Origin of the sequence: Pseudomonas sp. BIOMIG1BAC, from assembly GCF_001705995.2 — a bacterium.
GTDB lineage: Bacteria > Pseudomonadota > Gammaproteobacteria > Pseudomonadales > Pseudomonadaceae > Aquipseudomonas > Aquipseudomonas sessilinigenes.
On sequence record NZ_CP049045.1, the window covers coordinates 920,426 to 974,846 of the forward strand.

Here is a 54,421-nt window from a genome sequence, read left to right on the forward strand (position 1 = left end):
AGGCCCCGCAGATGGTCAGCCTCAAGCGGGTTGAACTGCGAATCTCGCCCCTGGCACTGCTGGTGCAGCAGGTGAGCATCCCGCGTATCGATCTCACCGAGCCGGAAGTCGCCCTGCAGCGGCTGGCGGATGGACGCGCCAACTGGACCTTCAAGTTCGATCCGCAGGAGCCCGATGCCGAGCCCTCCAAGTGGAGCGTGGATATCGGCGCCATTGGTTTCGACAAGGGCCATGTGACCCTGGATGACCAGAACCTCAAGACCCGCCTGGACCTGCAAGTGGAGCTGCTCGGCCAGCCCATTGCGTTCAGCGATATCGTCGGCGAGAGCGAAGCCAAGCGAGTGGCCGAGCAAGGAGGGGAACCCCAGGCCTATGCCTTTGCCCTCAAGGTCAAGGGCCAGTACCACGGGCAGAAGCTCGCTGGCAGCGGCAAGATCGGTGGCCTGCTGGCGCTCAAGGATGCCAGCAAGCCCTTCCCGCTCCAGGCCCAGGCGCAGATCGGTGATTCACGCATCGAGCTGCGCGGCAGCCTGACCGATCCCTTGAATCTCGGCGCCCTGGACCTGCGCCTGAAGTTGGTAGGCTCCAGCCTGGGCAACCTTTATCCGTTGACTGGGGTGACCTTGCCCGATTCGCCGCCGTACTCCACCGATGGGCGCCTGACCGCCAAACTGCACGACCCGGCAGGTGCGGCCTTCAGCTACAAGGATTTCAACGGCAAGATCGGTGAGAGCGACATCCACGGCAGCCTGGCCTACGTGGCCAGCCAGCCGCGGCCCAAGCTCAGTGGTGCACTGGTTTCCAATCAACTGTTGTTCAGTGACCTGGCTCCGCTGATCGGTGCCGACTCCAATGCCAAGCAGAAGGCCCGGGGAGGCGAAAGCAAGCAGCCGACGGACAGGGTGTTGCCGGTCGAGGAGTTCCGTACCGAGCGCTGGCGCGATATGGACGCCGATGTGGAATTCACCGGCAAGCGTATCGTCCACAGCGCCGAACTGCCCTTCACCGACCTCTACACGCACCTGGTGCTCAATGACGGCCAGCTCAGCCTCGAACCCCTGCGCTTCGGTGTCGCCGGTGGCAAGCTCGATGCCCAGATACGACTCAACGGCCATGCCACCCCGCTGGAGGGGCGGGCTCGGTTGACGGCTCGCAACTTCAAGCTCAAGCAGTTGTTCCCCACCTTCGAACCCATGAAGACCAGCTTCGGCGAACTCAACGGCGACGCCGATATCGCCGGGCGCGGCAACTCGGTGGCGGCCCTGCTGGGCAGTGCCAATGGCGACCTGAAGATGCTGATCAACGATGGCGCCATCAGCCGCAGCCTGATGGAGATCGCCGGGCTCAACGTCGGCAACTATGTGGTTGGCAAGCTGTTTGGCGACAAGGAAGTGAAGATCAATTGTGCCGCTGCCGACTTTGGCATCAAGACCGGCCTGGCCACCTCGCGGCTGTTCGTCTTCGATACCGAGAACGCCATCATCTACATCGATGGCACCGCCAACATGGCCACCGAGCAACTGGACCTGACCATTACCCCCGAATCCAAGGGGCTGCGCCTGTTCTCCCTGCGTTCGCCGCTCTATGTCCAGGGCAAGTTCATCAAGCCCAGCGCCGGGGTCAAGGCCGTGCCATTGGTATTGCGTGGTGCGGGGATGGTGGCGCTGGGGGTGATCGCGGGCCCGGCGGCGGGGCTGCTGGCCCTGGTGGCGCCAAGCAACGACGAGCCCAACCAGTGCGCGCCGCTGTTGCAACAAATGCGTTCGGGCAAGGCCCCGGCCACGGTCAAACCGAGCAAGTAGGCCGAGGATGAGGCTCCCGCCCCTGCTGCTGGCGCTGGCAGGGACGGAGAGGGCCTACAGGTCCTGGAGGATATCCGCCATGTCGTCGGCGTGCTCTTCTTCCTGGGCCAGGATCTCCTCGAACAAGCGGCGGGTGGTGGGGTCCTTGTCCCCGATGTACTGGATGATCTCGCGGTAGCTGTCGATGGCGATCCGCTCGGCCACCAGGTCCTCGTAGACCATTTCCTTGAGGGTGTTGCCCGCCACGTACTGGGCGTGGGAGTGGCGGGACAGCAGGTCGGGGTCGAACTCCGGCGCGCCACCGAGCTGGACGATGCGCTCGGCCAGCTTGTCGGCGTGCTCGGCTTCCTGGGTCGCATGTTCGAGGAATTCACTGGCCGCCACGCTGGCCTTGAGGCCGTTGGCCATGAAGTGATGGCGCTTGTAGCGCAAGACGCAGACCAGCTCGGTGGCCAGCGACTCATTGAGCAGGCGCAGTATCTCTTCGCGATCGGCGTTGTAGCCCTCGGTCACGGCGCCGTTTTCCACATGGCTGCGCGCCCGTTTGCGCAAGGTATTCACATCGGACAAATGCATCTCGCTCATCTCGATCTCCTGGGGGCTGATCCGTTTTGCGCCAGGCTCTGGTGGCCTGGTCGCTACCTAGGGTGTGAGTGGCGGGCGCGGTAAAAAGTTTTATCGGATCTGCCGGCGGGCAAGGGGATGGGCTCAACTGCGTGCCAGCGGCGGGTGTCCGGCATGCAGCGCTTGGTGCTGCAACCAGTGAAGGAACGCTCGTACCGGCGGGTGGCGTTCGCGTCCGGGGACGCACAGAGCGCTGTAGCCGGCGCCACCGACCTGGATTTCTGGCCGGTAGGCCTGCAACAGGCCACTGGCGACGCTTTGCGATACCAGGATGTTGCTCGCCAGTACCAGGCCCTGGCCAGCGATGGCGGCCTGCAGGGCGTACTGCTCCTCGTCATAGGAGCGCACCAGCGACTGTTCGTCGAACCAGTTTTCCCCGGCCTGGGCACACCAGGCCTGCCAGCCATCGGCATACAGCGTGGAGTTGCGCCAGTGCACGCTGATCAGGGTCGGCCGCTCGTGCCGGGCCAGGGCGACCTGTTGTGGCGCGCCATAGACCGCGAAGCGTTCGTCGAACAGGCACAGGCCATGAAGGTTCAGGTAGCCGTCCAGGCTGTAGCGGATCGCCACGTCGATGCTGGCGTCCTGCTGCAGGTCCACCACTTCGCACTGGGTATCCAGGCGCAGGTTGATACCGGGGTGCTGGGCGTAGAAATGCCCCAGGCGCGGGACCAGCCACAGGGCGGCAAACGCCGCGGTGGTGGATACCGTCAACTGTGCGTTGTCGGGCTTGGGGCGCAGCGTGTCGACACTTTGCGCCACGTCCAGCAGGGCGCTGTGCAGGCTATGGAACAGGCGCTCGCCGGCCGCCGTCAGGCGTACCTGGCGTGGCAGGCGCTCGAACAGCGGTACGCCCAGCCAGTGTTCCAGGCTGCGGATCTGATGGGACACCGCCGTGGGCGTCACCGACAGGTCATCGGCGGCCTCCTTGAAGCTCGACAAGCGCGCGGCGGACTCGAAGGTACGCAGCGAGGTCAGGGGCAGATGGGCAAACATGGGACGCTCCATGGATGATATGAATTCATCTGTATCAACTTAAATTCGTTTGTTGAGACTGTGTGCTGGCCCTAGCTTTAGCGCGAAACAGAGGCGGTATCAAGGCCGCCTAGGTTATTCGCCAGGAGAGAGGTCAGATGAGTAAAGTTCTTGCAATTCATGGCAGTCCGCGGGGGGAGCGTTCCCATAGCCGGCGCTTGGCCGACACCTTCCTGGAGGCCTGGCAGCGCGCCAACCCCCAAGGCCAATTGACCCGTCGCGAAGTCGGGCGCGGGTCGTTGCCCCATGTCAGCGAGGCATTCATTGCGGCGGCGTTTTATCCACAGCCCGAGGCCCGCCCGCTGTCGATGCAGGCCGACCTGGCCTTGAGCGACGAACTGGTGGACGAGTTGCTCGGCCACCAGCGGCTGGTGATCTCGGCTCCGATGCATAACTTCAGCGTTCCCAGCGGCATCAAGGCCTGGGTCGACCACATCGTGCGCCTGGGGCTGACCTTCAACACCCAGCTGGACAACGGCGTGGCCCATTATCAGCCGCTGGTACACGGCAAGAAGGTGCTGGTCATCACCAGCCGTGGCGGTGGTGGCTTTGGGCCGGGAGGCGAGCACGAAGCGATGAACCACGCCGACCGCTGGCTGCGCACGGCCCTGGGCTTCATTGGCATCGAGGATGTCACGGTGATCGCCGCCGAAGGCGAGGAGTCGCTGCCCGAGCGTTTCCAGCAATCCTGCGCCGAGGCCCAGCAGCAGTTGCTGGCCCTGGCCCGGCACTTCTGAGGAGAGACCATGGCCTGGGTATTCCTGTTATTGGCCGCGGCCTTCGAAGTCACCTTCGCCATGGGCATGAAGTACGCCGAGGGTTTTACCCGGCCCTGGCCTTCGGTGGTGACGGTGGTGGCGGCCATCGCCGGCATCTACTTCCTGACCCTGGCCATGCGCGAGCTGCCGGTCAGCGTGGCTTACCCGATCTGGACCGCCATCGGCTCCCTGGGCACGGTGCTGTTGGGGTGCTTGCTGCTGGGAGAGAGCCTGTCGGCGGTCAAGCTGGTGTCGGTGGCTTTGATTGTGGCCGGGGTGATCGGGCTCAAGTAGGCCAGTCCTTGTCATATCGCCGTCGCCGGACTGTCACAAGGACTGACGGCGGCCTTGGTTATGGTCTAGTTTTCAGCCTGGCCCATCGCCCTGCACAAGGATGTTCCGCATGTCCCAAGAGCTTGCCACGCGTTATCCCCTGGTCCTGGTGCCCGGCATGCTCGGATTTGTCCGCTTGCTGCTGTACCCCTACTGGTACGGGATCATTCCGGCGTTGCGCGGTGGTGGCGCCCAGGTCTTTGCGGTGCAGGTTTCGCCGCTCAATTCCAGTGAAGTGCGCGGCGAACAATTGTTGTTGCAGATCCAGCAAATCATGGCGCGGACCGGTGCTTCACGGGTCAACCTGATCGGCCATAGCCAGGGGGCGCTCACCGCTCGCTACGCAGCGGCCAGGCAGCCGCAGTGGGTGGCCTCGGTGACTTCGGTGGCCGGCCCCAATCATGGCTCCGAACTGGCGGATTACCTGCAGCGGCACTCGCCTGCCCATAGCCTGCGCGGGCGCATGCTGAGCAGGTTGTTGCGAGGGCTATCGGCGCTGATGACGCTGCTTGAGACCGGCTACCGCGGACCGAAGCTGCCCGCAGACATCCATGCCTCGCACCAGTCGCTGACAAGCGAGGGCGTGGCGCTGTTCAACCGCCAGTATCCCCAGGGCCTGCCGCCGGCCTGGGGCGGCCAGGGGGCCGCGGAAGTGGATGGTGTGCGCTACTACTCCTGGTCCGGCACCCTGCAACCGGGGAGGACCAATCGCGGTTGGAACCTGCTCGACGGCTCCAGCCGCAGTTGTCGCCTGTTCGCTCGGACCTTCGTACGTGAGGCCGGGCAGTGCGATGGCATGGTCGGGCGCTACAGCTCGCACCTGGGCCTGGTGATCGGCGACGACTACCCGTTGGATCACTTCGACATCGTCAACCAATCCCTGGGGCTGGTGGGCAAAGGTGCCGAACCGATCCGCCTGTTCGTCGAGCACGCCCGGCGCCTCAAGGCTGCCGGGCTCTGAGTGGTCGCGCAGGTGCTTCAGGCCTCGCACGCTCGCCGCCCCAGTACCTGGGTCCAGCGCTCCGACAGCAGCACCCCGCCCAGGGTCAGGACCCCTCCCACCAGGTGGAACCAGGCCAACTGCTCGTGCAGTACCACGGCGGCGATCAATGCGGTGATCAAGGGCAGCAGGTTGAAGAACAACGTGGTCCGGCTCGGTCCCAGGCGCACCACCGCCTGCATCCAGGCCAGTGGCGCGAGCACCGAGGCCAGCAGGCAGGCATAGAGCACCAGCGGAATGTTCTGCGCAGTCAGGCCTGCCTTCGGCGATGCCAGGAACAGCGGCAGCAGTACCAGCACGGCCACCAGTACCTGCAGGTACAACAGCAGCAGGGGCGGCAGGCGCAACTGCCATTTCTTCAGCAGGGTGCTGTAGACCGCATAGGCCAGGGTAGCGACCAGCATCATCGCGTCCCCCAGGTTGAGCCCGTGTTGCAACAGCGTGGCCAGGCTGCCGGACGACACCACCACCAGCACGCCGGCGAAGGACAGTACCGCTCCCACCAGGGCTCCGGCAGTCAGGCGCTGGCCCAGGGCAGCAATGGCCATGGCCAGGGACATCAGCGGCATCAGCGAAAGGATGATGCCCATGTTGGTGGCCGAGGTCAGCGCTGCGGCGAAGTAGGCCAGGCTCTGGTACACCGCCATGCCCAGCACCCCGAGAACGAAGATTCGTCCCAGATTGGGACGGATCACCGACCAGTGGCGGCGCAGCGGCCCGAGCATGAAGGGGGTGAACAGCAGGCCCGCCAGCAGCCAGCGGTAGAAACCGATCTCCGCTGGAAAGATCGCGCCTACGGCGAGTTTGTTGATGACGGTATTGCCGGCCCAGATGAAGACGGCCAGTAATGGATAAGCGTATTGCATGGGAACAGCCAGGAAGTTGGTGAGGGCTGATTATCCTCTTGTCCGGATCAAGGCCTATACTGCGAACCGGACAACCCGCCCCTGCATCCGGACAGCATGAGTAAAAAACACATCGACCTGCTGGATTTCCACGGCCTGCCCGCGCCGGTGTATTTCCGCTATGCCGACTTCGCCGCCCACAGCCACGCCCTGGAGCACCGTCATCCCTGGGGTTGCCTGGAATACTCGGCCCACGGTGTGATGCACATGGAGATCGCCGGCCGGCGCTTCATGTCGCCGCCGCAGTACGCCGTCTGGGTGCCGCCGCACACCGCCCACAGTTTCTACACCAGCCAGCCGATCAACTACCGGGCGGTACTGCTGGCGCCGGAGCTGTGCCGCGATCTGCCACAACAGGGCTGTACCCTGAGCATCAGCGAGATTCTCAAGGCGATCCTCAAGGACTTCGCCGCGCGGGATGTACAGATCCCCGAGGGCGAAGCCGACCAGCGCCTGGCCCAGGTGCTGCTGGACCAGTTGCGCCAGGCCCCGGTGCATACCTGCTACCTGCCCTACGCCAGCAGCCCCGACCTGCTGCGGGTGCTCCAGGCGCTGCAGGCCGAGCCCGGCAACGACCAACCTCTGGCCCACTGGGCGCAACAAGCCCATGTCAGCGAGCGAACCCTGGCCCGGCAGTTCGTCCGCGAGTTGGGCATGAGTTTTGGGCAATGGCGCCAGCGCCAGCGCTTCCTCGCCTCGATCCAGGCCCTGGAGAGTACGCGCAGCGTCCAGGAGATTGCCTTCGACATGGGCTACAGCACGGCCTCGGCGTTCATCGCCATGTTCCAGCGCCAGGCCGGTTGCACTCCCGAGCAGTACCGTCGGGCCGGCCTGCAGAACAGGTGAAGGTGTAACAGGCTTTGTCTACACTGCGCTGGAGGCCGTGCCCTTCGGTGCGGTGACAAGGAGAAAACTCCATGAAGATGCTGCGTATTCCTTTGCTGATGGTCGGCCTGCTGCTCTGCTCCCAGGGTTTTGCCGCCACCGCCCAGCAGAACAAGATGACCACCTGCAATGCCGAGGCCACGACCAAGAGCCTCAAGGGCGACGAGCGCAAGGCCTTCATGAGCACCTGCCTCAAGGCTGCCCCGGCCGCTGCCGCGACGCCTTCCACGCCTCAGGAAAGAATGAAGACCTGCAACGCCGACGCCACGGCCAAGACGCTCAAGGGTGATGCACGCAAGGCGTTCATGAGCGATTGCCTGAAGAAAAAGTAAGCACGGATCGATAGGGGCAGGGTGCCGAGCAATGGCTTCGCCCCTGGCCCCTGTTCGACAGGGCGGTCGTCCGTTGCCTGTCGTTCACGGGCATGAACGCATGCCGACCTGGACAGGCCCGCATGCGCGCTGCGCGGCTCTCCCGTGAAGGCTGGCAGGACCCTCGTCCATGGCGCTGCCCAGGTACCCACCGCCCCTGGCCAAGCCGACTGAACCTTCGCCTACCACACCACTCTAGTACCCATGCAAGCCCTTGCCCCTGGGGTGCTTGCCACTATTCCTGAGGGGGGAAGGCTGGCAGACTGCCGATCTTTTCCCGCTGTTTGTCTTGAGGCTATATGCCAGCGTTTTCACAGCGTCACCTGTTGTTCATCAGTTGGATCATTATCTTTGGCGGCCTGTTGCTGGCCCTGCCGTTGCGGCTGTTGCCCAGCCTGCTGGCGGGCCTGCTGGTGTTCGAACTGGTGAACATGCTGACCCCGCAACTGCAGCGGCTGATCGAGGGCCGGCGCGCGCGTTGGCTGGCGGTGGCCCTGCTCGGCACCCTGGTGGTCAGCCTGCTGACCCTGCTGTTCGCCGGAGCCATCAGTTTCCTGTTGCATGAGGCGGAGAATCCCGGTGCTTCGCTGGGCAAGTTCATGCTGGTGGTGGACAAGGCCCGGGGCCAACTGCCGCCATTCCTCGACTCCTACCTGCCGGCTAGCGCTGCCGAGTTCCAGGCGGCCATCGGCGCCTGGGCCAGCAAGCACCTGAGCGAGTTGCAACTGGTGGGCAAGGACGCCGCGCACATGTTCGTGACGCTGCTGATCGGCATGGTGCTGGGGGCGATCATCGCCTTGCAGCGCATCCCCGACCTGACCAAGCGCAAGCCCCTGGCGGCGGCCCTGTTCGACCGCCTGCACCTGTTGGTCCAGGCGTTTCGCAACATCGTCTTCGCGCAGATCAAGATTTCCCTGCTCAACACCTTCTTCACCGGGATCTTCCTGGCCCTGGTGCTGCCGATGTTCGGGGTCAAGCTGCCGCTGACCAAGACCCTGATCGTGCTGACCTTCCTGCTGGGGCTGCTGCCGGTGATCGGCAACCTGATCTCCAACACCCTGATCACCATCGTCGGGCTGTCGCTGTCGATCTGGGTGGCGGTGGCGGCCCTGGGCTACCTGATCGTGATCCACAAGTTGGAATACTTCCTCAACGCACGGATCGTCGGTGGGCAGATCAGCGCCAAGTCCTGGGAGCTGCTGCTGGCGATGCTGGTGTTCGAAGCGGCGTTCGGCCTGCCGGGGGTGGTGGCAGGGCCGATCTACTACGCCTACCTGAAAAGCGAATTGAAGCAGGTGGGCCTGGTTTAGGACGGCAGCCACAAGCCGCAAGCTTCAAGTCGCAAGCTAAAGCCGATCCGCTCCTGCTTCTACTTGTGGCTTGCGGCTTGAAGCTTGCCGCTGCCTTTACCCGTAGCGCTTCTTGGCCTCGATCGCCAGGCCGCTGCCGATGCTGCCGAAGATGTTGCCTTCCACATGCCGGGCATTGGGTAGCATGGCCGCCACGCTCTGGCGCAGGGCTGGAATACCGCTGGAACCACCGGTGAAGAACACCGTGTCGACCTGGCCCACGCTGACATTGGCATCGCCGAGCAGCTGGGTGACGCTGGTGCGGATGCGCTCCAGCAGGTTGTCGATGGACGATTCGAACAGGGCCCGGGTCAGGTCGACGCTCAGGTCGCGCTCGATGCGGTCCAGGGGCACCAGGCGGTTGTCGGCGTGGGTCAGCTGGATCTTGGTTTCTTCCACTTCCATGGCCAGCCAGTGGCCGGCGCGCTGCTCGATCAGCTTGAACAGCCGGTCGATGCCGCCAGTGTCCTCGATGTCATAGCGCATGCTGCCCAAGGCCAGCTGCGACTTTTGCGAATACACCGAGTTGATGGTGTGCCAGGTCGCCAGGTTCATGTGGTGGCTGGTGGGCATGTAGGCGCCGCTTTTCATGCGGCTGCCATAACCGAACAACGGCATCACCCCGGCCAGGGACAGTTGCTTGTCGAAGTCGGTACCGCCCACATGCACGCCGCCGGTGGCGAGGATGTCGTCGTGGCGGTTGTCGACGCCACGGCGCTCGGGGGACAGGCGCACCAGGGAGAAGTCCGAGGTACCACCGCCGATGTCGACGATCAGCACCAGCTCCTCGCGCTCGATGCTGGACTCGTAGTCGAAGGCCGCGGCGATGGGTTCGTACTGGAAGGACACGTCCTTGAAGCCGATCTTGCGCGCCACTTCCACCAGGGTGTCTTCGGCTTCCTGGTCGGCGGCGGCATCGTCATCGACGAAGAACACCGGGCGGCCCAGCACCACTTCGGTGAATTCCCGACCGGCGGTGGCTTCGGCGCGGCTCTTGAGCTGGCCGATGAACAGTCCCAGGAGATCCTTGAACGGCATGGCCGTGCCCAGCACGCTGGTGTCGTGCTTGATCAGCTTGGAGCCCAGCAGGCTTTTCAGCGAGCGCATCAGGCGGCCTTCGTAGCCTTCCAGGTACTCGTGCAGCGCCAGGCGGCCATAGACCGGACGACGTTCCTCGATGTTGAAGAACACCACCGACGGCAGGGTGATCTTGTCGTCCTCCAGGGCGATCAGCGTCTCCTGCCCGGGGCGCAGCCAGCCGACGGTGGAGTTGGAGGTGCCGAAGTCGATGCCGCAGCCGCGGGCCGGGGAGGCGTTGTTCATGTCTTTCCAGTTCCGGTCAAAAAAACGGCCGCGCAGCGTACGCCAGTCGCCCGCCGTTGCAAAGGCCGGATATCTGCTAATTCGCCCCCGGGGCTGCCTTGAAAGACTATCCTTGACCCCCAAACTTGCTGGCATGAGCCTGGTAGCCACAAGGAGTCGCAAGATCCGCCGGCGGCTGCCGATAAACTTCTGATGCGCCGTTCAGTCAGAGAATCGAGACGGGTCGATTCTCATGCTGCCAGACCGGGCCAGCTGTGCTGCACGCCGCGCGACTTCGATAACGGATGGTGATTCCCTCGATGGACTTCAAAGACTATTACAAGATTCTCGGCGTGGAGCCGACAGCGGACGACAAGGCGATCAAGGCCGCCTATCGCAAGCTGGCGCGCAAATACCACCCCGACGTCAGTAAGGAAAAGGATGCCGAGGCCAAGTTCAAGGACGCCTCGGAAGCCTACGAAGCGCTCAAGAGCGCCGACAAGCGCGCCGAGTACGACGACCTGCGCAAGTATGGCCAGCATGGCCAGCCGTTCCAGGGACCGCCGGGCTGGCAGAGCCGTGGTGGTTTCGGCGGCGGTGGCGGTGGGGATTTCTCGGACTTCTTCAGTTCGATCTTTGGTAACCGGGGGCCAGGATTCGGCGGCCCGGAACAGCGTCGCAGCAGCGGCCGTCGCGGACAGGATGTGGAAATGGAACTGCCGATCTTTCTCGAAGAAACCCTCTCGACCGAGTCCAAGAAGATCAGTTTCCAGGTGCCACAGTACAACGCGTCCGGCCAGCATGTGAGCAATACCAGCAAGAGCCTGAACGTGAAGATTCCGGCCGGGGTCACCGATGGCGAGCGTATCCGCCTCAAGGGCCAGGGGGCTCCAGGGGTTGGTGGCGGTGCCAATGGCGACTTGTACCTGACCATTCGTTTCGCGCCCCATCCGAAATTCGATGTCGAGGGCGAGAACCTGATCATTACCCTGCCGCTGGCACCCTGGGAGCTGGCGCTGGGCACTGAGGTCGCGGTGCCGACCCTGACCGGCAAGATCAATCTCAAGGTGCCTGCCGGCAGCCAGAACGGCCAGCGCATGCGCGCCAAGGGCCATGGCCTGCTGAACAAGGCCGGCCAGCGCGGCTACCTGTTCGTGCAGCTCAAGGCGGTGATGCCCAAGCACACCAGCGACGAGGCCAAGGCCTTGTGGCAGGAGTTGGCGAAGAAGGCGGCGTTCGACCCACGGGAACATTTCTGATTCGACACTAGGAGGCGCTGACCATGAGCACCCTGATCGTTCAGCTGGACATGGAAGAATTCTGTGAAGTGGCCGACCTGTCGGCGGCCTACGTGATCGAAATCGTCGAACACGGCATCCTCGAACCTCAGGGGCGGGCGCCCAGGGAGTGGCGATTCAACGATCAGGAATTGTCATTGGCCAAGCGCGCGGCGAAGTTGCACCGCGAGCTGGACCTGGAGTGGGAAGGCGTGGCCCTGGCGCTGGACCTGCTCGACGAAGTGCAGCAACTGCGCTCCGAAAACCAGATGCTCAGGCAACGCCTGGGCCGCCTGCTGGTGGATTGACCGGCCCCGGCCGTATCTGCCGAATGTTGTCGCCGCTGCTGAGCGCCAGCGAAGCGGCGACCCAGGACGCAGTCCTCGTCGATTCGGCGCAAGTGCGGGCGCTGCGTACAGTTCCGATCCTCGTAAATCCTCCTTATGCGGGCGCTGCGCCCGACAGCGGCTAGAACAGGAAGTAGCGCTGGGCCATGGGCAGTACATCCGCCGGTTCGCACCACAGCAGCACGCCATCGGCCTTGACCTGGTAGGTCTGTGGATCGACCTCGATGTTCGGCAGGTAGTCGTTGTGGATCAGGTCGCCCTTGCGCACGCTGCGACAGCCCTTGGCCACCGCGATGCGCTTCTTCAACCCCAACTGCTCCGGCACCCCGGCGTCCAGCGCCGCCTGGCTGATGAAGGTCAGGCTGGTGGCATGGCGGCTGCCGGCGAAGCTGGCGAACATCGGCCGGTAGTGCACCGGCTGGGGAGTCGGGATCGAAGCGTTGGCATCGCCCATCAGGCTGGCGGCGATGGCTCCGCCCTTGAGGATCAGGCTCGGCTTGACCCCGAAGAACGCCGGGCGCCAGAGCACCAGGTCGGCCCACTTGCCCACTTCGATGGAACCCACCTCATGGCTGATGCCGTGGGTGATGGCCGGGTTGATGGTGTACTTGGCGATGTAGCGCTTGACCCGGAAGTTGCTGTTGCCCGGTCCGTCCCCCGGCAATGGCCCGCGTTGGCGCAGCATCTTGTCGGCGGTCTGCCAGGTGCGGGTCAGCACTTCGCCGACCCGGCCCATGGCCTGGCTGTCGGAGCTGATCATCGAGAACGCCCCCAGGTCGTGGAGGATGTCTTCGGCGGCGATGGTCTCTCGGCGGATACGGCTTTCGGCAAAGGCCACGTCCTCGGCGATGCTCGGGTCCAGGTGATGGCAGACCATGAGCATGTCCAGGTGTTCGTCGATGGTGTTGCGAGTGAAGGGCCGGGTCGGGTTGGTGGAGCTGGGCAGCACGTTGGAAAAACCGCAGGCCTTGATGATGTCCGGCGCATGGCCGCCACCGGCACCTTCGGTGTGGTAGGTATGGATGGTGCGACCCTTGAACGCACCGAGGGTGGTCTCGACGAAGCCCGACTCGTTCAGGGTGTCGGTGTGGATCGCCACTTGCACATCGTATTCGTCGGCCACGCTCAGGCAGTTGTCGATGCTGGCCGGGGTGCTGCCCCAGTCTTCGTGCAGCTTGAGGCCGATGGCCCCGGCTCGTACCTGTTCCACCAGCGGTCCCGGCAGGCTGGCGTTGCCCTTGCCGGTGAAGCCGATGTTCATGGGGAAGGCGTCGGCAGCCTGGAGCATGCGCGCCATGTGCCAGGGGCCTGGGGTGCAGGTGGTGGCGTTGGTCCCGGTGGCGGGCCCGGTGCCGCCGCCGATCATGGTGGTGACGCCGCTCATCAGCGCTTCTTCGATCTGTTGCGGGCAGATGAAGTGGATATGGGTATCGATGCCGCCAGCGGTGAGCAGCATGCCTTCGCCGGCGATCACCTCGGTGCTGGCGCCAATGGCGATGGTCACGTCGGGCTGGATATCCGGGTTGCCGGCCTTGCCGATGGCCGCGATACGCCCATCCTTCAAGCCGACGTCGGCCTTGACGATGCCCCAGTGGTCGATGATCAGGGCGTTGGTGATCAGGGTGTCCACCACCTCGGCCGCCAGCAACTGGCCCTGGCCCATGCCGTCGCGGATCACCTTGCCGCCGCCGAACTTCACTTCTTCACCGTAGGTGGTGAAGTCCTTCTCTACCTCGATCCACAGCTCGGTATCGGCCAGTCGGACCTTGTCGCCCACCGTGGGGCCGAACATGTCGGCATAAGCCTCGCGGGAAATGCGCATTCCTCGTTCCTCGGAACAGAGCTGCAAGCCATAAGCTGCAAGCTACAAGTAAAAGAAAGCCGCCCAGAGCCACCGCACTGCTCTTTCTTGCAGCTTGTGGCTCGCAGCTTGAGGCTGATCTTTAAAGATCGCCCATGATTCGTCCCGCGAACCCGTAAATTCGCCGCAACCCAGCCAGATCGACAAGCTCGACTTCCCGGGTCTGCCCCGGTTCGAAGCGCACCGCGGTGCCGGCCGCGATGTTCAGGCGCATGCCGCGGCTGGCGGCACGGTCGAAGACCAGGGCGTCGTTGGTTTCGAAAAAGTGATAGTGGGAACCGACCTGGATCGGCCGGTCTCCGCTGTTGGCCACGCTCAGGGTCAGGGTACGGCGTCCGGCATTGAGTTCGATGTCGCCGGGCTGGATCTGGTACTGGCCGGGGATCATTGGGGTTGCTCCAGGGTCTTGAAGTAGATGGCGGTGGGGCTGTAGCGGCCATCCGGGCCCTGGCAGTAGTTGGGCAATTCACCGACCCGGGTGTAGCCCAGGGCCCGGTAGAACTCTTCGGCGGGCGAGCCCGCCTCGGTATCCAGGTACAGCAGGCCACGCTTGAGATGGTGCGCGGCCTGCTCCAGGACGTTCATCAATTGCTGGCCCAGGCCCCGGCGCCGGGCACTGTGCAGCACCTGGAGCTTTTGCACCTCGGCGCGGTTACGCCCGTTGGCCTTCATGCACAGCGCCAGTTGCACGCTGGCCAGGACCTTTTCCTCATCGACCACCACCCACAGCAACAGGCTGCCGTCCTCGACGCCGGCCTGCACGCTGGCGATATAGGCCTGGGCCTGGCTGTCGTCCAGGTCGGCCATGAAGCCAATGGAGGCGCCGTGGTGCACCGAATCGAACAATAGGTCGATCAAGCCCTGGCGGTAGTGGGCAAAGCTCTCTACATGGACCCGTCGCAGTTGGGCGGCGTTCATCGAAGTGTCACTCCTTGTGCGGAGCCGGTGGTTGCGCCCCGGGGTTGAGCATCAGTTGCATGAAGGTCAAGTCCAGCCAGCGCCCGAACTTGGTGCCCACCTGGGGCATCTGCCCGGTGGTGACGAATCCCAGGCGTTGATGCAGGCGGATCGAGGCGCCGTTGCCGCTTTCGATGGCGGCCACCATCACGTGTTTGTGGCAGGCGCGGGCTCGTTCGAGCAGCACTTCCATCAATTGTGGACCCAGGCCATTGCCGCGCTGGTCGCTGCGTACATAGACCGAGTGTTCGACGGTGCGGGCAAAGCCATCGAAGGGGCGCCAGTCGCCAAAGGAAGCGTAGCCGAGCACTTGCCCCTCGGGGTCGACGACCACCAGGATCGGATAGCCCTGGGCCTGGCGGGCGCTGAACCAGGCCTGGCGGTTGCCCAGGTCCACCGGGTTGTCGTTCCAGATCGCCGTGGTATTGAGCACGGCGTCGTTGTAGATGTCGCGGATCGCCGGCAGGTCGGCGTGTACTGCGTCGCGGATCTGATAAGTCATGCGCCAGCCTCAGGCGATGGGTTGGTGGACGGTGACCAGCTTGGTGCCGTCGGCAAAGGTGGCCTCCACCTGGATGTCCGGGATCATTTCCGGGATGCCTTCCATCACCTGCTCGCGGCTGAGCAGGGTCGTGCCGTAGTGCATCAGTTCGGCCACGCTCTGGCCGTCACGGGCGCCTTCGAGCAGGGCGGCGGAAATGTAGGCCATGGCCTCCGGATAGTTGAGCTTGAGGCCACGGGCCAGGCGCCGCTCGGCCACCAGGCCGGCGGTGAAGATCAACAGCTTGTCTTTTTCGCGTGGGGTCAGGTCCATCGTGGGTAGTCCGTGGTTGGGCAGTTTGAAAAAAGCAGGCGGGTCATGTGGTCCAGATCCTCGGCGGCACCGCTGCGCGCCCCAGCAGGGCGGGGCGTAGCAAGTGCCATAGGTCGATCAGCCAGGCCCTGGCCTGCAGGGCCTCGCTGGCCAGGCAGCGGGCCAGCACCAGGCCGGGCAATTGGGTCAGGTCGCCGCGCACCGGGTGTTCCAGGGCGCGACAGCGCTCCAGCAGTTCACTGTCGATTTCACCGGTGGCCAGCAACGTGGCGAATACCGGCTGGCCATCCAGGCCAATGGGCGATTCCAGCAAGCCATCGTCCCCCAGGATGTGTTGGCGTTCGTGCCACAGCGGCCGGCCATCGCGGCGGATGTCCAGATGGGCGCGCAAATGCCCCTGGGCGAAGCGCTCGCCGCTGGCCGGGCGTCCGAGGGCGACGACGTCCCAGTAGAACAACCGGGCATCACCGTGCAGTTCTATACGGGTGGTCAGTTCGGCCTGGGCCGCGCTGAACACAATGGTTTCCTGGGGCAGCCATTCCAGGGTCGCGCCTTTTGCCACTGCAAGTTCCAGGACCTGGCTGGCAGGGCTGTTGGCACGGTACCACTTGGCCGCCCCGGGGCTGGTCAACTGGGCCCAGGCGCCGCTATCCACCCGGACGCGGATGGCCAGGCGGTCGCCGCCGGCAATGCCGCCCGGGGGGTGGACGATGATGTGCTGGCAAACCTGCGGGCCTTCGGCATACAGGTGCTTCTGCACCCGCAGCGGGCCCTGGTGGCGGCGCAGCACCGGGCGCGTGGCGTTGTCCGAGCAGGCATAGGCCAGCTCCAGCTCGGCGTGCCAGCTGGGGGTGAACAGGGCGTTGGCGGCAGGTGAGTTCATGGGCAATCGATATTGTTAGGAGGCTACAGATTAGATCGTAACCAGGCCGCGTACACCGTCGGCCTGCATATTTTCACCCCGGCCTTGCTGGATGATTTCCCCGCGGGACATCACCAGGTAGTGGTCCGCCAGTTCGGCGGCAAAATCATAGAACTGCTCCACCAGCAGGATCGCCATGTCGCCCCGGGCCGCCAGTTGGCGGATCACCGCGCCGATCTCCTTGATCACCGACGGCTGGATGCCTTCGGTGGGTTCATCGAGGATCAGCAAGCGCGGGCGGCTGGCCAGCGCTCGGCCGATGGCCAGTTGTTGCTGCTGGCCGCCGGAAAGATCGCCGCCCCGGCGTTGCTTCATCTGCTGCAGCACCGGGAACAGTTCGTAGATAAAGGCCGGCACCTCCCGGGCTTCGTGCGCCGCGAAGCGTGAAAGCCCCATCAGCAGGTTCTCCTCGACACTCAGGCGGGCGAAAATCTCCCGGCCCTGGGGCACGTAGGCGATACCGGCATGGACCCGCTGGTGCGGCTTGTCGCCGGTGATCGCCCGGCCTTCCCAGGTAACCGCACCGTCCCTGGCCGGCAGCAGGCCCATCAGGCATTTGAGCAAGGTGGTCTTGCCCACCCCGTTGCGCCCGAGCAGGCAAGTGACTTCGCCGACCCTGGCCTCGAACGAAAGGCCCCGCAGGATATGGCTACCGCCGTAGTACTGGTGAAGCTTGTCGACTTGCAGCATGGAAGCCCTCCGGGCAGTAGCAAAACGGCAGATGCAAGCGGTTAGCTGCAAGCTGCAAGTAAGAGCGGGACGGTGTGCGCTTTGGCTTTGGCTTTGGCTTTGGCTTTGGCTTTGGCTTCTTGCTTGAAGCTTGAAGCTTGAAGCTTGAAGCGTGCCTCTGGGCCTATCTCCCGAGGTAGACCTCGATCACCCGCTCGTTTTCCTGCACCTGCGCCAGGGAGCCTTCGGCCAGCACGCTGCCTTGGTGCAGCACGGTGACGTGGTCGGCGATCGCGCCGACGAAGCCCATGTCGTGCTCCACCACCATCAGCGAGTGCTGGCCGGCCAGGCCCTTGAACAGCTCGGCGGTGAACTCGGTCTCGGCGTCGGTCAGGCCTGCCACCGGTTCGTCGAGCAACAGCAGTTGCGGCTGCTGCACCAGCAACATGCCGATCTCCAGGAACTGCTTCTGGCCGTGGGACAGCAACCCGGCCGGGCGTCGGGCCGAGCTGGCCAGGCGAATGGTGTCCAGCACCTGGGCGATGCGATCTTGCTGTTCGCTGCCCAGGCGCGCGCCGAGGCAGGCCCATACCGACTTGTCGGTGCGGTAGGCCAGTTCCAGGTTTTCGAACACGCTCAGGGCCTCGAACACCGTGGGCTTCTGGAATTTGCGGCCGATCCCGGCCTGGGCGATCTGCACCTCGCTCAAGCGGGTCAGGTCCAGGGTCTCGCCGAACCAGGCCTTGCCCCGGGTGGGGCGGGTCTTGCCGGTGATCACGTCCATCAGGGTGGTCTTGCCGGCGCCATTGGGGCCGATGATGCAGCGCAGTTCGCCGACGCCGATGTATAGGTTCAGGTCGTTGAGGGCCTTGAAGCCATCGAAGCTGACGCTGATGTCCTCCAGGGTCAGGATGGTGCCATGGCGGGTATCCAGGTCCTTGCCCGTGGCCTGGCCGAGGCCGATGGCATCGCGGCTGCTGCCGGCATCCTTGTTGCTGTCGAGAATGGGTTCGAGCATGCAGTCCACCGTTGCTGTGATTCTCATGATTCGCTGCTTTTCTTCAGCAGGCCGATCACACCTTTGGGCAGGTACAGGGTCACCACGATGAACAGCACGCCCAGGAAGAACAGCCAGTATTCCGGGAAGGCCACGGTGAACCAGCTCTTCATGCCATTGACCAGGCCGGCGCCGAGCAGCGGGCCGATCAGCGTGCCGCGTCCGCCCAGGGCGACCCAGACGGCGGCCTCGATGGAGTTGGTCGGGGACATCTCGCTGGGGTTGATGATGCCCACCTGGGGCACGTACAGGGCCCCGGCCAGGCCGCACAGCACCGCACTCAGGACCCAGACGAAAAGCTTGAACCCGCGAGGATCGTAACCGCAGAACATCAGGCGGTTCTCGGCATCGCGCAGCGCCGTCAGCACCCGGCCGAACTTGCTTCGCGACAGGCGCCAGCCCAGGTACAGGCTGCCCACCAGCAACGCCAGCGTGGCCAGGAACAGCGCCGCCCGGGTGCCGGGCTCGGTGATGCCGAAGCCCAGGATGCTGCGGAAATTGGTGAAGCCGTTGTTGCCGCCCAAACCGGTCTCGTTGCGAAAGAACAGCAGCATCGCGGCGAAGGTCAGGGCCTGGGTCATGATCGAGAAATACACGCCCTTGATTCGCGAGCGGAAGGCGAAGAAACCGAACACCAGGGCCAAGAGCCCCGGTGCCAGCACCACCAGGCACAAGGCCCAGAGGAAGTGCTCGGTGCCGGTCCAGTACCAGGGCAACTCACTCCACGACAAGAAGGTCATGAACGCTGGCAGGCCGTCGCCCGCGGCCTGGCGCATCAGGTACATGCCCATGGCGTAGCCACCCAGGGCGAAGAACAGGCCATGCCCCAGGGACAGTAGCCCGGCATAACCCCAGACCAGGTCCAGGGCCAGGGCGACCACGGCGTAGCAGAGGATCTTGCCCACCAGGGTCAGGGTATAGGCCGACACATGCAGTGGATTGTCCGCCGGCAACAGCGCCAGCAGTGGCAGGGCCAGCAGCACCAGGAGCAGCAGGGCACCGACACCGATGCTGACCCTGGGCCCGGCTTTCTGGCTGGCGGTAATGAGCAGAGGCTGGTTCATCGCGGCATGCTCGCGACGGTGGTACGGACGGTTTCGCTAGGGCTGTTGGCAAGCATAGTGGTGTTCCTTCTCGGGGCCGCCGCCAGCGAGGCGACGGCGCGTTCGTCAATGGGCGTGAGCATTTGCTGTCTAGTCGATCACCCGTCCTTTCAACGCAAAGAGCCCCTGTGGACGTTTCTGGATGAACAGGATGATCAACCCCAGGATCAGGATCTTGCCCAGCACGGCGCCGATCGCCGGTTCGAGGATCTTGTTGGCGATTCCCAGGCCGAAGGCCGCCAGGATGCTGCCGGCCAGTTGCCCGACGCCGCCTGCCACCACCACCAGGAACGAGTCGATGATGTAGCCCTGGCCCAGCTCCGGGCCGACGTTGCCGATCTGGCTCAGGGCCACGCCACCCAGGCCGGCGATGCCCGAGCCCAGGCCGAAGGCGAGCATGTCCACCCGGCCGGTGGGCACCCCGCAGCAGGCCGCCATGTTGCGGTTCTGGGTCACCGCACGCACGTTCAGCCCCAGCCGGGTCCGGTTCAGCAGCAGCCAGGTCAGCAGCACCACGGCCAGGGCGAAACCGATGATTGCCAGGCGGTTGTAGGGCAGCACCAGGTTGGGCAGTACCTGGATACCGCCGGAGAGCCAGGCCGGGTTTGCGACTTCGACGTTCTGCGCGCCGAACAGCAGGCGCACCAACTGGATCAAGATCAGGCTGATGCCCCAGGTCGCCAGCAGGGTCTCCAGCGGGCGGCCATAGAGATGGCGGATCACCGTGCGCTCCAGGGCCATGCCGATGCCGGCGGTGACCAGGAACGCTACCGGCAGGGCCAGCAATGGGTAGTACTCCATGGCCTGGGGCAGGTAGCGCTGCAACAGCGATTGCACCACGTAGGTGGCGTAGGCGCCGAGCATCAGCATCTCGCCGTGGGCCATGTTGATCACCCCCAGGAGACCGAAGGTGATCGCCAGGCCCAGGGCCGCCAGCAGCAGGATCGAACCCAGGGACAGGCCGCTGAAGGCCTGGCCGAGCACCTCGCCCACCAGCAGCTTGCGCTTGACCTGGGCCAGGCTGGTTTGCGCGGCAGTGCGCACACCGGCGTCGCTCTCCGCCCCCGCTTCCAGCAGGCCTTCGAGACGGGTACGGGCCAGTGGCTCGCCGGTCTCGCCCAGCAGGCGCACTGCGGCCAGGCGTACGGCCGGGTTGCTGTCCACCAATTGCAGGTTGGCCAGGGCCAGGCTCAGGGCGTCGTGCACGTCGGGGTCCCGCTCGGCGGCCAGCCGTGTGTCGAGGAACTTCAACTGCGCCGGTTTAGCGCTTTTCTGCAATTGCCGGGCGCCGGCCAGGCGGGTGCCGGGGTCAGCGGCCAGCAGCTGGTGGCTGGCCAGGGCGGTGTCGATCAAACCGCGCAGGCGGTTGTTCAAGCGCAGGGGCTTGGCCTGGCCGTCCAGTGTCAGTTGGCCTTGTTGCAAGCTGCCGAGCAGGGCAAGGCGCGCCGGATCGGGCTGGGCGGCCCAGGCTTCCAGCAGTTGCGCTTGCTGGTTGAAATTGGCCGCGACAAAGTCTTCGGCGTCACCGGCATGGGCGGCGATCGGCAACAGCAGGAGGCAGGCCATAAGCAGGCGATAAAGCGACATGGTCACGTCCTTGGATACAACAGAGAACCTTGTAGGAGCGGGGCAGCAGGAACACCGCCATCGCGGGCAGATCGGATCGCCGCCCGCTCGCTCCTACAGGGGAATGGATACGCTGCTCAGTTGCTCTTCACCGCGTAGTCCGGCTTCTTGTCGTTGCCCGGGATGTAGGGGCTCCAGGGTTGGGCGCGGACCGGGCCTTCGGTCTGCCAGACCACGTTGAACTGACCGTCGGGCTGGATCTCGCCGATCATCACCGGCTTGTGCAGGTGGTGGTTGCTCGGGTCCATGGTCAGGGTGTAGCCCGAAGGCGCGGCGAAAGTCTGACCGGCCAGGGCCTCGCGGACCTTGTCGACATCGGTGGACTTGGCCTTCTCCACGGCCTGGGCCCACATGTGGATGCCCACGTAGGTGGCTTCCATCGGGTCGTTGGTCACCGCCTTGTCGGCTCCCGGCAGGTTCTTGGCCTTGGCGTAGGCCTTCCAGGCGGCGACGAATTTCTGGTTCACCGGGTTATCCACCGACTCGAAGTAGTTCCAGGCGGCGAGGTTGCCCACCAGTGGCTTGGTGTCGATGCCGCGCAGTTCTTCCTCGCCCACCGAGAAGGCCACCACCGGCACCTCGGTGGCCTTCAGGCCCTGGTTGGCCAACTCCTTGTAGAAGGGCACGTTGGAGTCGCCGTTGACCGTAGAGATCACCGCAGTCTTGCCGCCGGCGGCGAACTTCTTGATGTTGGCGACGATGGTCTGGTAGTCGCTGTGGCCGAACGGGGTGTAGACCTCTTCGATGTCCTTGTCGGCCACGCCCTTGGCGTGCAGGAACGAACGCAGGATCTTGTTGGTGGTGCGTGGGTAGACGTAGTCGGTGCCCAGCAGGAAGAAGCGCTTGGCGCTGCCGCCGTCTTCGCTCATCAGGTATTCCACCGCCGGGATCGCCTGCTGGTTGGGGGCGGCACCGGTGTAGAAGACATTGGGCGACATTTCCTCGCCCTCGTATTGCACCGGGTAGAACAAGAGGCCATTGAGCTCCTCGAACACCGGCAGCACCGATTTGCGCGAGACCGAGGTCCAGCAGCCGAACACCACCGCCACCTTGTCCTGGCTCAGCAACTGCCGGCCCTTCTCGGCGAACAGCGGCCAGTTGGAGGCGGGGTCCACCACCACCGCTTCCAGTTGCTTGCCGTTGACTCCGCCCTTGGCGTTGATCTCGTCGATGGTCATCAGGGCCATGTCCTTGAGCGAGGTCTCGGAGATCGCCATGGTGCCCGACAGCGAATGCAGGATGCCCACCTTGATGGTCTCGGCGGCCTGGGCGGTCCAGGTCAGGCCCAGGGTGGCAAGAGCGGTCGAGAGGGTGAAAGCCTTGAGCAAGCTACGACGCTTCATTGTGCGATCTCCGTGAACTCTTGGATTTTTAAGAGGTAGATGCGAACGAGTGAAGGGTGTTTTGCAAGGGTTGTGCCCAGTAGGGTTCGGGCGGCCAAGTGCTGTTTTAAAGCGGTTTCGCGCGAGTGCTGCGCACTAGAAGGGGACGCGGGGCGGAGGGTGGTGCGGGGGCGTGCGTCATTGTGGTGCTGCCGTGGGATGGCAGCACCGATATGCAAGGCTCAGTTCACTCCAGGCCAGGAGTCCACGTAGCGAATCGTGAAGTCAGGGTAGGAGTCGACCATTTGAATCTTGTAGTCGGGGTATTGATCAACGATCTGCCATTTCCCCGTTGAGTCTGGCCACTGACTGACCTTCTGCACTTTCAGGTCCGGCCAGGAGTCATCGATCTTTACCTTGTAGTCGGGATAAGAAGTGACGAACTGGATCTTGCCGTAAATCTTCGAAACGTCGACCTTGGTGTCCGCGAGTGCGCAGCTGGATCCAAGCACCAGCAGGGACAGGCACAGGGTTTTCAACATGGAACTCATCCTGAGAATTGAAGAGCAGGCATTCTAGATGACCGCGATCCCTTGGGGTGCATGATTCAGCGTCGGCGCATCAGGCCGATGAAGAACAAGCCGCCGATGGCCGCGGTGGCCACGCCGATGGGCAGGTCCTCGGGGGCGATCAGGGTTCGCGCGGCAACGTCCACCCACACCAGGAACAGGCTGCCCAGCAGCACGCAGGCCGGCAGCAGCCGACGGTGTTCGGCACCCACCAGGCGCCGGGCGATGTGCGGCACCATCAGCCCGACGAAGCCGATGGAACCGCTGATGGACACCAGCACCCCGGTCATCAGCGAGGCGATCAGGAATACCTTCAGGCGCACGTTGCGTGCGTTCAGGCCCAGGGTTACGGCGGTCTGCTCGCCGGCCATCAGGGCGTTCAATGGCCGGGCCATGCCCAGCAGCAACAGCAACCCGAGGAGCACGCTGATCGCGGGAATCGCCAGCAGCTCCCAGCGCGCCAGGCCCAGGCCGCCGAGCATCCAGAACATCACCGCCGAACTGGCCCGGTGGTCGCCCATGAACAGCAGCAGGTTGGCCACCGCCATCATCACGAACGACACCGCCACCCCGCACAGCAGCAGGCGGTCGCTGTCCAGGCGACCGCTGCGGGCGGCGATGCCCAGCACCAGGATCATGCTCGCCACGGCGCCGATGAAGGCGGCCAGGGGCAGGGTCAGCAGGCCGATGACCTGCCCCACGTGCAGGACCACGATCACCGCCCCCAGGGTGGCGCCGGAGGTGACGCCCAGCAGGTGCGGGTCGGCCAGCGGGTTGCGGGTCACCGCTTGCAGCACCGCGCCGATCAGCGCCAGCCCGGCGCCTACCAGCGCGCCCAGGAGCATGCGCGGCACGCGGATCAGCCAGACGATATGTTCCTGGCCGGGGATCCAGTCCACCTCGCCCAGGCCCAGGGTCTTGTGCAGCAGGATCCGGCCCACCACGTCCACCGGCACCCGCGCCGGGCCGAATCCCAGGGACAGCACGCAAGAGACCAGGAGCAGGCCGGCGAGGGTCAAAAGCAGCCAGCTGTAGCGACGTGTAGTCATTCGCCGTGGAAACCCTTGGCCAGGGTTTCCACCGCCAGCACGTTGTCGATGCCCGGGGTGGCCTGCACATAGGGGATGACGATGAAGCGCTGGTTCTTGATGGCGTCGACGCCTTGCAGCGCCGGGTTGTCCAGCAGGAACCGCTGCTTTTGCTCGGCGGTGACTTCGCTGTAGTCGACGATGACGATCACTTGCGGGTTGCGTTCCACCACGGTCTCCCAGTTGACCCGGGTCCAGCTGGCCTCGACATCGTCGAGGATGTTGCGCCCGCCGGCGGCGTCGATCAGCGCCTGGGGCATGCCCAGGCGGCCGGAGGTCATGGCCCGGTCTTCACCGCTGTCGTAGAGGAACACCCGGGGTTTGTCCGTGGGCAGGTCCTGTTGCACCTGGGCCACCTGCTCCTGCATCTGGGCGATCAGGGCATTGGCGCGATCCTGCACGTCGAAGATCCGGCCGAGGTTGCGCAGGTCGTTGTAGGTGTCGTCGAGGCTGGCGGCCGGACGCTTCATCACGAACGCGCAGGACTCGGTCAACTCATAGACATTGATGCCCAGGGGCGCCAGGGTCTGCGGGGTCAGGTCGCCGCCCACGCGCATGCCGTAGTCCCAGCCGGCGAACAGGAAGTCGACGTTGGCATTGAGCAGGGTTTCCACCGACGGGTACTTGGCCGCCAGTTCCGGCAGGCCGTCCAGCAGGACGCTCATCTGTGGGGTCACGGCCTTCCAGCCACTGACGCCGCTGTAGCCCACCATGCGCGACTTGAGGCCCAGGGCGAGCATCATCTGGGTCATGTTGATGTCGTGGCTCAGGGCGTGTTTGGGCGCTTGCTTGAAGGTCACTTCGCGGTTGCAGCTGGTGATGGTCAATGGGTAGCGGGTGGCCTCGGCGAAGGCCTGTGCGGCCCCCAGTGACAGGGCCAGGAGCAGGCTGGAGCGAAGCAGGGAGCGCAAGGTCATGGTTGGGTGATCCAGGTGATTCGTGGGTAGCCGGACAGGGGGTGGGCATCGATCAGCGCCTCGACGCCGAAGACGTTGCGCAGCAACTCGACGGTGAGCACTTCGCCGGGAGTGCCGCTGGCGACGATGCGTCCGTGGTCGAGGACGTACAGTCGGTCGCAAAAGGCCGCGGCCAGGTTCAGGTCGTGGATGCTGGCCAGGGTGCCGATGCCCAGGCGCTTGACCCGTTGCAGCAGTTCCAGCTGGTAGCGCGGGTCAAGGTGGTTGGTCGGCTCGTCGAGGATCAGCAACTGCGGTTGCTGGGCCAGGGCCCGGGCCAGGATCACCCGTTGCTTTTCCCCGCCCGACAGGGTCGCGAAGGCATGCTCCTCGAAGCCCAGCAGGCCCACGGATTCCAGGGCCTCGCGGGCGATGGCGCGGTCGTGCCGGGTGTCGCCGTCGAACAGGCCCTTGTGCGGGGTGCGGCCCATGGCGACCACTTCCTGCACGGTGAGGCCGAAGGCATCGGGAAACTCCTGGAGCACCACGGCGATGCGTTGTGCGCACCAGCGTGGCGACTGCTTCCAGACATTCTGGTGGGCCAGTTGCACCTCGCCCTGCTGCGGCTTGCTGAAGCGATAGGCGCAGCGCAGCAGGCTGGTCTTGCCGCTGCCATTGGGCCCGATCAGGCCGACGAACTCCCCGGCCTGCACGTGCAGGTTGGCCTCACGCAGTTGGAACTGGTGGTGGCAGTGGCCCTGGCCCAGGGGGCTCCAGGCCAGGTCGAGGAGGTTCAGCGAGGTCATGCCTTGTCCGTGTGGTTGCCGGTGGTCCCGCAAGGGGTCAGAAGCGATAGTCGGCGGTGACGAAGAACGAGCGCGGCTCGCCGAGAATCCATTGCTGGCCGTCATTGTATTGGCTTTGGGCGTACTGGCGGTCGAACAGATTATTCAATTGCAGGCCCAGGGTGGTATTGCGCAAGGCTTGCCACGAGATGTTGGCGTCCACCACGGTGTAGCTGGGCAGCTGGTTACGGTTGGCCATGTCGGCGTAGCGCGCATCGACGTAGCGCACCCCGGCGCCGGCCCGCAGGTCGTCGTTGATGGCCTTGCTCAGCCACAGGTTGGCGGTGCGCCGTGGCACGTCCACCGGGCGCTTGCCATCGCGAGAGACTGGCTGTTTATCCACAATCTGGGTGAAGTCATCGTACTGGGCACGAACGATGGCGGCGTTGGCCTGCAGTTGCCAGGCATGGGGCAGTTGCAGGTCCAGGCTGGCTTCCAGGCCATTGGAGGATTGCTGGCCTACTTGATCCTTGCGAGGCGCAACTCCGGCAACTTGAGGCACATCTATCAGCAGCTTCTTCTTGACGATGTGGTAGGCCGCCAGGGTCCATTCGCCGCGCTGGTCCCAGAACGCCTGCTTGAGACCGACCTCGGTCTGCTTGGCAGTGGAAAGGTCGAATTGCTGCTGATCCGGACTCAGGGAAATCAGCCCGCCGACACCGTCGGTGCTGGTGGAGTACTGGCCATAGAGGGAGGTGTCCGGGGTGACGGCGAACACCAGGCCGGCCTTCCAGTTGTTGCCGGTCAGGGTCTTGTCGCTCTGGCTGCCGTCCTTCAAGTCATCGCGATCGATATGCGCATAGTCACGGCGCACACCGGTCACCAGGGACCAGCGCTCGCTGAGTTGCAGGCGGTTTTCGGCGAAGACCGACATCTGCCTGGTGGTGGTCTTGAACTGATCGCGGTAGGGGCTGTTGCTAGTGAACTCGCCCTTGGCCGGGTGGTACAGGTCGATGGGGTCACCATGGGGGGTGACGTCATTGAAGGGCGAGTTGCTCTTCATATGGAAGCGGATGCGGTTGTAGTCCATCCCGACCAGGGTCTGGCTGTCTAGGCCGAACAGCGAGTGCTTGAGGGTGAAGGTCTGGCGGTCGCCCACTTGTTCCTGCTGGTGGCCGATACCGAAGTAGCCGCTGCGGCTCAGTTGCCGGTCCGTCGTGTTCCAGTTGTAGTACTCGGCGTTCTGCCAGCGGCGCTGGGCCTTGAGGTAGTACAGCTCGTTGCTGGCGCTGAGGTTATCGGAAATCTGCCACTCGCTGGTCAGGCGGGTCCACTGGTCGTTGTAGTGCTGCTTGTCGTTGCTGACGTTGTAGTTCTTGTCCCGCAGGCGCTTGTGCAAGCGCCCGTCGATCAGCGGCGTGCCGAAGTAGTTCATCGGATTCTGGTCGCCGTAGTCGTGGGCCAGGGTGAAGGCCAGGTCATCGCGGGCCTGCCAGCGCAGGGCCGCGCTGACGAAATCCCCCGAGGAATCGCCACGGTCGACCCAGCCGTTGCTGCGCTCGCGATTGAGGTTGAGCCGGTAGCTCAGGCTGTCGCTCAGCGAACCGCCACTGTCCAGGGCCTGTTGCTGGCGATCGAAGGAACCGTAGCCCAGGCGCAGGTGGTTCTCGATCTCGCCACTGAAGGGCTTCTTGGGGATGGTGTTGATCACCGCGCCAGTGGCGCCTTCGCCGTACAGCACCGAGGCCGGGCCGCGCAGTACGTCGACCCGTTCCACGGCCCAGCTGTTCACCGGAAAGGTCACGGTGCCCATGCCGGTGTACATGCGGTTGCCATCGTAGAGTTGCATCACCGAACTCTGCCCGGTGAAGCCCCGGGCCGACAACGAGGTGCCGCCATCGCCCGGGGTGCCGGTGCGGCTGATGCCGGCGCTGCGCGATACCGCGTCCTGGATGCTGCGATCGCCCCGGGCCCGGATGCGCTCGCCACTCAGGCTGTCGGTGCTGGCCGGGGTTTCCAGGGCGCTCAGGCCCAGGCGTGAACCGGCGGTGGTCGGGGTCTTCAGGCTGACGCTGTCGTCGCTTTCGTTGGCTGCGGCAGAGATGGTGCCGGTGGGCAGGGTCAGGGCGGCATCGTCGGCCTGGGACAGGGACGGCAGGGCGAGCAGGCAGAGACTGGACAGCAGGTACTTGTTCATCGGGGCGGTGAATCGCTTCTTCGAGAGGGTTGCCCGCAGTGGGGGCTGCGGGCAAGGAAGCTTACATCAAGTGTTATAAGGTAACACTATATCTGTGCGCGGCTAAAGCGCGGGGATTGTACAGAGCCCTCTGCAATGAGCATCTCGGCTGACTCATGTTGAAGCTGAGGCAGATTCAGGATCGCGGTTCCATCGCGAGATCACCAGGCGATCCAGCAGCCACACCACCACCAGCGAGGCGCCTACCAGGGGAAAGGTCACGGCCAACAGGGCGATGACCAGCATCGCGGTTTTCCAGCGTGGCAGATCGTGGCGCAGCGGCGGCACCCCGAGACGGCCGGCGGGGCGACGCTGCCACCACATGACGATGCCGCTCACCGCACCCAGAAGGATCATCAGGCACACCACCAGCACTACCAGCTGGTTGAAGCGGCCGAACATCTTGCCCTCATGCAACATCACGCCCAGCTCGGTGGCCCGGGCCACATTGCTGTAGTGCTGCCAGCGCACATCAGCCAGGACCTTGCCGGTGTACTGGTCGACATGCAGGGTGGCGTCGTTGCGCGGGTCGTCAGCGAACAGGGCGATGGTGAACACCCCGGTGGCGCTGCTGGGCAGGGTGATGCTGTAGCCGGGCTCGACCTGGCGTTGGCGAGCGATGTCCTGGACCTGTTGCAAGCTGATGGCCGGGGCTGCCGGGGCCGCTGTGGCCATGGCGTGGCCCCTGTGCTCGGCATGGTCGCCGGACATCGGCATCGGCGTGTTCTCCAGGGCCCAGGGCACGGTCTGGCGGGTGGCGCTGTTGAGCTCGCCGGCCTGCTGGTCGGAGGTCGGTACGTCGTTCCACATGGCCACCGGGAAGCGGTTCCACAGATCGGCGTACTGCCTGCCCCAGAAGCCGGTCCAGCTCATGCCGCTGAGCAGCATCAACAGCAGGAAGGCCGCGCCCCAGAACCCCAGCACGCCATGCAGGTCGCGCCAGAACAGCCGGCCCCGGGCATTCAGGCGTGGCCATAGCACGCCTGCCGAAGACTTGCCCCGTGGCCACCACAGGTACAAGCCCGAGACCACCAGGACGATGCCCCAGCTGGCCGCCAGCTCCACCAGCCGGTCGCCGACAGTGCCGATCATCAGCTCGCCGTGAATGGCCCGGGCCACCGCCTGCAGGTTGCGCTTGGCATCCTGCTCGCCGAGCACGTCGCCATGGTAGGGATCGATGAAGACGTTGAGTTCCTGGCCTTTGTGCTGCACCACGAACTGGGCGCTGCGCCCGGCATCCACAGGTGGCAGGTACTGCTTGATATGGCCTTGGGGATAGGCCGCCTGGACCCGTTGCAGCAGCTCGTCGGCCGCCAGGCTGTGCTGCCCGGCGGGGACCTTGAGCAAGCTGGGGTACATCAGTGGGTCGAGTTGCGGTTTGAACAGGTAGACGATGCCGGTCAGGGCCAGCATCACCATGAAAGGGGCGACGAACAGCCCGGCGTAGAAATGCCAGCGCCAGGCCAGGTTGTAGAAAGACACTTTGGGTCGGTTCATCGGGAAGCGCTCCGCAAGGCTGTGGATCTGTCGTTATGGGTGGCACCTGAAACCACTGCTGAGGGCCCTGGGGGCCTTGTCGCAGCCTCGCCAGCTCGACAGCGGCTACAGGTGCCTGGTGTAGCCGCTGCCGCAGGCTGCGTACGGTCGTGCAGCGGCCGCAACGGTTCGTCAGAAGCTCAGGTCGACCTTGGTCCAGAAGGTGCGGCCGGGTTCCTTGATGGCTTGTGGATCAGTGGCCGGGTAGCCGAAGCCGGCGTTACCCGCCAGGTTCAGGTGCTCGGCGTAGGCCTTGCCGAACAGGTTGTCGACCCCGGTGCTGAGCTTGAGGTTCTTGTTGATGCGGTAGGCGCCGTTGAGGGAGAACACGCCGAAGCCGCCGCTCTTGCCGAAGTCCTTGCCGACCACGTTGCCCTTGTTCATGTCGACGCGGTTCTGCGCCGCCACCACCCGCCACAAGGCGCCGGCGCTCCAGTCGTCCTCGCTGTAGGTCAGGCCCAAGCGCGCATCCAGCGGTGGCATCTGTGGCAGGGCCTTGCCATCGCTGCTGTTCTTGCCCCAGGCATAGGCCAGGGTGGCATCGGCCTTCCAGTTGGAGGTCAGCTTGTAGGCCGCGCCCAGTTCGCCGCCCATGATCCGGGCGTCGATGTTCTCGGCCCGGGACGTGCTCATGCCCATCATTTTCGAGTTGTAGTCGAAGAGGATGTAGTCCCGTACCTGGCCGATGTAGCCCGAGGCCCAGGCCTCCAGGTCGGCGCCCTGGTATTGCAGGCCGAAGTCGAGCTGGGTGGTCTTTTCCGGCTTGATCGAATCGAAGGCGTTCAACGAGCCGGCAGGGCCCATCTTCGGCGAGAACAGCTCCCAGTAGTCGGGGAAGCGCTGGGCGTGGCCGAGACCGGCATACAAGGTGGTCGGGCTGTCGGCCAGGTCATGCTCGTAACGCACGAAGCCGCTGGGCAGGGTGTCGGCACGGGTGTCGCCGGCGGTGGGGTTGGGGCGGCTCATCATTCCCGACTTGATGCTCTGCCGGTAGTCCTTGGCCGAGGCTCGATCGAGGCGGGCGCCGGTGATCAACCGGTCGCGCTCGGCGGCGTACCAGGTCAGCTCGCCGAAGGCGCCGTAGTTGTGGAAGTCGGCGTCCTTGGTCCAGGGCTGGCCCTTGTGCGCATCCACGCCCATGCCGCCGCGCTGGCGATGTTCGTTGGTCTGGGCATCGATGCCGCCGATCAACTGCACATCGGCCCAGCGCCAGGTAGCCTTGATCCGTGCCCCCAGGGTGCGGCGGTCGACGTTGCTGACCATGGGCATGCCCATCATGCCGCTGCCCGAAGGGGTGCGCAGGCTGTAGTTGTCCATCACGTGGTCGGCGTAGTTGTAGTAGACCTGGGCCTCGACCTTGTCCAGGACCTCGCCGATGTTGGATTTCTCGAACCGCAGGCCCAGGCTCTCGCGCTTGAACTGCGAGCCGTCCATGCCACGACCGGCGTAGCGGGCCTCGCCGTCGCCCTTGCCAGCAGTCAGCTCCAGCAGGGTGTCGGCGTCCGGGGTCCAGCCCAGGGCTATGTCGCCGTTCCACTTGTCGTAGCGCGAGGCCACGGTGTCGTTGTTGCCGTCCTTGTAGTCGTCGGAGTGGGCGGTGTTGCCGATCACCCGCACATAACCCAGGGGGCCGCCAGCGGCCGCGTCCAGGGTCTTGTCGAAGCGGCCGTTGGAGCCGGCCAGCAGGCTGGCGTTGACCCGGGTGCCGAGTTCGCCGAAGTGCTCGGGTTCACGGTCGAAGAGCACGGTGCCGGCGGAGGCACCGGGGCCCCAGAGTACGGTTTGCGGCCCCTTGATCACGGTCAACCGGTCGTAGGTTTCCGGGGAGATGTAGGAGGTCGGGGCGTCCATGCGGCCAGGGCAGGCGCCGAGCATCATGCTGCCGTTGGTGAGGATGTTCAGGCGCGAGCCGAACATGCCGCGCAGTACCGGGTCACCGTTGGTGCCGCCGTTGCGCACCAGGGCAAAGCCGGGAATGGTCTTGAGGTAGTCGCCGCCATCGCTGGCCGGCACCGGTTGGCGTGGGTCCTTGGGGTTGGTCACCACGGTCAGGGGCGAGCTGGGGGCGATGGCGGTGATCACCGTCGGGCTCAGCTCGGTGCTGTGGTGGGCGTGCTCGGCCGAAGCCTCGTCGGCCACGGCCAGGGGCGTCAGCAGGGCACCACACAGTACCGCCAGGGCACGGTTGAAGTGCTGGCGCGACGGGTTCAGGGCAAAAGGCTTGGATGGCTGGGCAACGCCCAGGCGAGAGTCAGCAGAAAACATAATGGTTCCATCGATCGGTCTTGAATGACACGGCCGCGAGCGCACGCCTGTCGTGCTGACAGCCGGCCGTGTGGAGTGAGCAGGTGACTCAGGCGTCGATCGGCGGAGCGCGGGTCAGCGCGCCGGGGAACACGGTCTGCCGGGCGTGGCCCAGGCGCGTGGCGGGGATCAGGAAATGCTGGGCCAGCGGTGCATCGAGCTGGGCGAATGACAGCCCCGATGGCAGTGCCGGACAGTTGAACAGCAGGCTGCAATAACCGCATTTCTCCCAGAGCACATGCTGCTCGCCCTGGGCTTTGGCGGGGTGCGAAGCGTGTGGGTTATCGCCGTGGCAGCCGGACACGCCGCTGCCCATGTCCATGGATACGGACATGTTCATCGGCATCGCGTGATCCATCGGCATCGACTGGGAAATCAGCGGACCGATGAAGATCATCAGCATGGCGAACAGGCTGATCCAGCTGCCGCGCCGCACCCCTATGGAGGTACGGCGCGCTGCGGACCGCCTGCGGCCAGGCGCGAGCGGGGCGTTCACGGATGGGACCGGCGGTCAGTGCTTAGTGAGCGTGCTGATGCTCTTGCGCCGCGCCGGGTGCCTGTTTCTGCACGGCGACCTCGACGGTGACGTCGCCGGCCTTCTCGAAGTGCAGGGTCAGCGGGAAGCGCTTGCCATCGCTGAGCAGGCTGCGGTCCTTGAGCTCCATGAGCATCACGTGATAGCTCATGGGCGCGAATCGCACTTCGCCACCGGCGGGCACGGCCACCTTGGCCACCTGCTGCATCTTCATCATGTCGCCCTGCATCACATGCTCATGCAGTTCGGCGCGACCGGCGATCGGTGTCTCGACGCTGAGCAGGGTGTCGGCGTTCTTGCCCGGGTTGTGCAGCACGAAGTAGGCGGCGACGGTCGGCGCGTTCGGCGGCAGTTCCTGCGACCAGGGATGGTCGATCTGCAATTGGCCGGCCTTGTATTCATGGGCGCTGGCAAAGCTGGCAGGCAACAGCAGGGCGGCCAGCAGCAGAGTGTGCTTGACCAGGGAAGACTTGAGCATGGTGGTTCTCCAGAACGATTCAAAAACGCAGGTCACTTGCGAAAGGGAATCATGCCAGAGGCGGTGCACCGGGATTCAGGCTGGGCCATTGCTGGCGCGGGGTGAGTTGTTCGAGCGGCGGTTGCGGGGCGCCCGGTTGGGCGATGAAACGGGTGAAGTACAGCTGCGGCGCATGGCCAGGCAGGGCCACCAGGGGCGCCGAGCCGGAGCAACACCAGCAATGCTGCATGTTCGAGTGATCGTCGTTTTGCGGGGCTTTTTGCTCGAGCTGGCCCAGGGAGATGGCGATCATCTTGGTGCCGCTGGAGGAACAGAAACTGCCCCATAGCAGTTGTTCATCCAGCCCTTGGTCGCTGCTCTGCATGGCCCCGGAAAGCGGCATGGCAAGCATGTTGAACAGCACTGCGAAGCAGGCGATCCAGGCAAATGCGAGCCGTTGTCGGGACATGGTGACGATCCGTCGGTTGAGCGATCAGGCGGGTATTTAGCCTGATCGCTGTGGATAAGTAAAAAAACACCGTGTGCGGTGTGGTGTCGCAGTGCTGGCTCAGGCCGGGCTGACCTGGAGCTTGAGTCTCAGCGCCTTCATCACCTTGATGATAGTCGCGAACTCGGGATTGCCCTGGCTGCCCAGCGCTTTGTACAGGCTTTCGCGGCCCAGGCCGGTGTCCCGGGCTATCTGGGTCATGCCCCGGGCGCGGGCGATGTCGTTGAGGGCGGCGCGGATCAGCACTCCATCGCCGGCATCTTCCTCGAAGCAGGCATCGAGGTAGGCCACCATGTCTTGCGGGGTCTCGAGGTAGTCGGCCGCATCGAAGCGGGTCACTGGGGTGCGCATGTTTCAGTCCTCGTTCTTGAGGTCGTGAGCCAGTTGCCGGGCTCGTTGGATGTCGCGACTCTGGGTGCTCTTGTCGCCACCGATCAACAACAGGTAGATCCGTTCGCCTCGCCGTGAAAAGTACACCCGGTAGCCAGGCCCACGGTGGATACGCATCTCATGGACTCCACCTCCTATTGATACACAGTCGCCAAACCGCCCTAGTTGCGCTGCCCTGATCCGGGCCAGTACACGGGTCTTCCCCTGAGGGTCCTTGAGGCGAGTGAGCCAGTGGCTGAACTCCTGGGTTTGCTCGAAGACGAACATGGCGACTGTATTCCTTGGGATACGCCCTGGCAACTCATTTGCCAGATGAAAGGCAACGCTGCGACGACCGGGCGTGCAGCCGGTCGTTGCAGAGCTCCAAAGGAAGTTAAGGCAGGAGACTGGCGGGCACAGCCAGGGAGTTCCCAGGTTGAGGTGAGGCGCGGCGCTTTTTGCTGTCAGGCGCTGGACAGCCGCTCGAGGGCGGCCAGGAGCTGGGGCACTTCGGTAAAATGGCGATCGACTTCGGGCAGGTCGGGGCGCTTGAGTATCAACACCGGTACTCCCCGTTCGCGGGCCACTTCCAGCTTGGGTTCGGTGGCGCTGCTGCCGCTGTTCTTGCTGATCAGCACATCGATGCGCCGGCGCGCGAACAGTTCGCGCTCGTCGTCGATCTGGAACGGGCCGCGGGCGCCGATCACTTCGCAGCGCTCATTGCCCGGGCAGGCTTCCAGGGCGCGCAGGGTCCAGAACTGGCTGGCGGGAATCTCCTCCAGATGCTGCAAGGGTTCGCGCCCCAGGGTGAACAACGGTCGCTGGAAGGGTTCGAGGGCTTGGATCAGTTGTGGCCAGTCGGCCACCTCGCGCCAGTCGTCCCCGGGCTGCGCTTGCCAGGCCGGGCGACGCAGGGCCCAGCAGGGAATGCCGGCGAGCCGGGCGGCGGCCTGGGCATTGGCGCTGATCTGCGCGGCATAAGGATGGGTGGCATCCAGAAGCAGAGTGATGTTCTCGGCGCGAATGAACTGCACCAGGCCCTCGGCTCCGCCATACCCACCGACCCGCACCTGGCAGGCCAGGTCCGTGGGCACCCGGCCGATGCCGGCCAGGCTGTAGACATGTTCAGGCCCCAGGGTGCGGGCGATGGCCAGGGCCTCGGTGACCCCACCCAGCAGCAGGATACGGCTCATGGCTGGGCTCCGGCATGGCCGACGATGCCGCCCTGGCGGTCGATGGCGAAGACTTCCACCTGGACCTGGGCCGGTACCACGCTGCGGGCGAAGTCCAGGGCATGGCGGCACACCGCATCGCCCAGGGCGACTCCGGCGGCGCTGGCCATGGCCAGTGCCTGCTGGCTGGTATTGGCCTGGCGGATGGCCTCTTGCAACGGTTGGTCGGCACCGATTTCGGCGGCCCATTGCGCCAGCTGCGGCAGGTCGATGCTGGAGTGGCGGCTGTGCAGGTCCATGTGCCCGGCGGCCAGCTTGCTGATCTTGCCGAAACCGCCGCACAGGCTGAGTTTATCCACAGGGGCCTTGCGCAGGTGCTTGAGGACCGCGCCGACGAAGTCGCCCATTTCGATCAGGGCGATTTCCGGCAGGTCGTAGACCCGGCGCATGGTGTCTTCGCTGGCGTTGCCGGTGCAGGCGGCGACGTGCTGGTAGCCGTTGCTCCTGGCGACATCGATGCCCTGGTGGATCGAGGCGATGTAGGCGGCGCAGGAAAACGGCCGGACGATGCCACTGGTACCCAGGATCGACAGCCCGCCGAGAATCCCCAGGCGCGGGTTCATGGTCTTCTGCGCCAGTGCCTCGCCGCCCTCGACGTTCACCGTGACTTCGAAGCCGCCGTTGTAGGCCTGCTCTTCGGCCAGGCGTTGCAGGTGCTCGCCGATCATCCGCCGCGGCACCGGGTTGATCGCCGGCTCGCCCACCCCCAGGACCAGCCCGGGGCGGGTCACGGTACCGACCCCGGCACCAGCCACGAAGCGAATGCCCGGCTCATGGGTCAGGCGTACCTGGGAGTAGAGCAGGGCGCCATGGGTCACGTCCGGGTCGTCGCCGGCATCCTTGATGGTCCCGGCCTCGGCCCCGTCGCTGGTGCGCCGGCAGAACTCCAGGCGCATCCGCACCTCTTTGCCCTTGGGCAGGACGATATCCACCGCATCGGCCTCGACGTTGCCCAGCAGCAGGCGGGCGGCCGCGAGGCTGGTGGCGGTGGCGCAACTGCCGGTGGTCAGGCCGCTGCGCAGCGGAGCGGGCTGTTCGGCGGTTTCCTCACGCATGGGGCAGGTCCCCGGATAGCGTGCAGATTGGGTCCTGGGGTTTGTGCAGTTCCAGCAGGGTGATGGGCAAAGCCTGGCGCCAGGTGTCGAACTCCCCCAGCGGCTGGGCCTGGGCCACATGGATGCGAGTCAGCTCACCGCCGTGGCGCTGGCGCCAGTCCATCAGGGTCATCTCGCTTTGCAGGGTCACCGCATTGGCCACCAGGCGGCCGCCGGGCTTGAGTCGTTCCCAGCAGGTGGCGAGCACCCCGTCGCGGGTCACGCCGCCGCCGATGAAGATCGCGTCCGGACGCTCAAGGCCAGCCAGGGCCTGGGGCGCGCTGCCACGGATCAGGTGCAACCCGGGAACGCCCAAGGTGTCGCGGTTGTGTTCGATCAGCTGCTGGCGGCCCGCGTCGGCCTCGATGGCCAGGGCGCGGCAACTGGGGTGGGCGCGCATCCACTCGATGCCGATCGAGCCGCTGCCGGCACCGACATCCCACAGCAACTCGCCGGGCATCGGGGCCAGGCGGGCCAGGGTCATGGCGCGTACGTCGCGCTTGGTCAACTGGCCGTCATGGGCAAAGGCCGAGTCCGGCAGGCCGGCCAGGCGCGACAGGCGTGGCGCGTCGAGGCTGGCGCGGCAGTCGATGGCCAGCAGGTTGAGGTCGGCGATGGCCGGGTCTTGCCAGTCGTCGGCGGTGCCGTCGATACGCCGCTCCAGCGGGCCGCCCAGGTGTTCCAGGACGCTGATCCGGCTCGGGCCGAAGCCGCGCTCGCGCAGCAGGCCGGCCACCGCCGCCGGGCTGTGGCGGTCATTGCTCAGCACCAGCAGGCGCAGGCCGTTGGCCAACTGCGCGTTGAGTGCGGCCAATGGCCGCGCCACCAGCGACAGGCTGACCACTTCCTGCAGGGGCCAGCCCAGGCGCGCGGCGGCCAGGGCGCAGGAGGAGGGGGCGGGCAAGATCAGCAGTTCCTCGGCGGGCAGTTGCCGTGCCAGGCTGGCGCCGACGCCGAAGAACATCGGGTCGCCGCTGGCCAGCACGCATACCGCAGTGCCACGCTGGGCGAGCACCGGCTCCAGGGAAAACGGGCTGGGCCACGGCTGGCGTTCGCCACGGATGCAAGCCGGCAGCAGCTCCAGCTGACGTTGCCCGCCGACGATCCGTGAAGCGCCCAACAGGGCATGGCGGGCATTGCGGCCCAGGCCCTTGAAGCCGTCTTCACCGATTCCCACTACTGTCAGCCAGGGCGACATGGATATTCCTCGAACACAAAAGCCAGGGTTCCGACAGGCAGGCTTTTCATGCCTTCGGACAAAGCAGGCATAATACCGCGCCTTCGCCCGCGAAGCGTTTTTCCCACACTGCCGGTCACCCCTTTGAACCCACGTCCGCTGTCCACTGCCATCCGCCCCTCGGCCTGTCCGGGGTTGTTGCGTATCGTCCCGGCCCTGGACGGCGGTATCTGCCGGATCAAACTGGCCGGCGGGGTCATCAGCGCGGCCCAGGCCGTGGCCGTGGCCGAGGCGGCGCAGGTGTTCGCCGGCGGGGTGATCGAGGCCACCAACCGCGCCAACCTGCAGATCCGTGGCATCGGCGGCGAGCACCAGGCGTTGATCGCCAAGCTGCTGGAGGCAGGCCTGGGGCCGACCACGGCGGCCGGTGACGATGTACGCAACCTGATGCTCAGCCCCAGCGCCGGTATCGACCGCCAGTGCCTGGTCGATACCCGGCCCCTGGCGGCGCAGATCCTGCACACCCTGCAAGGTCATCCACGGTTCCACGAGTTGTCGCCCAAGTTCGCCGTGCAACTGGACGGGGGCGAGGCCCTGGCCATGCTCCAGCATCACCACGATTTGTGGCTGGCAGCCTGTGAGCGCGAGGGCCAACGGTTGCTGGCCTTCGGCCTGGCCGGTTGCCCGGTGGATGCGCCGCTGGCGGCGGTGCCGCTGGAGCAGGGCCATGACCTGCTGGTGGCGGTGCTGGAGGCGTTCCTCGACCTGGCGAGCCCCGAGCAGACCCGTATGCGGCACTTGCTGGCCCAGGTGTCGGTGGCGGAATTTCTGCTCCAGGTGCAACAGCGCCTGGGCGGCCCGCTGCTGAGCGTCGATGGCTGGCGCCGGTCGGCAGCCGCCGAGGGCTTGCACCTGGGAACTTATCCACAGGCCGTGGCCGGGCGGGTCTATGTCGGTGCGGTCGCGCCCCTGGGGCGGCTCGACCCGGCCATGCTCAAGGGCGTCGCGCAGTTGGCCCGGCGCTATGGCGATTCCAGCCTGCGCCTGACGCCCTGGCAGAGCCTGCTGTTGCCCGACATTGCCGTGGCGGATGCCCCGGCGGTCAGCGCTGGCTTGGCCGAGCTGGGTTTGCTTTGCCGTCCCGAGCAGGCCCTGGCCCACCTGATTGCCTGCACCGGCTCCAGCGGTTGCGCCAAGGCCCAGGCCGATACCAAGGGCGATGCGCTGCGCCTGGCGGCCCTGTTGCAGGCCCAGGGGCAACAGGCGGCGGTCCACCTTTCTGGCTGCCTGCGCACTTGCGCTGCCGCCCATGTGGCGCCCACCACCCTGTTGGCGGTGGCCCCGGGACGCTACGACTTGTATGTGCGCGACGCCACGCAGCCGGGGTTCGGCAGGCTGCGGGCGCGCAACCTTTCTATAGAAGCGGTACAAGCGCTGCTTGATGTCCGCCAACGGAGTCACCTTGATGATTGATTACATCCGCGACGGTCAGGAGATCTATCGCAACTCCTTCGCGATCATCCGCGAAGAAGCCAAGCTAGAACGCATTCCCGCCGACCTGGAAAAACTCGCGGTACGGGTGATCCACGCCTGCGGCATGGTCGAGGCCATCGATGGCCTGCAGTTTTCTGAAGGCGCCGGCAAGGCCGGGCGCGAGGCCCTGGCCGCTGGGGCACCGATCCTCTGCGATGCGCGAATGGTGTCCGAGGGCATCACCCGGGCACGGCTGCCGGCCAACAACCCGGTGATCTGTACCCTGCGTGACGACAGCGTGCCGCAGCTGGCCCGCGAGCTGGGCAATACCCGTTCGGCGGTGGCCCTGGAACTGTGGCGGCCTTACCTGGAAGGCAGCGTGGTGGTGATCGGCAATGCCCCCACCGCGCTGTTCTACCTGTTGGAAATGCTCGACGCCGGCGCGCCGAAACCGGCGCTGATCCTTGGTTTCCCGGTGGGCTTCGTCGGCGCTGCCGAATCCAAGGCGATGCTGGCCGCCGACAGCCGTGGCGTGCCGTTCGTGATCATGCAAGGCCGCCTGGGCGGCAGTGCCATGGCCGCCGCCGCCGTCAACGCCCTGGCCACGGAGATCGAATGATGCAGCAACCTGGACGTTTGATCGGCCTCGGCGTGGGCCCTGGTGATCCGGAACTGATTACCCTCAAGGCCCTGCGCCTGCTGCGCGAGTCGCCGGTGGTGGCCTACTTCGTCGCCAAGGGTAAAAAGGGCAATGCCTTCGGCATCATCGAGGCGCACCTGCAGGAGGCGCAGACCCTGCTGCCGCTGGTCTACCCGGTGACCACCGAAGCGCTGCCGGCGCCGTTGTCCTATGAGCAGGTGATCAGCGATTTCTACGACGAAGCCAGCGTGCAAGTGGCCGAGCACCTGGAGGCCGGCCGCGATGTGGCGGTGATCTGCGAGGGCGACCCGTTCTTCTACGGTTCCTATATGTACCTGCACGACCGCCTGGCCGAGCGCTACCAGGCCGAAGTGGTGCCGGGGGTCTGCTCGATGCTCGGCGGCGCCTCGGTGCTGGGTGCGCCGCTGGTGTATCGCAATCAGAGCCTGTCGGTGCTGTCCGGGGTGCTGCCCCATGACGAGCTCAAGCGCCGCCTGGCCGATGCCGACGCGGCCGTGGTGATGAAGCTGGGGCGCAATTTTCCCAAGGTCCGCCAGGTCCTGGATGAGCTGGGGCTGGCGCAGCGGGCGCTGTATGTCGAGCGCGCGACCATGGCCAACCAGAAGATCGTGCCCCTGGACGAGGTGGAGCCGATGTCGTCGCCGTACTTCTCGTTGATCATCGTTCCCGGACAAAGGTGGCAAGGCTGATGGCCCGTTCGACTCCGGCCATCGTCATCCTTGGCCAAGGCAGCCTCGATACCGCGCGGCGGATCCAGCGCCTGTACCCCGACGCACTGGTCTACGGCCTGGCCGAGCGCACCACGGGCGCCGACCGCAGTTACCAGGAGTTCGGCGCGACCCTGCGCCAGCTCTATCAACAAGACACGCCGATCATCGCCCTGTGCGCCGCCGGCATCGTGATCCGCACCCTGGCGCCGCTGCTGCTGGAGAAGGGCGCCGAGCCGCCGGTACTGGCGGTGGCCGAGGACGGCAGCGCGGTGGTGCCATTGCTGGGCGGCCTGGGTGGGGTCAACGTCATGGCTCGCAAGATCGCTGCCGGCCTGGGCGTGGCGGCAGCCATCACCACCAGCGGTGAACTGCGCTTCGGCACTTGCCTGCTCAACCCGCCCAGCGGTTATGCCCTGGGCGACCTGGAGCTGGGCAAGCGCTTTGTCTCCGATTTGCTGGGTGGCGAGAGCGTGCGCATCGAAGGCGCCGCGCCCTGGCTGGCCGAAGCCCGCTTGCCGGAAGATCGCGAAGCCCGGTTGACCATCCGGGTCGGTTCCGCCGAGCGTGAGCCCGCCGCCAACGAACTGCTGATCTACCCGCGCAGTGTCCTCATCGCACTCACCTGCAGGAACGAGCTTGCTCGCGATAGCGGCCCCGAGTTGGCCGAGCATCTGCGGGCCGCTCTGCACCAGGCTGGGATCGCTCGCCAGTCCGTCGCTTGCCTGCTGGCCGCCGACAGTGAAATGGCCAGCCCGGCCTTGCGTGACGCCGCCGCCGAACTGGGCGTGCCGCTGCGTTTTGCTCCGGCGGCCAGCAGTGTGGCCGAGCTGGCGCAACAAGCGGTGCCACAATTGCTGCCGCCCCTCAATGCGGGCGAGGACATTGCCATCGCTGTGGCCAGCGAACCCCTGGACCCGCAACGGATCGGCCAGCCCCGTGGTCGCCTGGCCGTGATCGGCCTGGGGCCGGGCGCCGCCGAACTGATGGTGCCGGCGGTCAAGGCCGAACTGGCCCGGGCCCAGGACATCCTCGGCTACGAAACCTATGTGCGCATGGCCGGCCCATTCCGCGCCGACCAGGTCATGCACTGCACCGACAACCGCGAGGAAATGCAGCGCGCCCGCCACGCCTTCGAGCTGGCGGCCCAGGGCCGTTCGGTGGTGGTGGTGTCGTCCGGCGATCCGGGTGTGTTCGCCATGGCCTCGGCGGTGCTCGAAGCCTTGCACGAGTCCAGCGACCCGGCCTGGCATAACGTCGACCTGGAGATCCTGCCCGGGGTGTCGGCCTCCCTGGCCACCGCCGCCCAGGCGGGTGCGCCACTGGGCCACGACTTCTGCGTGTTGTCGCTGTCGGACAACCTCAAGCCCTGGGAGATCATCGAGAAGCGCCTGGACCTCGCCTCCCAGGCCGACCTGGTGCTGGCCTTCTACAACCCCATCTCCCGTTCCCGGCCGTGGCAACTGGGGCGGGCCCTGGAGATCGTGCGCCAGCACCGCACAGCGCAAACCCCGGTGGTATTGGGGCGCGACATCGGTCGCCCGGGCCAGACCCTGCGCGTCACCACCCTGGGCGAGCTGACCCCGGAGCAGGTGGACATGCGCACCATGGTGCTGGTGGGTTCCTCCACCACCTGCACCTTTGCCAAGGCGGATGGCGGCGAGTGGGTCTACACGCCGCGCTGGTACTAGAGGGGCAGCGGCAAGCTTCGAGCTTTGAGCGGCAAGCTAAAAACTTGCGGCTTGTCGCTTGAAGCTTGTCGCTTAGGGCTGCAAGTACCAGATGATGAATTCGAAGAAACCGGTCCATCTGGCGGCAATGCGGCCAGCGGTGAAGGCTTCCCAGTCGCCCAGGTCGAAATCCCAGACGCCGCCGCTGTCCTTGTCCAGCAAGTAGCCTCCTTCGCCTTGCAATGAGGTGAAGGCGATGAAGTTCTGCGGCAGCTCCCATACTTCATGAATGAACTCGGTGCCTACAAGGATCTCCTCGCTGGGCTCGACGATATTCATCAGCACTTCGTAGCTCGCCCGGCTTGCGAAGTCGGCGGGGTGGTAGGCCAGGTAGATCTGTGCGAACTCGCTGTCCAGGGCAATGCCCAGTGTTGCCAGCGCTCGGGTGACCCCGGCGGTATCTGGGCGCGGGCGGAAGCTGGGCTGGGCTTCGATCAGGGCGACCAACTGCGGGGGAATCATGGGTGGTCCTTGATGATAGGTGGCCATTTGTCCAGGGGCAGGCTGCCCTGGATCTGGGCAAAGTGTTCCCGGGCCTGGGCCAGGGTCTTGTGGTTGGGGCCGCTCAGCACATCCAGTGCCTGGCAGCCATCGTCTTCCCAGTGGCACAGGCCGCAGATCTCGTACTCGCCATGGGCGCCGAGGGTCAGGTAGCCGCAGCAGGGGCAGGCCAACAGGGTTTCCACCGGGCCCTCGACCGGCTGGCTCGGGTAGCCGGCCTCGGCCAGGCAGCGGCTCAGGTAGGGGTTGCTGACGCCATGGTAGGCGGCGCGCAGGCTGACCAGGATCAACGCATCGTAACGCGCGGGCTGGGCGTTTTCCGGAGGTTCCCGAGTCTGTATTTCTTCCCCCAGGCTGGCTGGGAGGGTGGCGAATTCCGGGGCTTGTGGAGCCAGGGTCCAGACGTTCAGCAGATGATCGGCGCGTTCTTGCGCCGAGAGTGCGAGCAGGCGGTGCCGGCTCAAGAGCTCGATGGCCGCGGGGCGCGTCAGTGGCTTCATGGGGTTGTGCTCGACAAGGGGATCAGCACGCCGGCCAGGTCAGGGTCAACTGATCCGGCCGCTCGATGGGAATGCAAACGCTGACCCCGCTGGTGGATTGAGCCTCTATATGCCGGTCGCGGATTCGCACCTGGGCGAAGGGGTTGGTTTCCCGGAGCACCAGCAGCCAGATCAGGCGCTGCGAGTCTTTCTCCAGCAGCGCCAGGAAGCCATCGCTGCCGTGGGCCACGCATTCGCCAGCCAGGGCCTGCCAAGGTTCCGGGCCGGGGGCTGAACAGCCCAGGGTCGCCAGGCCTTCGCAGGCTTCTGCCGGTTGGTGATCCAGGGCCGGGAGCCACGCCTTGTCCTGCAGTCGGCTTGCCCCGTGGGGCAGCTCGAACAGGCAGTAGAAACCATTGCCCAGGATCAGGGCGTTTTCCCGCGGGTAGGCTTCGTCCCACCATTGCTGCTGGATAAAGGCCTGGTCGGCGTTGTAGGGCATGGGCATTCCGTTGCGATGAGGGCTGGCTAGGGCACCAGGTAGCCGCGCACTCCGGTGAAGATGATCTGCGCCGCCAGGGCACAGACGAACAGGCCCATCAGCCGGCTGACGATCTGCAGGCCCTGGTCGCCGAGGATGCGCTCGATGCGGTTGGACAGGTACAGCACCACGCCCACCGTGAGGCTGGCCAGGGCGATACTGAGGATGGCGGTGAGCTTGTCGTCCCAGTGCGGCTGGCTGACGCCCATGACCAGCAGGGCACCGATGGTGCCGGGGCCGACCGTCAGGGGAATGGTCAGCGGGACTATGGTCACGTCTTGCTGCACGTTGTCGGTCTGCACCGCCGACTTGCCCTGGGCCATGCCCAGGGCGGAGATGAACAGCACCGAGCCCGCGCCGATGCGAAACGCATCCACGGTGATGCCGAACACGCCGAAGATCACCCGCCCGAACAGGTACAGCAGCACGCTGGAGACCAGGGTCGCCAGGGCGACTTTCCAGGCCAGGCGCCGGCGTTCCTTGAGGGAGTAGCCACGGGTCAGGCTGATGAAGCACGAGAGGACGAAGAAGGGGCTGTAGAGCACCAGCATCTTCAGGTAAACGCTGAACAGCACGTGGAGCATGGTGGGAGCTCACGACTAGGGAGGGCGAGCCAGAGTTTAACTCAGCTGGTGTGCGCGGTGCTGCGTTCGCGCAAGTCGCGTTGGGTGACCCAGTGTTCCACCAGTTCGCGCAGTTGCGACAGCTCCACCGGCTTGGCCATGTGCCCGTCCATGCCGGCCTGGCGCGCGCGCTCCTTGTGCTCGGCCAGGATGTGGGCGGTCAGGGCCACCACCGGCGTGCGCACTCGCTGGTTACCCACTTCCCAGGCCCGCAGTTGCTGGGTGGCGGAGAACCCGTCGAGCACCGGCATCTCGCAGTCCATCAGCACCAGGTCGTAGCGATTGGCTTTCATCGCCTGCAGGGCTTCCTCGCCATTGCTGGCGGTGTCGGGCTGCAGGTTGAGTTTGCCGAGCATGCCGCGGATCACCTTGGTGGAGATGCTGTTGTCCTCGGCCACCAGGATGCGGAAGTCGCTGGGCACGGTCACTGCGGCCGGGGCGGGAGCGGGGTTGAGCGGCAGGTTGTAGGGCGCGGCCGGGGCCCTGCTGCGCTGGCTGAGTTCGTCGGCCAGGGTGGTCTTGAGGGTATAGCCGGCCACCGGCTTGGCGAGGATGCGCTTGATCCCGGCATTGCGTGCGATCACCTTGCTCGGCGCGTTGCTGATACCGGTGAGCATGATCAGCAGGATGTCGTGGTTCAGGCTCGGGTCTTCCTTGATCTTCGCCGCCAGTTGCATGCCGGTCATGCCGGGCATGTTCTGGTCCAGCAGGACCACATCGAAATAGTCCTTCAGGTGTGCCTTGGTGCGCAGCAGGGCCAGCGCCTCCTTGCCGGAGGGCACGGCGCTGACGTTCAGGCCCCAGGCGCTGCATTGCTGGACCAGGACCTTGCGGCAGGTGTCGTTGTCGTCCACCACCAGTACCCGGGCCCCTTGCAGCGGGCCGTCGAGGTCGGCGGTAGGTTGTTCCAGGCGCTCGGCATCCAGAGGCAGGGTCAACCAGAGGGTGCTGCCCTGCTGGTTGCCGCTCTTGATGCCGAATTCACCATGCATCAGCAGGATCAGTTGGCGGGCGATCACCAGGCCCAGGTTGCCGCCCAGGCGGGTGTTGGCCAGGAAGTTCTTGCTGTGCAGTTCGGTGTGCAGCAGGGCTTCGCGTTCCTCGGCTTCCATGGGCTGGCCGCTGTCTTGCACGGCGATGCGCAGGCGCGGTTTGCTGCTGCGCTCGTCGAGGGCGACGACGATCAGGACTTCGCCTTCGTCGGTCTTCTTCAGGGCGTTTTCCAGAAGGCTCAGCATGGCCTGGCGCAGTCGCGTCGGATCGCCACCGATGACCCGCGGGACCTGGGGCTGGATGAAGCTGATCAACTCGACATTCTGCTGTTCGGCCTTGGCCCTGAAGATGCTCAGGCAGTCTTCGATCAGGGCGTTGAGGTCGAACTGCACGTCGTCCAGTTCGATCTGCCCGGACTCGAGTTTGGAGATGTCGAGGATCTCGTTGATCAGGGTCAGCAGCTCGTTGCCAGCACTGTGGATGGTTTGCACGTAGTCGCGTTGCTTGACCGACAGCGGCGTGCCCAGCAGCAGCTCGGTCATGCCCAGCACGCCATTCATCGGGGTGCGAATCTCGTGGCTGATCTTGGCCAGGAACTCGGCCTTGGCGTTGACCTCGGCGGTGCTGGCGGCCAGGTCGCGACTGACGCTGAAGCGGTTCTCGGTGATGTTGCGCTGGCGCTCGCCCAGGGCCACGCTCATCAGCAGGCCGGCCACGCAGACCACGCTCATCAGGGTGACAATCAACCCTTGCGGCGGCACCAGCGTCAGGCCGAGCAGGGCAGGGAGGATCACCAGGGTGCCGAGGTTGAAGATCGCCATGGCGGCAACGAACAGGCGTGCCGGACGATACCCCTTGTGCCAGTGGTAGCCGCCCACGAACAACATGCTCAGGCCGGCCAGGGCCACCAGGGCATAGGTGATGATATTCAGCGGCAGGGTGTTGACGAACAGCAGCAACAAGCCGCTCAGGGCGATCAGCAGGATATTGCCCAGCAGCAGGCGATTCAGCGGGTGCGCGCCCAGCGGGGCGAAGAAGCGATAGGCGAACATCATGCCGGCCGGCGCGGTCAGCAGCAGGGCCAGGTACGCCCCGGGCGTCTGCAGGGCCTGCCATTGCGGCAGCCAGGGGCCGAGCAGGTTGAGCAACAGCATCAGGCTGAGGGTCAGCAGGCTTTCGCAGATCGCCAGCCACAGGCTGCTGCGCGAGCGGGTGTAGGCGAAGCGCGTGAGGTTGTGCAGGATCAGCATCGTCAGGCAGCCGAAGAGCACGCCATAGATCAGCGTCTGGCTCTGGTTGGCGGCGCTCATCACGGCCGACTGCAGGGTGATGTAGGGACGCAGCTCGTGCTCGGACACCAGGCGCAGATACACATCCAGCGGCTTGGCGTTTTGTGGCAGCGCCAGGATGAAGTCGCTGCTGGGCAACGGCCTCTGTGTTTGCGGCTGGCTGAAGCCACTGTTGGCCTGCTCGATCAGCGTGTCGCCTTCGAGCACGTAGAGATTCAGATGGGCCAGGTCAGGGGCGAAGATCCGCAGGATCTGTTCATGGGGCCCGGGTTGCAGCTTGAAGCGCAGCCACAGGGCACCCTCTGGCGCGGCGGCGGTGAGCTTGTCCAGCTCGATGGGGCTGAACTGGTTGGTGTAGCGCGGGGAGCGGATGTCACTGAGTTGCAGGTCACCCTGATCGTCGAGCAGAACTGCCCAGCCACTGCCTTGCGCGGCCAGGGCCGGGTTCAGGCAGAGCAGAGTCAGCAATGTGACGGTGAAGCCTAGGGCAGTCCTGAGCCAGCGCACGGCGAAATCCCTTCATTGGTTGATGCCTGATTATAACTATGCGCGGCGTAATGACCGAACGGCAAGGGTGCGTGGCCCTTGCCGGGGTCACGGGGAGCCTTACTCCTGGCCGCGCTCGCGGGCAATGGCACGGTAGCCGATGTCCTTGCGGTAGAAGCAACCCTGCCAGTCGATCTGGGCGGCCAGGCGATAGGCTTGCTGCTGTGCCTCATCGACACTGGCACCCATGGCGGTGGCGCACAGTACGCGGCCGCCTGCGGTCACGATCTGGCCGTCCTTGAGTGCAGTGCCCGCGTGGAAGACCTTGCCTTCCAGTGCGGCGGCTACGTCCAGGCCGCTGATGGCCGCGCCCTTGGCATAGTCACCAGGATAGCCGCCGGCCGCCAGGACGATACCCAGGCTCGGGCGTGGGTCCCATTGTGCTTCGACCTTGTCCAGGGCCTGGGCCAGGGCCGCTTCTACCAGCAGGACCAGGCTCGACTGCAGGCGCAGCATGACGGGTTGGGTTTCCGGGTCGCCGAAACGGCAGTTGAACTCGATGACTTTCGGGTTGCCGGCCTTGTCGATCATCAGGCCCGCGTAGAGGAAACCGGTATAGACGTTGCCTTCCTCGGCCATGCCGCGCACGGTCGGCCAGATGACCTGGTCCATCACGCGTTGGTGCACGTCGGCGGTGACCACCGGTGCAGGCGAGTAAGCGCCCATGCCACCAGTATTCGGGCCAGTATCGCCGTCGCCCACGCGCTTGTGGTCCTGGCTGGTGGCCATGGGCAGCACGTTCTTGCCGTCGACCATGACGATGAAGCTGGCTTCCTCGCCATCGAGGAACTCTTCGATCACCACGCGCGAACCGGCGTCGCCGAAGGCATTGCCGGCGAGCATGTCACGCACGGCTTCCTCGGCCTCGGCCAGGGTCATGGCGACGATCACGCCCTTGCCGGCGGCCAGGCCGTCGGCCTTGATCACGATCGGCGCGCCTTTTTCCTGCAGGTAGGCCAGGGCCGGCTCGATCTCGGTGAAGTTCTGGTAGTCGGCGGTAGGGATCTTGTGGCGGGCCAGGAAGTCCTTGGTGAAGGCCTTCGAGCCTTCCAGCTGGGCGGCACCCTGGGTCGGGCCGAAGCAGTCCAGGCCACGGGCACGGAACAGATCGACCACACCGGCCACCAGCGGGACTTCCGGACCGACGATGGTCAGGGCAACGTTCTTCTCGGCGAAGTCGGCGAGCTGCTCCAGGGCCAGCACGTCGATGGCCACGTTCTCGCACTTGGCCTCGATGGCGGTACCGGCGTTGCCGGGAGCGACGAATACTTTTTCGACCCGTGGGTCCTGAGCGACTTTCCAGGCCAGGGCGTGTTCACGACCGCCGCTACCAATGATCAAAATGTTCAAGTCAGACTCCTTCGGAGGAAGCTACAAGCCGCAAGCTGCAAGTTGAAACTCAAGTGCAGCAGGCGGCTGTCAATTAAAGAGGCTGCAAGCGCGAGCAGAGGCGACAGGGTCGCGCTTTTACTTGGCGCTCGCAGCTTGCAGCTTGACGCTGCTTTTAGTGACGGAAGTGGCGCATGCCGGTGAATACCATCGCGATGCCGGCTTCGTCGGCAGCGGCGATCACTTCGGCGTCACGCATCGAGCCGCCAGGCTGGATCACGGCCCGGATGCCGACCTTGGCGGCATTGTCGATGCCGTCGCGGAACGGGAAGAAGGCGTCGGAAGCCATGACCGCACCTTGCACTTGCAGGCCGGCGTGCTCGGCCTTGATGGCGGCGATGCGGGCGGAGTTGACGCGGCTCATCTGGCCGGCGCCGACACCGATGGTCTGGCGGTTCTTGGCATAGACGATGGCGTTGGACTTGACGAACTTGGCCACTTTCCAGGCGAACACCAGGTCGTGGACTTCCTGTTCGGTCGGGGCACGCTGGGTGACGATCTTCAGGTCATCGGCAGTGATCATGCCGATATCGCGGCTCTGTACCAGCAGGCCGCCGTTGACGCGCTTGAAGTCCCAGGCCGCAGCCCGGTCCTGCGACCATTGTCCACAGGCCAGCAGGCGCACATTGGCCTTGGCTGCGACGATGGCGCGGGCCGCTTCGCTGACGCTGGGAGCGATGATCACTTCGACGAACTGGCGCTCGACGATGGCTTTTGCGGTTTCGGCATCCAGCTCGCGGTTGAAGGCGATGATGCCGCCGAAGGCCGATTCGGTATCGGTGGCATAGGCCAGGTCGTAGGCCTTGCGGATACCGCCTTCGTCTTCAGGGACCACGGCCACGCCACATGGGTTGGCGTGCTTGACGATGACGCAGGCCGGCTTGACGAAGCTCTTCACGCATTCAAGGGCAGCATCGGTGTCGGCCACGTTGTTGAATGACAGTTCCTTGCCTTGCAGCTGGAAGGCGGTGGAAATGCTGGCTTCGCCTTTTTGCGCCTCGACATAGAATGCCGCGCTCTGGTGCGGGTTCTCGCCGTAGCGCATTTCCTGGGCCTTGGCGAACTGGCTGTTGAAGGTGCGTGGGAACTCGCTGCGCCCTTCGGTAGACAGGGTGTCCCGGGTCTGGTCGATGGTGCCCATGTAGTTGGCGATCATGCCGTCGTAGGCTGCCGTGTGCTCGAAGGCCTTGAGCATCAGGTCGAAGCGCTGGGCGTAGGTCAGGCCGCCGGCCTTGAGGTTCTTCAGGACGTCGGCGTAGTCGCTGGCGTTGACCACGATGGCCACGTCCTTGTGGTTCTTGGCGGCCGAACGGACCATGGTCGGGCCGCCGATGTCGATGTTCTCGATCGCGGTCGGCAGGTCGCAGCCGGGCTTGGAGATGGTTTCTTTGAAGGGGTAGAGGTTGACCGCCACCAGGTCGATGGGCTTGATCCCGTGCTCGCTCATGATGGCATCGTCGATACCGCGACGGCCGAGGATGCCGCCGTGGATTTTCGGGTGCAGGGTCTTGACCCGGCCGTCCATCATTTCCGCGAAACCGGTGTAATCCGCGACTTCCACTGCGGACACGCCATTGTCCCGCAGCAGCTTGAAGGTCCCGCCGGTGGAGAGGATCTCCACGCCGAGGGCTTCCAGCTCCTTGGCGAATTCGAGGATCCCGGTCTTGTCGGAAACACTGATCAAGGCGCGGCGGATCGGCAGGCGGGTGGTCTGGTCGGTCATCTCAATTTCCATCAAAAGCAAGGGAGTCAGCAAAAAAGGCGACCGTTTTTTACGCGGGCGCCTTTCTGGTTTGAGTGAATGCTTACAACAAATCGTACTGCTTGAGTTTCTTGCGCAGGGTTCCGCGGTTCAGACCCAGGAGTTCGCTGGCCTTGGTCTGGTTGCCCTTGACGTAGTTCATCACGCTTTCGAGCAACGGGGCCTCGACTTCGGAGAGCACCAGGTTGTACACGTCCGTGACGGCAGCGCCCTCAAGGTGGGCGAAATAATTGTGCAGCGCCTTCTCGACACTCCCGCGAAGGGTCTGGCCTTCTTCGCTGGGGGTATTGAGGTGCTGTTTCAAATTCACGTTGTCGCTCACGGGTGTTGTTCCACTCACTAAAGTCTCGGTCATCATCGTCATGCGGCCACCCCCTCTCCGTCCCCTGTTTCCAGGCTCTTGTAACGTCCGGCGAAGAACTCACGGACGTTGGCGCACTGTGCTTCCGTATCTTCCAAACGATTGAAGTGGGCGCGAAACTCCCTGGCGCCCGGCAGGGTTGCGAGATACCAGCCCACATGCTTGCGCGCAATGCGTACGCCCATGACATCCCCATAGAAGGCATGCAGCGCGGCCAGGTGCTCCAGCAGAATACGTTCAACCTCGAACAGCTCCAGTGCCGGGAGGGTTTCACCGGTACGCAGGAAATGCTCGATCTCACGAAAAATCCATGGCCGCCCCTGGGCGGCCCGGCCGATCAACAGCCCGTCGACTCCGGTGGCATGCAACACCTGCCGGGCCTTTTCGGGCGAGTCGATATCGCCGTTGGCAAAGACCGGAATCGACACCGCCTGCTTGATTGCGGCGATGGTGTCGTACTCGGCCTCGCCGGTGTACAAGTCGGCGCGGGTCCGACCATGGACCGCCAGTGCCGTGATGCCAGCCTGCTCGGCGATCTTCGCCACCGTCAGGCCATTCTTGTTCTGCCGGTCCCAGCCGGTACGGATCTTCAGGGTGACCGGTACGTCCACCGCGGCCACCACCGCCTGGAGAATCTCGTTGACCAGGACTTCGTCTTTCAGCAACGCGGAGCCGGCGGCCTTGTTGCAGACCTTCTTCGCCGGGCAACCCATGTTGATATCAATAATCTGTGCGCCCAACTCGACGTTGGCGCGGGCGGCGTCTGCCAGCATCTGTGCATCGCCACCGGCAATCTGTACCGAGCGTGGCTCGGGATCGCCTTCGTGGATCATGCGCAACCGCGATTTGCGGCTGTTCCACAAGCTCATGTCGCTGGTGACCATTTCCGAGACTACAAGGCCGGCACCCAATTGCTTGCAAAGCTGACGAAAGGGCTGGTCGGTAACCCCCGCCATCGGGGCGAGAACCAAGCCGTTTTGCAGTGTGTATGGGCCGATGCGTACCGCCGACATAGGACTTCCCTGTTGTGGGGCCGGATCATGAGAGTTCGAAAAAGGGTTGGCATGATACCCGCTCTCGATGACCGGATAAAGGCTGAATTGGATAAAATCTGAACAGTTATTCTGCCGGTTCCCAGGATTGACCCAGGGGGAGGCTGTCATAAATCTGTCGTCAATCCAGAGTCGTCCGTTAACTCTCCAGCCGTTTCACTCGGGTGAGTGGAAACTCAGACTGTAGTTCACGGCTTTGGGTCCTGGGTCGAGAATATCGAGGGCGATGTGAATCGGGGTCTGCGGTGGCATTTCCGCAGCGTCTTGCAAGTCGCCGCCCAGGTATTCCCCGGGCTTGAAGCTGCGACTGGCGATCAGGTGGCCGTTGAGGTCGGCGAAGCGTAGTTCCAGCAGCGGGAAGGGCTGGGAGAAGGGCGCTCGGTTGTAGATGATGGCGTCCACCACCAGGGCTCCGCTGAACTCCGGGTGGCTGCGCACCACCAGGTTGCTGCTCTTGATCCGGTCGATGTCGACGCGCGATGGTACCGTACATCCGAATTCCGGACACAGTTGCTGGAACCAGGGGCGGTACTGGTCCTGGCGCGCCAGTTCGTCGAAGTGATAGGCGATGTACTGGGCTACCAGGCCGCCTGCAGCCAGCAGGATCAGTAGCAGCCAGAGCAGGCGACGTCCCCAGGGTGAGCGACGTTTTTGCCAGTCGAGATGGAGCGGGTCGTCTTCCAAATCCAGCAGGACGTCGTCCTGGACTCCGGGCTCATTGCGCTCGCGGCGCTTCTTGCCGGCGGTCGCCGTGGGCGCTTGGTCGTCGGAGTCGGAATGGTTGGTGGCCACAGGTGCAACCGGCTCCGGCTCATCATCCGGGCGCAGCCTCGGGTGCTGGGGCTCGTCGTCCAGGTCCGCCAGGTTGAAGGACAACGAAGGTTCGGTGCGGCTGGAGCGCGGTGGCTCGACGTCGCTATCGTGCGTGGACTTGAGGCTGATGGACTCGGGTTCATCGTGCTCGGCGGCGCTGGCGAACAGGCCGCCGGGCCAGTTGCCCTCATCGGCGTCCTGGGGGTCGCGACGTGCGGTGAGGCCATCTTCCCTGGGGGCGTGCTCACGACCGAATGCCTTGGCAGGCTGGATCTCGCGTTGTTCGAGCTTGGCCAGTTCCTCGTCGAGGTCCAGGTGGTCCAGGTCCATTTCCGCGGCCGACCACTGTTTCTGGCTGATGGCGCGTTGTGCCGGTGCGGGCTCCGGTGGCGGTGGTTGCAGTTTCGGTTCCACTGGTGCCGGTGCCGGTTTCGGAGCCGGTTCGGCTGCCGGCTTGGCGACGGGCTTGGGCACCGTGCCTTCCTTGGCTGCGCGTTGCTCAAGCAGCTGGCGTGCGGCGTTGAACACTTGCAGGCAAGATCCGCAACGCACTACCCCGCGAGCCACGCTCAACTGAGCATGGCTGACACGGAACCTGGTTTGGCAATGCGGGCACTGGGTGACGAAACTGTCGGTCATGCGGCCATCCGGATTATGCAGGCGGCCATTCTAGCGCCGACGGCCGGTGATGCGCACCCAGCCGTCGAGGGTGGCAATCGGGTCCAGATCGAAGTCCTGGGCGTAGGCGGCGGCCACTTCCTCACCTTGTTCAGCGAGGATCCCGGAGAGTGCCAGGCGTCCCCCGGGCTTTACCAGGCTCGACAGTTGCGGAGCCAGGGCAACCAGCGGGCCGGCAAGGATGTTGGCCACCAGCACATCGGCCTGTTGTGGCGGCAGTTGTTCCGGCAGGTACAGCGGGAACAGCTCCTCGGCGATGTGGTTACGCCCGGCGTTGTCGCGGGAGGCTTCCAGGGCCTGGACATCGATATCGGTGCCCACGGCCTGCTTGGCGCCCAGCAGCAGGGCGGCGATGGCCAGGATTCCCGAGCCGCAACCGAAGTCCAGCACGTTGCAGTCGCTCAGATCCTGGCTGTCCAGCCACTCCAGGCACAGGGCGGTGGTCGGGTGGGTGCCGGTGCCGAAGGCCAGGCCCGGGTCCAGCAGCAGGTTGACCGCGTCCGGCTCCGGGGCGTCGTGCCAGCTGGGAACGATCCACAGGCGTCGGCCGAAGCGCATCGGCTGGAAGTTGTCCATCCAGCTGCGTTCCCAGTCCTGGTCCTCGATGACTTCGCTGTGATGCTCCGGTAGCGGGCTACCGGTCAGCAATTGGAGGTGGGCCAGGACGCTGGCGGCTTCGGTGCCGCCCTCGAACAGCGCCAGCAGATGGGTATGGGACCACAGCGGGGTGGTGTTCAATTCAGGCTCGAAGATCGGTTGGTCTTCGGCGTCCATGAAGGTCACCGACACGGCGCCGACTTCCAGCAGCGCGTCTTCGTAGGTCTCGGCCTGTTGCGGGGTGATGGCGAGACGGACTTGTAACCAGGGCATGACGGGACCTCAGAACGCGAAAAAAGATGAGCCTTTATAGGGGCGGCAAGCTTACTTGAGGTACACAGGCCGCGCCAGCCGGGCTTGGCGTACGTTCCAGGCCGCGATAGGCGAGATGACAAGTACCCGCCCCCAGCAGGGCCGGCACCAGCAGGTTGAGCACCGGTACCAGCGCAATCACGAAGATTAGCAGTCCGAAGGCGGCCATGGCGCCACGTTGCTGCCGGATGGCTTGCAACTGTTCCTCGCCGCTGGCCAGTCCGGCCAGGGCCGGCGCGGTGAGAAAACGTACATTGAGATAGGCCAGCAGGAGCATCAGCAGCATCCCGTTCACGAACGGGATCAGCAGGCATAGCAGTGGGCCCAGGCCCAGGCTCAGCCAGGGCATCAGGTAGTAGCGGGCACCTCGCAGCATGTTCCCGGGGGCCGGGGTACGGCCCTGCAGGTGCGGATACTGGCGCAAGGCTCGTTGGCGCAGGCTGCCCATCAGCACCCAGCGCAGCATCAGGCGGATGCTCAGGATGATCATGCCGGTGTAGAGGGCGACTATGACTGCGACGGCCAGCAGGCCTGCATAGATCAGCAGGGTGGCCAGTGCCGGGGCGATGGCGCCCATGCCGGCAACGCTGGCTCCGCCGCTACCGCTGATGCCGGGAACGAAGCCGATGACGGCCGCGCCGTAGACGACGAACAGGGAGATCGCGCCGGAGACGATGCTGATGAGCTGGAAGTTGCTGTAGAACGCCCAGGTCCACAGCCCGAATACAATCAGGCAGAGCAGGCTGGAGCGCAGCAGGATGCCAGGGCGCAGGCTGGAACGCAGGGCCAGGGCCAGGCAGGTCAATGCC

The 54,421-nt window shown here is 65.0% G+C and carries 55 protein-coding genes (2 of these 55 cut by a window edge); 13 read left to right on the forward strand and 42 right to left on the reverse strand.

Features of this window, described 5'->3' with window-relative positions:
• A protein-coding gene (locus ATY02_RS04125) for an AsmA family protein (RefSeq protein WP_068577028.1) crosses the window boundary here: on the forward strand, positions 1-1,802 show its 3' portion. Its footprint begins 274 nt before the window's first position; 1,802 of the gene's 2,076 nt are visible here — the last part of the coding sequence; its start codon lies off the left edge, out of view; its stop codon occupies positions 1,800-1,802.
• Between the two features lie 54 nt (positions 1,803-1,856).
• Here ATY02_RS04125 and ATY02_RS04130 read toward each other — a convergent pair whose 3' ends face one another.
• On the reverse strand, positions 1,857-2,387 hold the full coding sequence (locus ATY02_RS04130) for a ferritin-like domain-containing protein (protein ID WP_068577030.1): 531 nt from the start codon (positions 2,385-2,387) through the stop codon (positions 1,857-1,859).
• Positions 2,388-2,510: 123 nt separating this feature from the next.
• Positions 2,511-3,422, reverse strand: coding sequence for a LysR substrate-binding domain-containing protein (locus ATY02_RS04135; RefSeq protein ID WP_068577032.1), 912 nt, complete (start codon positions 3,420-3,422; stop codon positions 2,511-2,513).
• A 137-nt stretch (positions 3,423-3,559) separates the two neighbouring features.
• Here ATY02_RS04135 and ATY02_RS04140 point away from each other — a divergent pair, with 137 nt between their 5' ends.
• The 3 genes from ATY02_RS04140 to ATY02_RS04150 all read left to right on the forward strand — a co-directional run bounded on the left by ATY02_RS04140 (position 3,560) and on the right by ATY02_RS04150 (position 5,513).
• Positions 3,560-4,198 carry an FMN-dependent NADH-azoreductase gene (locus ATY02_RS04140; protein ID WP_068577034.1) on the forward strand — a complete coding sequence of 213 codons (639 nt, stop codon included), beginning with the start codon at positions 3,560-3,562 and terminating at the stop codon, positions 4,196-4,198.
• A 9-nt stretch (positions 4,199-4,207) separates the two neighbouring features.
• Entirely contained in the window at positions 4,208-4,513 is a 306-nt protein-coding gene (locus ATY02_RS04145) for a DMT family transporter (protein WP_068577036.1), read from the forward strand.
• A 109-nt stretch (positions 4,514-4,622) separates the two neighbouring features.
• Positions 4,623-5,513 carry an esterase/lipase family protein gene (locus tag ATY02_RS04150; protein WP_068577037.1) on the forward strand — a complete coding sequence of 297 codons (891 nt, stop codon included), beginning with the start codon at positions 4,623-4,625 and terminating at the stop codon, positions 5,511-5,513.
• A gap of 17 nt (positions 5,514-5,530) precedes the next feature.
• Here ATY02_RS04150 and ATY02_RS04155 read toward each other — a convergent pair whose 3' ends face one another.
• Positions 5,531-6,418 carry a DMT family transporter gene (locus ATY02_RS04155; protein ID WP_068577039.1) on the reverse strand — a complete coding sequence of 296 codons (888 nt, stop codon included), beginning with the start codon at positions 6,416-6,418 and terminating at the stop codon, positions 5,531-5,533.
• Positions 6,419-6,514: 96 nt separating this feature from the next.
• Between ATY02_RS04155 and ATY02_RS04160 the strand changes: the two genes are divergently transcribed.
• The 3 genes from ATY02_RS04160 (at position 6,515) to ATY02_RS04170 (ending at position 9,023) form a co-directional block, all read left to right on the forward strand.
• Entirely contained in the window at positions 6,515-7,303 is a 789-nt protein-coding gene (locus tag ATY02_RS04160; RefSeq protein ID WP_068577042.1) for an AraC family transcriptional regulator, read from the forward strand.
• Between the two features lie 71 nt (positions 7,304-7,374).
• Complete coding sequence (locus ATY02_RS04165; protein ID WP_068577044.1) at positions 7,375-7,674, forward strand: PsiF family protein; 300 nt, start codon at positions 7,375-7,377, stop codon at positions 7,672-7,674.
• 338 nt (positions 7,675-8,012) lie between these two features.
• Positions 8,013-9,023, forward strand: a complete 1,011-nt coding sequence (locus ATY02_RS04170; protein ID WP_068577047.1) for an AI-2E family transporter — start codon at positions 8,013-8,015, stop codon at positions 9,021-9,023.
• A 96-nt stretch (positions 9,024-9,119) separates the two neighbouring features.
• Here the strand turns inward: ATY02_RS04170 and ATY02_RS04175 are convergent, their stop codons facing one another.
• Complete coding sequence (locus tag ATY02_RS04175) at positions 9,120-10,385, reverse strand: Hsp70 family protein (protein ID WP_068577049.1); 1,266 nt, start codon at positions 10,383-10,385, stop codon at positions 9,120-9,122.
• Positions 10,386-10,684: 299 nt separating this feature from the next.
• Between ATY02_RS04175 and ATY02_RS04180 the strand changes: the two genes are divergently transcribed.
• A complete protein-coding gene (locus ATY02_RS04180; RefSeq protein WP_068577051.1) occupies positions 10,685-11,623 on the forward strand; it encodes a DnaJ C-terminal domain-containing protein in 939 nt (312 codons plus the stop codon).
• Positions 11,624-11,646: 23 nt separating this feature from the next.
• A complete protein-coding gene (locus ATY02_RS04185; RefSeq protein WP_068577054.1) occupies positions 11,647-11,949 on the forward strand; it encodes a chaperone modulator CbpM in 303 nt (100 codons plus the stop codon).
• 160 nt (positions 11,950-12,109) lie between these two features.
• Here ATY02_RS04185 and ureC read toward each other — a convergent pair whose 3' ends face one another.
• From ureC to ATY02_RS04315, 26 genes are all read right to left on the reverse strand, one after another.
• Positions 12,110-13,810 carry an urease subunit alpha gene (gene ureC, locus ATY02_RS04190; protein ID WP_068577057.1) on the reverse strand — a complete coding sequence of 567 codons (1,701 nt, stop codon included), beginning with the start codon at positions 13,808-13,810 and terminating at the stop codon, positions 12,110-12,112.
• A gap of 121 nt (positions 13,811-13,931) precedes the next feature.
• Positions 13,932-14,237 (reverse strand): urease subunit beta, encoded by a 306-nt coding sequence (locus ATY02_RS04195; RefSeq protein WP_068577059.1) that lies wholly within the window; start codon positions 14,235-14,237, stop codon positions 13,932-13,934.
• Entirely contained in the window at positions 14,234-14,767 is a 534-nt protein-coding gene (locus ATY02_RS04200) for a GNAT family N-acetyltransferase (RefSeq protein WP_068577062.1), read from the reverse strand. The genes ATY02_RS04195 and ATY02_RS04200 overlap by 4 nt, the downstream gene beginning before the upstream one ends.
• 7 nt (positions 14,768-14,774) lie before the next feature.
• Positions 14,775-15,308 carry a GNAT family N-acetyltransferase gene (locus tag ATY02_RS04205; protein WP_068577064.1) on the reverse strand — a complete coding sequence of 178 codons (534 nt, stop codon included), beginning with the start codon at positions 15,306-15,308 and terminating at the stop codon, positions 14,775-14,777.
• A 9-nt stretch (positions 15,309-15,317) separates the two neighbouring features.
• Positions 15,318-15,620 carry an urease subunit gamma gene (locus ATY02_RS04210; RefSeq protein WP_068577065.1) on the reverse strand — a complete coding sequence of 101 codons (303 nt, stop codon included), beginning with the start codon at positions 15,618-15,620 and terminating at the stop codon, positions 15,318-15,320.
• A gap of 43 nt (positions 15,621-15,663) precedes the next feature.
• On the reverse strand, positions 15,664-16,503 hold the full coding sequence (locus ATY02_RS04215) for an urease accessory protein UreD (RefSeq protein WP_068577067.1): 840 nt from the start codon (positions 16,501-16,503) through the stop codon (positions 15,664-15,666).
• 30 nt (positions 16,504-16,533) lie between these two features.
• A complete protein-coding gene (urtE, locus tag ATY02_RS04220) occupies positions 16,534-17,232 on the reverse strand; it encodes an urea ABC transporter ATP-binding subunit UrtE (protein WP_068577069.1) in 699 nt (232 codons plus the stop codon).
• 163 nt (positions 17,233-17,395) lie between these two features.
• Complete coding sequence (gene urtD / locus ATY02_RS04225) at positions 17,396-18,256, reverse strand: urea ABC transporter ATP-binding protein UrtD (RefSeq protein WP_068577071.1); 861 nt, start codon at positions 18,254-18,256, stop codon at positions 17,396-17,398.
• Positions 18,253-19,332, reverse strand: a complete 1,080-nt coding sequence (urtC, locus tag ATY02_RS04230; RefSeq protein ID WP_068577073.1) for an urea ABC transporter permease subunit UrtC — start codon at positions 19,330-19,332, stop codon at positions 18,253-18,255. Before urtC ends, urtD begins: the two co-directional genes overlap by 4 nt.
• Before the next feature lie 129 nt (positions 19,333-19,461).
• Positions 19,462-20,958, reverse strand: coding sequence for an urea ABC transporter permease subunit UrtB (gene urtB, locus ATY02_RS04235; RefSeq protein ID WP_068577076.1), 1,497 nt, complete (start codon positions 20,956-20,958; stop codon positions 19,462-19,464).
• Between the two features lie 116 nt (positions 20,959-21,074).
• Positions 21,075-22,340 carry an urea ABC transporter substrate-binding protein gene (gene urtA / locus ATY02_RS04240; protein WP_068577079.1) on the reverse strand — a complete coding sequence of 422 codons (1,266 nt, stop codon included), beginning with the start codon at positions 22,338-22,340 and terminating at the stop codon, positions 21,075-21,077.
• Between the two features lie 221 nt (positions 22,341-22,561).
• Positions 22,562-22,861, reverse strand: a complete 300-nt coding sequence (locus ATY02_RS04245) for a hypothetical protein (RefSeq protein ID WP_068577081.1) — start codon at positions 22,859-22,861, stop codon at positions 22,562-22,564.
• A 65-nt stretch (positions 22,862-22,926) separates the two neighbouring features.
• Positions 22,927-23,937 carry a FecCD family ABC transporter permease gene (locus tag ATY02_RS04250; protein WP_068577083.1) on the reverse strand — a complete coding sequence of 337 codons (1,011 nt, stop codon included), beginning with the start codon at positions 23,935-23,937 and terminating at the stop codon, positions 22,927-22,929.
• On the reverse strand, positions 23,934-24,893 hold the full coding sequence (locus ATY02_RS04255; protein ID WP_068577085.1) for an ABC transporter substrate-binding protein: 960 nt from the start codon (positions 24,891-24,893) through the stop codon (positions 23,934-23,936). Before ATY02_RS04255 ends, ATY02_RS04250 begins: the two co-directional genes overlap by 4 nt.
• Positions 24,890-25,678: an ABC transporter ATP-binding protein gene (locus tag ATY02_RS04260; protein ID WP_068577086.1), complete on the reverse strand. Its 789-nt coding sequence runs from the start codon at positions 25,676-25,678 to the stop codon at positions 24,890-24,892. Before ATY02_RS04260 ends, ATY02_RS04255 begins: the two co-directional genes overlap by 4 nt.
• Positions 25,679-25,715: 37 nt before the next feature.
• Complete coding sequence (locus ATY02_RS04265) at positions 25,716-27,854, reverse strand: TonB-dependent receptor (RefSeq protein WP_068577088.1); 2,139 nt, start codon at positions 27,852-27,854, stop codon at positions 25,716-25,718.
• Positions 27,855-28,007: 153 nt separating this feature from the next.
• The gene (locus tag ATY02_RS04270; protein WP_068577090.1) at positions 28,008-29,390 is read right to left on the reverse strand and encodes a PepSY-associated TM helix domain-containing protein; all 1,383 of its coding nucleotides are present in this window, start codon (positions 29,388-29,390) and stop codon (positions 28,008-28,010) included.
• Between the two features lie 171 nt (positions 29,391-29,561).
• Positions 29,562-31,694: a TonB-dependent copper receptor gene (locus ATY02_RS04275; protein WP_068577092.1), complete on the reverse strand. Its 2,133-nt coding sequence runs from the start codon at positions 31,692-31,694 to the stop codon at positions 29,562-29,564.
• Between the two features lie 88 nt (positions 31,695-31,782).
• Positions 31,783-32,229, reverse strand: coding sequence for a DUF2946 domain-containing protein (locus ATY02_RS04280; RefSeq protein ID WP_228022251.1), 447 nt, complete (start codon positions 32,227-32,229; stop codon positions 31,783-31,785).
• A 22-nt stretch (positions 32,230-32,251) separates the two neighbouring features.
• The gene (locus ATY02_RS04285) at positions 32,252-32,746 is read right to left on the reverse strand and encodes a copper chaperone PCu(A)C (RefSeq protein ID WP_068577093.1); all 495 of its coding nucleotides are present in this window, start codon (positions 32,744-32,746) and stop codon (positions 32,252-32,254) included.
• Between the two features lie 49 nt (positions 32,747-32,795).
• Positions 32,796-33,194, reverse strand: a complete 399-nt coding sequence (locus ATY02_RS04290; protein ID WP_068577095.1) for a DUF2946 domain-containing protein — start codon at positions 33,192-33,194, stop codon at positions 32,796-32,798.
• A gap of 99 nt (positions 33,195-33,293) precedes the next feature.
• Positions 33,294-33,584, reverse strand: coding sequence for an addiction module antidote protein (locus ATY02_RS04295; protein WP_068577097.1), 291 nt, complete (start codon positions 33,582-33,584; stop codon positions 33,294-33,296).
• Positions 33,585-33,587: 3 nt separating this feature from the next.
• On the reverse strand, positions 33,588-33,890 hold the full coding sequence (locus tag ATY02_RS04300; protein ID WP_068577099.1) for a type II toxin-antitoxin system RelE/ParE family toxin: 303 nt from the start codon (positions 33,888-33,890) through the stop codon (positions 33,588-33,590).
• A gap of 176 nt (positions 33,891-34,066) precedes the next feature.
• Positions 34,067-34,795 carry a cobalt-precorrin-6A reductase gene (locus ATY02_RS04305; protein WP_068577101.1) on the reverse strand — a complete coding sequence of 243 codons (729 nt, stop codon included), beginning with the start codon at positions 34,793-34,795 and terminating at the stop codon, positions 34,067-34,069.
• Positions 34,792-35,889, reverse strand: coding sequence for a cobalt-precorrin-5B (C(1))-methyltransferase (locus ATY02_RS04310; RefSeq protein WP_068577104.1), 1,098 nt, complete (start codon positions 35,887-35,889; stop codon positions 34,792-34,794). Before ATY02_RS04310 ends, ATY02_RS04305 begins: the two co-directional genes overlap by 4 nt.
• Positions 35,882-37,126 carry a bifunctional cobalt-precorrin-7 (C(5))-methyltransferase/cobalt-precorrin-6B (C(15))-methyltransferase gene (locus ATY02_RS04315; RefSeq protein ID WP_068577106.1) on the reverse strand — a complete coding sequence of 415 codons (1,245 nt, stop codon included), beginning with the start codon at positions 37,124-37,126 and terminating at the stop codon, positions 35,882-35,884. The genes ATY02_RS04310 and ATY02_RS04315 overlap by 8 nt, the downstream gene beginning before the upstream one ends.
• 48 nt (positions 37,127-37,174) lie before the next feature.
• Here ATY02_RS04315 and cobG point away from each other — a divergent pair, with 48 nt between their 5' ends.
• The 4 genes from cobG to cobJ are packed head-to-tail and all read left to right on the forward strand — an operon-like array spanning position 37,175 to position 41,637.
• Complete coding sequence (cobG, locus tag ATY02_RS04320; protein ID WP_083235625.1) at positions 37,175-38,578, forward strand: precorrin-3B synthase; 1,404 nt, start codon at positions 37,175-37,177, stop codon at positions 38,576-38,578.
• On the forward strand, positions 38,571-39,197 hold the full coding sequence (locus ATY02_RS04325; protein WP_068577108.1) for a precorrin-8X methylmutase: 627 nt from the start codon (positions 38,571-38,573) through the stop codon (positions 39,195-39,197). Before cobG ends, ATY02_RS04325 begins: the two co-directional genes overlap by 8 nt.
• Positions 39,194-39,928, forward strand: coding sequence for a precorrin-2 C(20)-methyltransferase (locus tag ATY02_RS04330; RefSeq protein WP_176719720.1), 735 nt, complete (start codon positions 39,194-39,196; stop codon positions 39,926-39,928). Before ATY02_RS04325 ends, ATY02_RS04330 begins: the two co-directional genes overlap by 4 nt.
• A complete protein-coding gene (gene cobJ / locus ATY02_RS04335) occupies positions 39,928-41,637 on the forward strand; it encodes a precorrin-3B C(17)-methyltransferase (RefSeq protein WP_068595474.1) in 1,710 nt (569 codons plus the stop codon). The genes ATY02_RS04330 and cobJ overlap by 1 nt, the downstream gene beginning before the upstream one ends.
• 72 nt (positions 41,638-41,709) lie before the next feature.
• Here cobJ and ATY02_RS04340 read toward each other — a convergent pair whose 3' ends face one another.
• The 12 genes from ATY02_RS04340 to ATY02_RS04395 all read right to left on the reverse strand — a co-directional run.
• A complete protein-coding gene (locus tag ATY02_RS04340) occupies positions 41,710-42,138 on the reverse strand; it encodes an SMI1/KNR4 family protein (protein WP_068577191.1) in 429 nt (142 codons plus the stop codon).
• On the reverse strand, positions 42,135-42,677 hold the full coding sequence (locus ATY02_RS04345) for a CPCC family cysteine-rich protein (protein ID WP_068577190.1): 543 nt from the start codon (positions 42,675-42,677) through the stop codon (positions 42,135-42,137). The genes ATY02_RS04340 and ATY02_RS04345 overlap by 4 nt, the downstream gene beginning before the upstream one ends.
• 22 nt (positions 42,678-42,699) lie before the next feature.
• A complete protein-coding gene (locus ATY02_RS04350; protein WP_068577187.1) occupies positions 42,700-43,158 on the reverse strand; it encodes a hypothetical protein in 459 nt (152 codons plus the stop codon).
• 26 nt (positions 43,159-43,184) lie between these two features.
• Complete coding sequence (locus ATY02_RS04355; protein ID WP_022642054.1) at positions 43,185-43,781, reverse strand: MarC family protein; 597 nt, start codon at positions 43,779-43,781, stop codon at positions 43,185-43,187.
• 41 nt (positions 43,782-43,822) lie between these two features.
• Positions 43,823-46,609: a hybrid sensor histidine kinase/response regulator gene (locus tag ATY02_RS04360; RefSeq protein ID WP_068577185.1), complete on the reverse strand. Its 2,787-nt coding sequence runs from the start codon at positions 46,607-46,609 to the stop codon at positions 43,823-43,825.
• 99 nt (positions 46,610-46,708) lie between these two features.
• Positions 46,709-47,998 carry a phosphoribosylamine--glycine ligase gene (purD, locus tag ATY02_RS04365; protein ID WP_068577183.1) on the reverse strand — a complete coding sequence of 430 codons (1,290 nt, stop codon included), beginning with the start codon at positions 47,996-47,998 and terminating at the stop codon, positions 46,709-46,711.
• A gap of 154 nt (positions 47,999-48,152) precedes the next feature.
• Positions 48,153-49,760, reverse strand: coding sequence for a bifunctional phosphoribosylaminoimidazolecarboxamide formyltransferase/IMP cyclohydrolase (gene purH / locus ATY02_RS04370; RefSeq protein ID WP_068577181.1), 1,608 nt, complete (start codon positions 49,758-49,760; stop codon positions 48,153-48,155).
• An 82-nt stretch (positions 49,761-49,842) separates the two neighbouring features.
• Positions 49,843-50,163: a DNA-binding transcriptional regulator Fis gene (gene fis / locus ATY02_RS04375; protein ID WP_003186237.1), complete on the reverse strand. Its 321-nt coding sequence runs from the start codon at positions 50,161-50,163 to the stop codon at positions 49,843-49,845.
• A complete protein-coding gene (gene dusB, locus ATY02_RS04380) occupies positions 50,160-51,173 on the reverse strand; it encodes a tRNA dihydrouridine synthase DusB (RefSeq protein WP_068577179.1) in 1,014 nt (337 codons plus the stop codon). Before dusB ends, fis begins: the two co-directional genes overlap by 4 nt.
• A gap of 195 nt (positions 51,174-51,368) precedes the next feature.
• Positions 51,369-52,664, reverse strand: a complete 1,296-nt coding sequence (locus ATY02_RS04385) for a DUF3426 domain-containing protein (RefSeq protein ID WP_068577177.1) — start codon at positions 52,662-52,664, stop codon at positions 51,369-51,371.
• A gap of 30 nt (positions 52,665-52,694) precedes the next feature.
• Complete coding sequence (prmA, locus tag ATY02_RS04390) at positions 52,695-53,573, reverse strand: 50S ribosomal protein L11 methyltransferase (RefSeq protein WP_068577175.1); 879 nt, start codon at positions 53,571-53,573, stop codon at positions 52,695-52,697.
• A 34-nt stretch (positions 53,574-53,607) separates the two neighbouring features.
• Positions 53,608-54,421, reverse strand: partial view of an EI24 domain-containing protein gene (locus tag ATY02_RS04395; RefSeq protein ID WP_068577173.1) — the 3' portion only. 47 nt of this gene lie beyond the right edge of the window; only the last 814 of its 861 coding nucleotides appear in the window; the start codon falls outside the window, past its right edge — the gene reads right to left on this strand; it ends in the stop codon at positions 53,608-53,610.

What these genes read in the sequence shown, in the direction of transcription:
- ATY02_RS04295 (WP_068577097.1), bottom strand. Translation starts at nt 33,584, where the DNA reads ATGCGCACCCCAGTGACCCGCTTCGATGCGGCCGACTACCTCGAGACC.
- ATY02_RS04270 (WP_068577090.1), bottom strand. Translation starts at nt 29,390, where the DNA reads ATGAACCGACCCAAAGTGTCTTTCTACAACCTGGCCTGGCGCTGGCAT.
- ATY02_RS04130 (WP_068577030.1), bottom strand. Translation starts at nt 2,387, where the DNA reads ATGAGCGAGATGCATTTGTCCGATGTGAATACCTTGCGCAAACGGGCG.
- ATY02_RS04160 (WP_068577042.1), top strand. Translation starts at nt 6,515, where the DNA reads ATGAGTAAAAAACACATCGACCTGCTGGATTTCCACGGCCTGCCCGCG.
- ATY02_RS04330 (WP_176719720.1), top strand. Translation starts at nt 39,194, where the DNA reads ATGATGCAGCAACCTGGACGTTTGATCGGCCTCGGCGTGGGCCCTGGT.
- urtA (WP_068577079.1), bottom strand. Translation starts at nt 22,340, where the DNA reads ATGAAGCGTCGTAGCTTGCTCAAGGCTTTCACCCTCTCGACCGCTCTT.
- ATY02_RS04175 (WP_068577049.1), bottom strand. Translation starts at nt 10,385, where the DNA reads ATGAACAACGCCTCCCCGGCCCGCGGCTGCGGCATCGACTTCGGCACC.
- ATY02_RS04300 (WP_068577099.1), bottom strand. Translation starts at nt 33,890, where the DNA reads ATGTTCGTCTTCGAGCAAACCCAGGAGTTCAGCCACTGGCTCACTCGC.
- ATY02_RS04155 (WP_068577039.1), bottom strand. Translation starts at nt 6,418, where the DNA reads ATGCAATACGCTTATCCATTACTGGCCGTCTTCATCTGGGCCGGCAAT.
- ATY02_RS04260 (WP_068577086.1), bottom strand. Translation starts at nt 25,678, where the DNA reads ATGACCTCGCTGAACCTCCTCGACCTGGCCTGGAGCCCCCTGGGCCAG.
- ATY02_RS04215 (WP_068577067.1), bottom strand. Translation starts at nt 16,503, where the DNA reads ATGAACTCACCTGCCGCCAACGCCCTGTTCACCCCCAGCTGGCACGCC.
- ATY02_RS04245 (WP_068577081.1), bottom strand. Translation starts at nt 22,861, where the DNA reads ATGTTGAAAACCCTGTGCCTGTCCCTGCTGGTGCTTGGATCCAGCTGC.
- prmA (WP_068577175.1), bottom strand. Translation starts at nt 53,573, where the DNA reads ATGCCCTGGTTACAAGTCCGTCTCGCCATCACCCCGCAACAGGCCGAG.
- ATY02_RS04255 (WP_068577085.1), bottom strand. Translation starts at nt 24,893, where the DNA reads ATGACCTTGCGCTCCCTGCTTCGCTCCAGCCTGCTCCTGGCCCTGTCA.
- ATY02_RS04200 (WP_068577062.1), bottom strand. Translation starts at nt 14,767, where the DNA reads ATGAACGCCGCCCAACTGCGACGGGTCCATGTAGAGAGCTTTGCCCAC.
- ATY02_RS04355 (WP_022642054.1), bottom strand. Translation starts at nt 43,781, where the DNA reads ATGCTCCACGTGCTGTTCAGCGTTTACCTGAAGATGCTGGTGCTCTAC.
- ATY02_RS04180 (WP_068577051.1), top strand. Translation starts at nt 10,685, where the DNA reads ATGGACTTCAAAGACTATTACAAGATTCTCGGCGTGGAGCCGACAGCG.
- ATY02_RS04250 (WP_068577083.1), bottom strand. Translation starts at nt 23,937, where the DNA reads ATGACTACACGTCGCTACAGCTGGCTGCTTTTGACCCTCGCCGGCCTG.
- ATY02_RS04315 (WP_068577106.1), bottom strand. Translation starts at nt 37,126, where the DNA reads ATGTCGCCCTGGCTGACAGTAGTGGGAATCGGTGAAGACGGCTTCAAG.
- ATY02_RS04340 (WP_068577191.1), bottom strand. Translation starts at nt 42,138, where the DNA reads ATGATTCCCCCGCAGTTGGTCGCCCTGATCGAAGCCCAGCCCAGCTTC.
- ATY02_RS04305 (WP_068577101.1), bottom strand. Translation starts at nt 34,795, where the DNA reads ATGAGCCGTATCCTGCTGCTGGGTGGGGTCACCGAGGCCCTGGCCATC.
- urtD (WP_068577071.1), bottom strand. Translation starts at nt 18,256, where the DNA reads ATGAGAATCACAGCAACGGTGGACTGCATGCTCGAACCCATTCTCGAC.
- ATY02_RS04265 (WP_068577088.1), bottom strand. Translation starts at nt 27,854, where the DNA reads ATGAACAAGTACCTGCTGTCCAGTCTCTGCCTGCTCGCCCTGCCGTCC.
- ATY02_RS04345 (WP_068577190.1), bottom strand. Translation starts at nt 42,677, where the DNA reads ATGAAGCCACTGACGCGCCCCGCGGCCATCGAGCTCTTGAGCCGGCAC.
- cobJ (WP_068595474.1), top strand. Translation starts at nt 39,928, where the DNA reads ATGGCCCGTTCGACTCCGGCCATCGTCATCCTTGGCCAAGGCAGCCTC.
- ATY02_RS04165 (WP_068577044.1), top strand. Translation starts at nt 7,375, where the DNA reads ATGAAGATGCTGCGTATTCCTTTGCTGATGGTCGGCCTGCTGCTCTGC.
- ATY02_RS04275 (WP_068577092.1), bottom strand. Translation starts at nt 31,694, where the DNA reads ATGTTTTCTGCTGACTCTCGCCTGGGCGTTGCCCAGCCATCCAAGCCT.
- urtE (WP_068577069.1), bottom strand. Translation starts at nt 17,232, where the DNA reads ATGCTGCAAGTCGACAAGCTTCACCAGTACTACGGCGGTAGCCATATC.
- ATY02_RS04170 (WP_068577047.1), top strand. Translation starts at nt 8,013, where the DNA reads ATGCCAGCGTTTTCACAGCGTCACCTGTTGTTCATCAGTTGGATCATT.
- ATY02_RS04285 (WP_068577093.1), bottom strand. Translation starts at nt 32,746, where the DNA reads ATGCTCAAGTCTTCCCTGGTCAAGCACACTCTGCTGCTGGCCGCCCTG.
- ATY02_RS04205 (WP_068577064.1), bottom strand. Translation starts at nt 15,308, where the DNA reads ATGACTTATCAGATCCGCGACGCAGTACACGCCGACCTGCCGGCGATC.
- ATY02_RS04210 (WP_068577065.1), bottom strand. Translation starts at nt 15,620, where the DNA reads ATGGACCTGACCCCACGCGAAAAAGACAAGCTGTTGATCTTCACCGCC.
- ATY02_RS04350 (WP_068577187.1), bottom strand. Translation starts at nt 43,158, where the DNA reads ATGCCCTACAACGCCGACCAGGCCTTTATCCAGCAGCAATGGTGGGAC.
- ATY02_RS04325 (WP_068577108.1), top strand. Translation starts at nt 38,571, where the DNA reads ATGATTGATTACATCCGCGACGGTCAGGAGATCTATCGCAACTCCTTC.
- ATY02_RS04145 (WP_068577036.1), top strand. Translation starts at nt 4,208, where the DNA reads ATGGCCTGGGTATTCCTGTTATTGGCCGCGGCCTTCGAAGTCACCTTC.
- ATY02_RS04195 (WP_068577059.1), bottom strand. Translation starts at nt 14,237, where the DNA reads ATGATCCCCGGCCAGTACCAGATCCAGCCCGGCGACATCGAACTCAAT.
- ATY02_RS04385 (WP_068577177.1), bottom strand. Translation starts at nt 52,664, where the DNA reads ATGACCGACAGTTTCGTCACCCAGTGCCCGCATTGCCAAACCAGGTTC.
- ureC (WP_068577057.1), bottom strand. Translation starts at nt 13,810, where the DNA reads ATGCGCATTTCCCGCGAGGCTTATGCCGACATGTTCGGCCCCACGGTG.
- ATY02_RS04185 (WP_068577054.1), top strand. Translation starts at nt 11,647, where the DNA reads ATGAGCACCCTGATCGTTCAGCTGGACATGGAAGAATTCTGTGAAGTG.
- cobG (WP_083235625.1), top strand. Translation starts at nt 37,175, where the DNA reads ATGCCTTCGGACAAAGCAGGCATAATACCGCGCCTTCGCCCGCGAAGC.
- ATY02_RS04150 (WP_068577037.1), top strand. Translation starts at nt 4,623, where the DNA reads ATGTCCCAAGAGCTTGCCACGCGTTATCCCCTGGTCCTGGTGCCCGGC.
- purH (WP_068577181.1), bottom strand. Translation starts at nt 49,760, where the DNA reads ATGACCGACCAGACCACCCGCCTGCCGATCCGCCGCGCCTTGATCAGT.
- ATY02_RS04290 (WP_068577095.1), bottom strand. Translation starts at nt 33,194, where the DNA reads ATGTCCCGACAACGGCTCGCATTTGCCTGGATCGCCTGCTTCGCAGTG.
- fis (WP_003186237.1), bottom strand. Translation starts at nt 50,163, where the DNA reads ATGACGATGATGACCGAGACTTTAGTGAGTGGAACAACACCCGTGAGC.
- ATY02_RS04310 (WP_068577104.1), bottom strand. Translation starts at nt 35,889, where the DNA reads ATGCGTGAGGAAACCGCCGAACAGCCCGCTCCGCTGCGCAGCGGCCTG.
- urtC (WP_068577073.1), bottom strand. Translation starts at nt 19,332, where the DNA reads ATGAACCAGCCTCTGCTCATTACCGCCAGCCAGAAAGCCGGGCCCAGG.
- urtB (WP_068577076.1), bottom strand. Translation starts at nt 20,958, where the DNA reads ATGTCGCTTTATCGCCTGCTTATGGCCTGCCTCCTGCTGTTGCCGATC.
- dusB (WP_068577179.1), bottom strand. Translation starts at nt 51,173, where the DNA reads ATGTCGGCGGTACGCATCGGCCCATACACACTGCAAAACGGCTTGGTT.
- ATY02_RS04135 (WP_068577032.1), bottom strand. Translation starts at nt 3,422, where the DNA reads ATGTTTGCCCATCTGCCCCTGACCTCGCTGCGTACCTTCGAGTCCGCC.
- ATY02_RS04140 (WP_068577034.1), top strand. Translation starts at nt 3,560, where the DNA reads ATGAGTAAAGTTCTTGCAATTCATGGCAGTCCGCGGGGGGAGCGTTCC.